The sequence below is a fragment of the Rhodococcus sp. KBW08 genome (assembly GCF_003852455.1).
GTDB classification, from domain to species: Bacteria; Actinomycetota; Actinomycetes; order Mycobacteriales; family Mycobacteriaceae; genus Rhodococcus_F; species Rhodococcus_F baikonurensis.
In genome coordinates this window covers 602,118-659,788 of sequence record NZ_QAJJ01000009.1, presented here as the reverse complement: position 1 = coordinate 659,788, position 57,671 = coordinate 602,118, and the positions used below count along the sequence as shown (strand labels likewise).

Here is a 57,671-nt window from a genome sequence, read left to right as displayed (position 1 = left end):
CGCGAAGCGGTTCGTATGCAGCGGATTCGATCATTGCCACACGCCCCTTGCGGGGATCGTCGGTGAGGAGGCTGACGAACGACGTGATGGCATCTCTTGCGCGCTCCTCGAGCGTCCCCTCGCTCGTTCGTAGCGCGGCCAGGCCGGCGTCGCGAACCTCGTCGGCAATTCCGTCCAGGATCTTTTCCAGCAGTTCGTCTCTGCTGGAGAAACTTTCGTAGAAGTAGCGTTCCGTCAACTTCGCTCGCGCACAGATCGCGGTCATCGTGGCGCCTCGACTGCCCGCGGCAGCGAACAGTTCCAACCCTGCCTCGAGCAAGCTCTCGCGCCGCAGTGCTGAGCGCTGGTCGCCGCTCAGGCCGGCATACCGCCGCGGCGTAGGAGAAGTCATAGGTCGATATTGACAGACGCATCGGTGTGACGCAGACTACAGTCAATCTGACAGTGGCTACTGTCAGATTGAGCGAGAATAGAGGTCACAGTGTCCAAGATCCTGGCTCGTCCCCCCATGAACTCGCAGTTGCAACCGATTTCGGGCCGTTCCGGGCTGCCCCTGGTCGGACACGCGCTCGCCTACATTCGCGATCCGCTCGCTCTGATGCAAGAGAATTGGGATCGATTCGGCGAGGTGTCCTGGTTCTCGATGGTCGGTCGGAAATGGATCGCTGTACTCGGGCCTGACGCGTGTCAGGAGGTGCTGCAGAACAAGGATCGGGCATTCGTCAACAGCGACGGCTGGTCGGTACTTATCGGCCCCTTCTTTCACGGCGGGCTGATGCTGCTCGATTCGGAGGAACATCTACGACACCGTCGAATCATGCAGCAGGCGTTCACCCGGACACGGATCGAGAAGTCTGTCGACGCTCTCAATCCCGCAATCGACTCGGCGCTCGACGCGTGGTCGCCCACTGACGAATTCCGTGCCTACACGGCATTGAAGACACTGACCCTCGATCTCGCGACCGACATCTTCATGGGCGGGGTGGAAGGAAGCACCGAGAGTGAAATATCCTCGGTGAAGAAGGCTTTCGTCGATTGTGTCCAGGCAGCAACCTCTCTGATCCGCTACCCGGTGCCGGGGACGCGATGGAAGCGCGGCCTGGACGGCCGGCGGGTTCTCGAAGAGTTCTTCCGTCGGTACCTGCCGGCGCGTCGAAATCTCGAAACCGACGACCTCTTCTCCGTGCTCTGTCACATCGAATCCGAAGCGGGACAACGCTTCAGCGACGACGAAGTGATCGATCACATGATCTTTCTCCTGATGGCCGCACACGACACTTCGACGATCACCCTGTCCACGATGATGCAATACCTGGGGCAACACCCGAAGTGGCAGGACAGGTGCCGCGCCGAGTCGCTCGCCCTGGCGACCTCGACGCCGAGTTATGCAGATCTGGACGGCCTGAGCAGCCTTGACCTGGTGATGAAGGAATGCCTCCGACTCGTCTCGCCCGTACCGGTCATGGCGCGGCGAGCGGTCCGCGACACTCGAGTACGCGGTCACTTCGTGCCTGCGGGAACGTATGTTTCCGTCGCCCCTCACTTCACACACCACATGGCGCAGTACTGGCCCGATCCCGAGCGTTTCGATCCCGAGCGTTTCGCCGAGAATCGACGCGAAGACAAGGTGCATCGCTACGCGTGGGAGCCGTTCGGCGGTGGAGTGCACAAATGTCTGGGGATGCACTTCGCCGGCGCCGAGATCAAGGCGATCATGCACCACCTCCTCACGCGCTTCGACTGGAACGTCGACGCAGATTACGTCGCTCCGCTCGACTTCACGTCGTTGCCGTTCCCTTCGGACGGGCAACCTGTCGATCTGCGCCGGCGGTATTCCCCGGTGCGCTGAGACCCGTCGGCAGAGTTACTTCGACGCACGCAGTTCGAACTTGAGAACCTTGCCTGTCGGGGTGCGCGGAAGGTCGAGCGGGAAGACGATGTCGCGGGGAACCTTGTACCCGGCCAGCAAGGTGCGGGTGTGCTCGACGATCTCTTCTGCCGAAGCCTGCAATCCCTTGCCCAGCACCACGAATGCCTTCGGACGCTCGCCCCACTTCTCGTCGGGCACGCCGACGACTGCCACGTCGACCACGGCCGGGTGACTCATGATCGCCTGCTCCACCTCGACCGTGGAAATGTTCTCGCCGCCCGAGATGATGATGTCCTTCGCGCGGTCCTTGAGCTGAATGTAACCGTCGGGATGCATGACGCCGAGGTCGCCGGAATGGAACCAACCACCGGCAAACGCTTCGGCGGTCGCGGTCTCGTCTCGGTAGTACCCGAGCATCACGTTGTTGCCGCGGAGCACGATCTCACCCATCGTCCGACCGTCGGCGGGAACGTCGTTCATCTCGGCATCGACAACGCGGGCATTTTCGGCCTGCACCATGCCGACTCCCTGGCGGGAGAGCAGTGCGGCGCGCTCGGACTGCGGCTTGTCGTCCCAGGCTTCCTGGTACTCGCAGATCGTGTACGGACCGTACACCTCCGTGAGGCCGTAGACGTGAACGACGGTGACGCCGATGTCTTCGAGTTTTCCGATGATCGTCGGCGACGGCGGAGCCCCGGCCGTCGTGATGCGTAGTGCGTCGACCTTGTGGGCCTGCTCGGCATCCGCGATGGTCGAGCAGACGGTGGGGGCGCCGCACAGATGCGTCACGCCCAGATTGTCGATGGCATCCCAGATCGCGTCGGCGCGGACCGCACGGAGGCAGATGTGTGTGCCGGCGGCCTGGGTGACGGCCCAGGGCGTGCACCACCCGTTGCAGTGGAACATCGGCAGCGTCCACAGGTACTTCGTCGATCCGTCGAAGCCGTTGTGGAAGGTCTCGCCGAGCGAGTTCAGGTATGCCCCGCGGTGGGAGTACATGACGCCCTTGGGTTTTCCGGTGGTGCCCGAGGTGTAGTTGATGGCGATGCACTGCTGCTCGTCGTCGACGCCCCAGTGCAATGGCTGATCGGCGAGTGCTTCGGCTTCGACAATCAGATCGGCGTACTGCCCGGTGACGATTCCGGCGGGGACCTCCGGGTACGGCACAGTGGAATCCGGAATCTCGATGATCTCGCGAAGGCTCGCGACGTTTGCCTTGGACGAGGAGACGGAGCCGACGAATTCGGAGTCGACGAACAGGATCGCGGTTCCCGAATGATCGAGGATGTACTCGAGCTCAGGTCCGGCGAGACGCGAGTTCAGGGCGATCAGGACCCCACCGGCGAGCGGGACGGCAAAATGCGCGAACAGCATCTCGGGAACGTTCGGCGCCAGGTATGCAACGCGGTCACCGGGCTGAATGCGCTCACGTAGGACGCGGGCCAGCGCGGCGACCTCGTCGCCGAACTCTCGGTACGTGTACGTCCGGTCGCCGTGAACTACGGCGGTGCGATCGGGGAACACCGCAGCGCTGCGCTCGAGAAAGCGCAGCGGACTGAGCGGGGTGTTGTTGGCTGCGAGAGCTGTCGAGACAGACACGGTTCCTCCGAAGGCGACGTGGCACGGTTGGTGTCACGATAAGTGTGATCGGCACTACAAATGGCCTGGATGCACGCTATTGCCCAGCCGAAGGTGCCGCTACCCTCTGAATTGGGTACGTGGAGGTGAGAGTGAGCAGGGTACTGAGACCGAGCGACGACGACGCGTTGCGCGCCGAACTGCGTCGGCTGCACCCCAAAACCGAGTTGCCGGTTCTGTTCGGCGGCTGCGTCAGCGACCGGTCGCTGACCATCACCGGTCACGTCGGCACGCGCAGCAACATCCTGCGAAACCTTCGGATCGACGCCGAATGCGGACTCGGCGGTCGGGCGATCGCAGAACAACGACCGGGCGCAGTCCAGGACTACGCGAACTCGTCGCACATCACTCACGACTACGACTACGAAGTGGGCACCGAAGCGATCGAATCCTTGATGGCGGTGCCGATCGTCGTACGCGGGGTTACCCGCGGAGCGATCTACGGAGGACTGCGCGCCAACCTGCCGATCGGAGACGTGATTGCCGAGACGATGATGCGATCGTCGTACGCGTTGGCCCGCGAATTCGAGATCCGCGACGAGGTGGATCGGCGGGTGGCGATGCTCGATACCGCTGCGGTGGAACATGGTTCGAACCGAGACGCCCAGATATCCGAAGGGCTGACCGAGAGCGTTCTGGCGCTCGGCGAGATCGCGGCAAACCTCGAGGACACTGCTCTCAGCGCACAGGTCCATGCCGTCGAGGCCAAGCTGCGTGCTTTGGTGTCGCCGAAGCCTTCGACGAACACTCCAGCTGTGAACAGTGTTGTCCTGTCGCCACGCGAGCGGAAGGTGATGGGCTACGTCGCTCTCGGACTGCGCAACGCCGAGATAGCCGAGAGGTTGTCGTTGAGCGTCGAAACGATCAAGACGTACATGCGGAATCTGATGGGAAAGCTCGATGTCCGCAGTCGTCACGAAGCTGTTGTGGAAGCGCGGCGGCAAGGTTTGATTCTGTAGGGCTGACCCTGCGCGGCGGTCCCGCCAAGCGGAATTTCGACACCACGTCGAGGCTCCGATTGATATGACGGACCTCACTATCGGCAGAGTTCCACACGAGTGATGAGGGCATCGATGCAGGATTTGTTCGACAACAACGACATGACCGGCCTTGCCGAAGCGATCAAGAGCGGTGACGTCTCAGCCAAGGAAGTCCTCGAGTTCAGCCTGGACAGACTCGACGAGCGCAACCCTGCAGTCAATGCGGTGATCAGTGAGCGTCGCGAGGAAGCGCGCAACGAAGTATCGAACGGCCTGCCGGAAGGTCCATTGCACGGCGTCCCGTTCGTGATCAAAGACCTGGGCTTGGACGTCGCAGGATTGCCGAGCACCAACGGATCTCGATTGTTCGCCGACGCTGTGGCAGAAAAAGATTCGACGCTCGTGGAGCGATACCGTGAGGCCGGTCTGGTTGTCATCGGCAAGACGAACACACCGGAGTTCGGTAAGAACGCGAGTACCGAACCTGCGCTGTTCGGTCCCACCCGCAACCCTTACGCCCTCGATCGTTCACCCGGCGGATCTTCGGGTGGCACGGCTGTAGCGGTTGCCGTCGGGATCGTGCCCGGCGGCCATGCCAGTGACGGCGGTGGATCGATCCGTATTCCCGCATCGGCCTGTGGCTTGGTAGGCCTCAAGCCCAGCCGCGGACGCACTCCGACGGCACCGGCGCGCACGCTGTTCTCGTCGCCGATGAGTGTTCATCACGCACTCACCCGAAGTGTCCGCGACACTGCGCTGCTTCTCGATCTGTCCGCCGGGCCGACAGTGGGCGATCCTTACGTGATCCTGGCGCCGAGGCGGCCGTACATCGAGGAAGTGGGTGCGGATCCCGGACGGTTGCGGATTGGTCTGAGCAACGTGCTGCCGGACGGCACCCCGGTGGACCCGGAGTGCGCGGCCGTCACAACCAGTGTTGCCGGCCTGCTCGAAGAACTCGGTCACGATGTCACCGAGGGCGCCCCGAACTTTCCGCTCGATGCCCTTACTGCCGGACTCTCCGTGTTGATGGGCATACCGATGACGATCGAGGTCGATGAACGACTGGAGACACTGAACCGCGCAATCCGCGACGACGACCTCGAGCCGATGGCTCGGATGATCTACGACCGCGCGAAGTCCGAAAGTGCGACGAACGTCGTCAAGGCATTGCAGGAACTCGAGCGGGCTGCCCAGGTGATCGGTGCGTTCTTTGTCGATCACGACCTGCTGCTGACTCCGACGATGGCTCGGCCGGCAGCTCCGCTCGGTTTGCTCGATACGGCAAATCCCATGTCGATCTGGGAGCATTCGGCCGGATACAGCGGCTTGACCAGTCCGTTCAACAGTTCCGGTCAGCCTGCGATTTCCTTGCCGATGGGTCATGACTCGGCCGGTGTGCCGATCGGCGTGCAGTTGGTCGGCGCGTTCGGGCGTGAAGATTTGCTGATTCAGGTTGCGTCGCAACTGGAAACGGCGCGTCCGTGGTCCATTGCGCCGGTGTGGCCGCCGGTCCCGCAGTAGCTCGCGCGACCGTCCGAGCCGGGGAGGGCGTCAGGCGATGATGCGAATCGGCCACTGGCCGTTCACATCTGCCACGTCCCTCCCTTGGCTGAGTAGGTACTCGGCGAAATCGCGTTGCCGCTCGGCGTGCCAATCGGCTTGATCGACCATGAGATCGAGCCCCAGGATGTCGGGGAACCGTACGGCGAGCTCGCGGGCCAACGCCGCCGCTGCTTTGGCATCGGCCTCGGCTTCGTGGGCGGACTCGAGGGAAATCCCGTAGTGCTCGCACACGGCTGCGAGCGTTCGTTTGCCCTTGCGGAACGTGTCCATCGCGCGATCGATCACGTACGGATCGATGACCAACCCCGGAACGAAGGCGGGCTTACCGATGCGCAGACCTTCGGCATGCATGACCGTCAGATCGTAGGAGGCGTTGAACGCTACGACAGCGTGATCGCGCGCCCAGGAATTGTGCAGAGCCTCGCGAATCTCTTCGTAGCCCTCGGAGTAGTTCTGGCCGTGTTGCGCCGCGTACTCGGTGCTGATGCCGTGAATGGCCGAGGCACCGGCGGGGATGTCGACGCCGGGATCGAGTAGCCACGTGCGTGTTTCGACCTTCGCACCGTCGATCACCGCGACGCAGGCACTGACGATGCGGGCGGTCGACGGATTCCGTCCCGTGGTTTCGAGGTCGAACGCGCAGATCGGGCGATCGGACCAGCTACTCATCGGGGGCCTTTCGGTGCAGTACGTCATGTCCGAATCACTATGCACCGAGCTACCGACACAAACGACGAACAGTCACCTCCACCGGGTGAGGTGGAGGTGACTGCAGCTGACGCCGGTAACCTACAGAATCTCGGTTCCGACGGTGAAGCGCTCCATGACGTCTTCACGCGGAGTCACACCGAAGCCCGGTCCCTGCGGCACGGAGATGTGGCCGTCCTCGATGACAAACGGTTCGGTGATGTCTTCCTTGTAGAAGCGATCGGACGCCGAGATGTCACCGGGCAGTGTGAAGCCGTCCAGTGCTGCGAGTGCGGCGTTGGCGGCGCGTCCGATTCCGGTCTCGAGCATCCCGCCGCACCACACCGCGATTCCGTGCGCCGAGGCGAGATCATGGATCCGCTTGGCTTCCAGGTATCCACCGACACGGCTCGGCTTGATGTTGATGACCGAAGCGGCACCGAGCGTGATGGCATCCGCTGCATCCTTGGCCGACTCGACCGACTCGTCGAGGCAGATCGGAGTCGAGAGCGACTGGGCGAGCTTGGCGTGCTGCACCAAATCGTCTTCGGCCAGCGGCTGTTCGATGAGGAGCAGTGCAAATTCGTCCAGGCGACGCAGCAACTGTGCGTCGACGAGGGTGTACGCGGCGTTCGCATCGACCTGTAGGGGCACGTCGTAGCCGAACTCCTTGCGCACCGCCGCCACGGGAGCGATGTCCCAGCCCGGCTTGATCTTCAGTTTGATTCGCACGTATCCCTGCGACAGATAGTTGCCGACGGTCTCGAGCAACTGCGGAATGCTGTCCTGGATGCCGACGGATACTCCCGAGGGAACTCGTGTGCGCGTTGCACCGAGGTACCGAGCGAAAGATTGTCCACGAGCGCGCAATTCGGCGTCGAGGATTGCCATTTCGATGGCCGACTTGGACATCTGATGACCCACGATGTGGTGAAGCACGCTGCCGACGGTCTCGGCGGTGAGCGGCTGATCCGACTGCGACTTACGCAGCGTCGGAACGAGATACTCGCGAAGCATCGCGCGCGCACCGGCGGTGTACTCCGAGTTGTAGTACGGATCGCTCAGCGAGCCGCACTCGCCCCAGCCGACAGTCTCCACCGGGCCATTGGGGCCGTCGGTGGTGCCCCTCACCTTCAGGACGAGGGTGTTGCGCTCGAGTTGCGTGCTGAACGACGTGGTGAAGGGGGAGACGAGAGGGATGCGCAGTTCGCGCAATTCGACGGACTCAATGTGCATGGACTTGCTCTTCTCCGGTTGTCTCGCAGATTTTCGTGAACATGTAATAGCCGCTGGGGTCGAAGCCGGTCGATTGCCATTCCTTCGAGGCGATCAGTGGTTCGAGGTACTCGCGAAGCGCGTGTCGCCAGGCGAAGGCAGACGCGCGGTCGACGGTTCTCAGATGCTCTATGTCTCTGGGTATTCCGACCGCGATGTCGACGCAGTCGAGTGGGATCGGGAGCATCCGAGGCGTCCCGTCTTCGGTGGGTTGGAGCACTTTGAATGTATCATCAACGGCCACAGGAGAACTCGGAGCTCCGTCGGCGTCGAGATCCCAGCTGACCAGCATGCGGTCGCTGGCGTCGCCGGCATTGATGCCGTCTGCCATCGATCCGTAGAAATCCGGGTTGTATTCGGCGGGTTCGGCACCGAGACGCTGGATGTTGAAGTAGGCATTTCGTGCGACGAGTGGATCGAAGGTCCACCGGATCGTCCTGACGCCGCGCTCGATGCACCAGTCACGCTGATGATGCTTGAGGGCGCGGCCGATTCCCTTGCCTGCATGCCCGGGTAGAACTCCGGCGATGTGTGAGTGCAGGACCTCGCCGAGAGGCTCGACGAAGAATCCGACGCAACCTCCGATCATCTCGCCTTCAGAGAAGGCTCCCACCACGTAATGACCACCGTGGTGAAGCGCAACCAACATCGCCGTTCCGAAATGAGCCGGTCCGGGACTTGTAGCCCAGATCTCGTCGAAAACGGCAGACAGATCAGCTATTTCGCGGGTGTCGACCAGTTCTCGAAACTCAACCGCTTTGCTTTTCGACACGAGGGCCCCCTTCAGACGTGATCGAACGAATAAGGCCCGCAACCAACGCCGTTCTCGGGGCGATAGCGGACACGAGCGCATGCTCGGTCTCGGCGTGTGCACCGCCGCCGACGCCACCGAGGCCGTCGAGGGTGGGGATGCCGATGCCGGCAGTGAAGTTTCCGTCCGAGGCTCCGCCGACGGCGAGTCCGACGGGAGGAGTCAGATCATGCTCGAGCGCAACGCGTTCCGCCAACGCCAGCAACGGTGCGGACATCGTCGCTTCGAGAGGTGGACGGTTGACGCCACCCGAGACCGTGACTACGGCTTCGGGGTGGATTGCCTGCAGGGCTCGGATGTTCGAATCGACGCGCTCCTGCTCGGCAGCGCTGGTTGCGCGTACGTCCACGTCGACAAAGGCTTCTGCCGGAACGGTGTTGGTTGTGGTTCCGGCTGAAATGACGGTCGGGGTGACAGTGGTTGCCTGCGCCGGCGAGGACAAGTCGTTGATCGCGATCACGAGGCGAGCCAGTTCGACTGCGGAGTTGATGCCCTTTTCCGGCTCCAACCCGGCGTGCGCTGCGCGACCGGCAACATGGATCCGATACAGCGACACTCCCTTGCGGACGGTCTTGAGTTCGCCACCGTCGCCGCCGGCTTCGAGGACGAGCACCGCGCCTGCGGCAAGTTCCTCGATGAGGATTCGCGATGTGGGTGAACCGATTTCTTCGTCACCGGTGACCAGGAGTGTGATTCCGTCGAGTGCATCGTCGCCGTGCAACTCCCGGACGATCGACAGGGCGTGAATTGCCTGAACGACACCAAGTTTCATGTCGAGTCCACCCGGACCCCGAAGGGCTCCGTCGGTCACCGCTGCGGGTAGACGCGTCAGGGTGCCGATCGGCCACACGGTGTCGTGATGACCGAGGAGCATCAACCGCGTCGGGGAATCACCGAAGCGGGTCACCAGGTGGGTTCGGCCTTCCGTCACTATCGACTCCGGTGTCACGCCGAGTCGTTCGTGGACAAGGTCTGACGTCCATTTCGCGCTGCGTGCAACAGCTTCGAGATCGTGCGACGGCGACTCGACTTCGATGAGCGCGATGGCATCCTCGAGGATCTGAGGAAGTTGGCGCTCGGCCAGATCGCGGAGAATGGTCATCGGTTGTTCACTCGCGGATACGCGCGGCTTCCGACGTGTAGCAATTGTGTACTCCCGGTGTCGGAGAAAGTGATCCGGATCCAACCCGCTGATTGCGGTAGTTGGGTCGCGAATACTCCAGGGTGAACTTCGATCAGGCTGAGAGAGATGGACTCTGCGCTTTCGGCGTTGATCGAAGGGTCGATGTGATCGGTGCGGCGGGCGGTCAGGGAACCGCCGGTCCTCTCCAGGACGAAATCGGCTGCAGCATCGCGGTACAGACCGCACAGTGCATCGAGTTCCTCAGGTGAGGATGTGGTGCGGGTGTGAGGGTCTCCAGGCGAAAATGCCGGTGTCACGGCGACGCCGCCGATGGAACCGATCACTTCGGCGAGAAGGTCGCCCGAGAGTGCGTCCATTGCACCGCCGTTGGCCATCAGGACTACGGCAATGCCGCAGGAGGGGACCACCCTCAAGAAGGACTGCTGTCCGAGAGTTCCGCCGTTGTGGCCATGCGCGAGCACTCCGTCCCAATTGTGCAGTAGCCACGTGGTTCCCATGATGTCTGCAGACGACACGTCACCGATCTGTCGGCGCTCCTCGAGCATCGCCAGATGAGTGGAACGCTGAAGCAGAATCGGATCCTCGCGCATCGAATCCTGCGCGAACAGGAGTAGATCTTCGGCTGTGCTGTTGATGAGGCCGGCCGGGCCCATCGAGCGAGGGATGAGGAATTGTGGTGTCTGCGCGAGATTGTCGCCACCGCCGACGTGCCCGACTGCAGCGCGGTGCAGCGCCGTCTCCTCAGGCAGGGTCGTGGTCTTGGCCAGGCCGAGCGGCTCGATGATTCGCTCGCGCAGAACCGCATCCCAACTCTTGCCTCGGAGAACCTCGATGATTCGTCCGGCGATCACGAAGCCGGTGTTGCAGTACGACCAATCGGTGCCGGGTGCGAAGAGTTGCACCGTCGACTTCAGAGCAGCAACGTAACGCTCGACGCAGTCGTCGCCGCGGCCGCCATCGATGAAGACGTCACCGTCGATGCCGCTGGTATGAGTCAACAGTTGACGAGTCGTGACCGTTGCAGTGGCTACCGCATCGTCGACTGCGAAGTCCGGCAGTATGTTCCGAACAGGTGCATCGAGGTCGAGCAACCCTTCCTCCACGAGTTGCATGATCAGCGTGGCCGTCCAGACCTTGCTGATCGAACCCATCTGGAACAACGTGTCGGGAGTCGCCGCGACTCCGGTGCGGGTACTGACGACACCGGACGTGACCACGGTGCGGTCGAAACCGCTGCGGGTAGTGGTCAGAATTCCCAGCGAGGCACCAGGTACCCCGTATTTCGCACTCAGGGTGTCGAGTCGGTACTGCCAGTAGTCGGGATCGACCGTGGTCAGTGCCGGCGTAGGGGAGAGGTGGCGTTCGATCCAGTCGACGAGACGAGTGCTGTAGCCCAGACGGTGGGACGGCCGACCCGTCAGCACGAAGGCATGCGACGCGTCCGGGAAGACCACCAGCTCGGTCGGGGTGCCGGCCAAACGCAGTCCACCGAACCACTGTTCTGCCTGGTTGACCGGGCAGCGCACGTCGCTGCCGCCGTGAAGAATCAGCGTCGGTGTCGTCACCTGGGAGACTCGCCCCAGCGGCGAAAGTTCCTGTACCCGAGATGACTGCGGGTCGAATTCGACCGTCTGTAGCAAAATGCCCTCGTCCGAGGGGCCGGCCGTATTCGCGATGTCGCAAACGAGGCCACCGGCGACTGCGACGGCAAACCGATCGGTGACGGACGTCAGGGCGCACGTCATGAATCCGCCATAGCTGTAGCCCGTGAGCACCAGTTGCTTCGGATCGGCTACCCCTTCGGCGACAAGGGTTTCGACCGGTTCGAGCAGGTCTGCACGATCCGCCTCGCCCCAGCCGTCCCGCACACCGTCGAAGAAGTCGTTTCCGTAGCCGTCACTTCCACGCGGATTGATCATCAAGACCGTGTATCCGAGCGCAACCAATTCCGCGTGGTACGCGTGCATGAGGGTGGGGGTACCGGTCCAGGCATTATGCGGCCCACCATGGACGTCCAGGACCAGTGGTCCGGTGCCCGTGAGGTTCGGGTCGCGCAGGATCCAACCCTGAACTCGGGTGCCGTCGCTGATGTCGAACCAACGCTCGGTGGCGACGGGAAACGCGACGGAAGTTGTCAGTTCCGTGTTCAATTCGGTTACGATCTCGACGGCGCGAGTCTCGAGATCGATGACGGCGACCTCACCGAAGGACGTCGCCGTTGCCAGCGCGACGACGGCCCGCCCGGACGTCAAGGCCAGGCCGGAGACCACTGCCTGCTCTCCGATGAGAAGTGGTGAGACGGAGCCTGATCCGAAATCCACCTTGTGCAGTTCGGTGGAGCCGTGGTTGCGGATGCAGAAGACGATGTTGCCGTCCGCGGTGAAACTCGGTGCGCCACCGGGATAACCGGTCCCGCCAGGCATGACGTTTCGGTCGAGTTCGGATGTCAGGCTGCGGTCTTCCATTCGCTGGTCGCGATGCAGGACGAGAAGTTCGCTGTTGTGAATGATCGGCGTGTGCCAACCGACTGCTACGACGGCGTCGCCGGCCGGTGTCCACGCAAGTGGTCCGGCGATCCCGCGTGCGTGCCCCAACATCCGCGGAGCGGCGGCGAGATCAGTAAGCGACACGGTCCAGGCGGAACTCGCCCGCGTCAGATCGGCGTCGCCGTCCATCGCTGCGGTGAAGGCCAGCTCGGTGCCGTCGGGACTGTACGCGGGATGCGAAGCGTCCCAATCGCCGTCCGTCAGTTGCCGTAGCGACCCGGCGGCCAGATCGAACTCGAACAGGTGCGCCCGAACGCTGCCCCGGACACCGGATCCGTCGACCTTGTAGTTGAGGCGTTTCGCCACCAAGAGGTGTGACGATCCGGCGGCAGTGCGGTCGACCGGAGCGCTGAAGGCGATTCGAGCGCCGTCGGGAGAGAACACCGGTGCCCCAGCACCGAGCGGGAGTTGTTCCGCGGTGGTCATCTGAACGGCGGGCCCACCGCCGGCATCGACCTTCCACAGTTGTGGTGTGCCCGAGGAATCCGGCCGCACGAAGACCAACAGCGTGGAAACGGGATGCCACGCCGGCGAGGTATCGGCAGGACCTACCGTGAGCTGTAGTTGCGGGGAAGCCAACCAGATCGAGTGCTCGTTGGTATCTGCGCCCGGGTTCGACTCCGTACGTACGTATGCAATGCGTCCCGACGCCGATACAGCGATGCCGGTTGGTGTGACGACTGATGCGTAATCGTGGATTCGTGCCGAACGACGTTCTTCGGCACGGGATACGGCAGCAGGGGATTCGAGAGTAGTCGGTGTTGTCATTGGAACATCGGCTCCCCGAAGGTCGGGATCGCGGACAACAGCTTTGCCGTGTACGGCTCCTTGGGCGAATCGATCACGTCGAGAACCGGCCCGTGTTCGACGATCTCACCGCCGAGCATGACTGCGACGTGGTCACAGACATAGCGGATCACCGCAAGGTTGTGACTGACGAACAGAACTGTCAGACCTAGTTGCTTCTGCAGATCGACCAAGAGATTCAGAACCGCGCCCTGTACGGATACGTCGAGTGCAGAGGTGATTTCGTCGGCAAGCAGAACTGCCGGTGCGGCTGCCAATGCCCGTGCGAGGGCAACGCGTTGGCGCTGACCACCAGACAACGACGACGGGTATTCGTGCGCCTTCTCCACCGGCAGTTGGACGGTGGTGAGGAGTCGGGCCACCTCGGCAGCGCGGTCGCCGCGGCTGCGGCGAGCTTTGTCACGACGCTCGGTGGACCGCAGAGCCTCGGCGAGTGACTGGCCGATGGTCATTCGTGGGTCGAGGCACGAGTACGGATCTTGGAAGACCATCTGGATCCGGTGGCGCAGACGAGCCGTCGCGCCGCGGGCGTGAGCGACGTCCACACCGTCGAGAAGGATCTGGCCGGAACTGGGCTCGGCCAGGCCGACAGTTGCTCGCGCCAGTGTCGACTTTCCGGAACCCGATTCACCGACAAGCCCGACCACCGATCCGGAGGGGATGTCGAGATTGATGTTCTTGACGGCGTGGAATTTTTTCGAACCGCTACCGAGGTGGACGTTGACGTCACGGAATTCGAGCCTGCTCATCGGATCTCCTCTGCAACAGCCAACAGTTCTTCCAACTCGATGTCGGCGGTGCTCTCCTCGGCGTCGAGGCTCTCCACCTGCCAGGCTTCGTCGACGGTGGCAAGCGGCTTGTCGCGATCTGTGCTCATGGTGGGGACCGCGGCGATCAGCGCGCGGGTGTACGGATGCTTTGCACGACCGGCAATCAGATCGTCGACTGCGATGTCTTCGACGATTTCGCCGGCAAACATGACCAGGACACGGGTGCACATGCCGGTGATGACGGCCATGTCGTGCGAGATGAGAAGGATTGCGGCACCGGTTTCTTCGCGAACCTCGTGGAGCAGCCCGAGGACCTCACGCTGAACGGTCACGTCGAGCGCGGTGGTGGGTTCGTCCGCGATGATCAGAGCGGGCTTGCCCATCAGACCCATGGCGATCATCGCGCGCTGACGCATACCGCCGGAGAACTCGTGGGGGTACTGCTTCGCACGCCTGGGCGCGTCGGGGATCTTGACGGCGTTCAGTCGCTCGACTGCCGCCTTCTTCGCGTCGGCCTTGCTCATACCTTCGTGGAGCCAACCGATCTCGGCGACCTGGTATCCGACCTTGAGAGACGGATTCATGGACGACATCGGATCCTGGAACACCATCGCCATACGTGTGCCGAGTTGGCGGGCAACCTTGCGCGAAGCCGCGTTGTCCGGCCGCTTCCCGTCCTTCATCAGCACGGTGCCGTCGAACTCGATGAGCCCGGCGTCGACCACGGTGGGATGGTCGGTCAGCTGCGCGATTGCCATGCAACTCAGTGACTTTCCGGAGCCGGATTCACCGACGATGCCCACGGTTTCGCCGCGATGAACTGTAAAACTGATGTTGTCGACGGGCCGACGCCAGTCGTCACCCGCGGGGACTGCGACGGACATGTTGCGGACGGTGAGAACTGCGTCCTCGTCGCTGGGTGCCGAATCGGCCTGGGCAGTTTTCCGGTTGATCGGCTTCCACTTCGGCAGGCGACTGCTGATCGGGCTGCGAACTCCCGAGCCGCGAGCAATGGCCTCGCCGAGCAGCGTGAAGGTCAAGCCGGCGAGCACGACGGCGATGCCGGGGGCAAGTGCGGTGGCCGGGTTGACGAAGATCTTCGACAGACCTTCGTTGAGCATCCGGCCCCAGTCGAATGCAGGCGGCTGAATGCCCAAGCCGAGGAACGAGAGTCCGGCGAAGACCACGAGGCCGCTGCCGACAGCGATGCTGGCATTGACGATGAGTGGTTCACGGATATTGGGGAGAATGTGGCGGAACAGCAACCCGGGCTTGGTGACCCCGAGGATGCGTGCTGCGTCGATGAAGTCACGTCCGTTGACCGACGAAGCCAGTGCGTACGTCAACCTCGCGAACGGCGAGGCCAGGGCAAGACCGATGGCGATCACCGCGCTGCCCGCACCCTGTCCGAGAACTACCAACAGGAAGATCGCGAGGAGCAGTCCGGGGAATGCGATGGCGAAGTTGAGGAATGCCACGACCATGCGTCCGACCCAGCGGGGAGCGAGCGTCGGGAGCGTACCGAGTATCAGGCCAATTGTGACACCGAGTGCGACGGCTCCGAGAGCCATGAGCACCGACAGTCTCGCGGCGGTCATCGTGCGGGCGAAGACGTCACGCCCGCCGGCGTCGGTGCCGAAGATGTGCTCGGAACTCGGTCCCTGAGACAGTGCCTTCGGGTTGGCTGCGACAGCGGCGTCACCCCAGATCATCGGTCCGAAGATGACGAGGGCGATCAGAGCGGTCAGGAAGGTGAGGGCCAGGATTCCCAGTGGGGTGCGGAACGTTCCGACGATCCAGTGTCGTCGCGGGGGCGTCTTGGGGGCCGCAGTGGGGGCCGTAGGTGAGGTGCTCAACTCAGTTCTCCCGAATTGTGGATCGTGGGTCGATGAGAGCGAGCACCACGTCGACGATGAAATTGATGAGAAGGACGATGGCGCCGTAGATCACGACCAGTGTCTGGGCGAGCGGGTAGTCCTTCTCGGTGATGGACTTGACCAGCGCCATGCCCATGCCGGGCCAGGCGAAGATGCTCTCGATGAGCACGGTGCCGGCAATCAGACCACCAAGGAGGAGTCCGGCGAGCGTCAGCGTCGACGTCATGAGGTTGGGCATTGCATGACGGAAGTAGATTCTTGCCACAGTCATTCGCTTGGCGCGCGCCGTACGGATGTAGTCCATGTCCAACACGCCGAGCGCCTCTGCACGGACGATGCGCGACATCGAGGCGATGGCACCGATCGACATGGCCGCGACCGGAAGGATGTAACTTTCCGGTCCACCGCGGCCGGCGACGGGCAGAACAGGGAACGTGACGGCAAAGAGGTAGACCAGCGCCGTACCGAACATGAACTCGGGGATCACGGCGATGGTGCCCGACGTTGCGGTGTAACCGATCTCGACTCCGCGTCGTCGACCGTTGCGGGTCAGTGCAGCGAAGATGAGGCCGATCGGAATGCCCAACAGCAGCACCGTGACGACTGTGAGTACAGCCAGTTCGAGTGTTGCCGGGAGGCGGGACGCGATCACCTCGAAGACCGGAGTCCTCAAGGTGATCGAGTCACCGGGATTCCCGCTCAGCAACCCGCCGACGAATCGGAAGTACTGCTGCCACAAGGGAAGGTCGTAACCGAGTTGAGACCTCGTTGTCTCGACCAGTTCGACCGGTGCGTTCATTCCCAGAGCCAACCGAACCGGGTCGCCCGGAATCAGTTGGAGCATCAGGAACGCCGCAGTCACCAGCGCCCAGAGTGAAATCACGAAGGTGCCGAAACGACGCAGAAGATACGCGGGCCAGCTGTCGGACTCGAGCCACTTTGCTCGAGCCTGAGGCGCCGCTTCTGGTTTCGCGGCTTCAATAGTTTGACTCATGGGCTGTCTTTCCGGAGGGCGGGATGCTGGGGCGGGAAGATATTCAGAGTGGGCGGGCGACCTACTGGTAGAGGCGCAACGCAGAACCGTTGAGCGACTTACCGAATGAGAGTCCAGCCTTGTTGAAGTACACGTTCATAACTGAATCCGAGAACGGCACAGCGGAGATCGTCTTGGTGAGCTCCGACTCGGCCTCGGCCCAAGCGTCGCAAGCGTCGCTACCGGTCAGACCGGAAGCCTTGGTGGCTGCTGCTTCGTACGCGGGGTTGCTTGTCGACCCGAAGTTCTTGCCTGCAGCGGGAACCGGACCGGTGAAGTAGGCGGTGAAGGTGCTGGGCAGCGAGGAGTTGATCTGGACCCAGGCGATGTCCCAGGCAGAGTTGTCCTTGCCGCTCAGGATGACGTCGATGATCTTGTTCGAGTCGCCGCCGATCACCTCGACGTTTGCGCCGAGTTCGGACCACGCCGACTGAGCGAGTTCTGCTGCTGCGTTGCGCGGATCGTCTGTGCCGTCGTACACGAGACGGAGATTGAGCGGCTTTCCGTCCTTGCTTCGCTTGCCGTCAGAACCAGCGGTCCAACCTGCAGCGTCCAGTGTTGCCTTGGCGGCAGTGAGATCGAAGTCCGGAATGTTGCCTGCGACGGAGTCGTAGACGCAGGCGCGCGGTTCGACGGCGACGAGACTGGTTGCCCGGACTCCGTGTCCGGCAGTGATGACCTGAGTGAGGTCGTCGAGATTGACCGCCTGGATCAGGGCCTTGCGCACTGCGGGATCGCTGGTGGGATTACTCGCGATCTGGTTGAAGTACATCTGACCGGAAGGCAGCGGACGGCCGACCGAGTCCAGATTGGCTGCCGCGACGCGGTCCTTGTCCGGACCGGCGATCGGAGCTGCATTGAGTTCACCCGAGAGAAGCTGGTTGGCGGCGGTGCTCACGTTCGGCGACATCGCGGCGATGACCGTCTTGGGGACACCCGGGGTGTCGGAGGTCGTGTCGTCGGGGCCCCAGTTGTAGCCCTCGCGACGCTGGAACGTGTAGTGATCGTTGGCGGCGACTTCGGTGACTTCGAACATGCCGGTGCCGAGCGACTTCTTGTTCGACGCTGTCGGATCTTTCAACCCGGCCTCGCACAGGATCGGCAGGCGACCGACGTTGAGAAGCAGGAAGGGACTCGGCGCCGGAGTGGTGACCGTGACGGTGCGCGCTGCAGCGTCGGCGGTTGCAGTGGCACCGGTCGGAACGGAGGACCCGCGCAACTGTGAACCGTTGTCCGGATTGGCCACGAAGTTGATGTTGTCCGCGACGGTCTGGGAAGTCAGCGTGGATCCGTCGGTACAGGTCACCCCTTCGCGGATGGTGAAGGACGCAGAGGTCGGGGTCTCTTCCCACTTCTCGGCCAACCACGGTCCGACTTCACTGGTATCGGGATCCTGGTAGACGAGGTAGTCATAGGCCAAACGCGACAACTCTGCGGTCGCCGACGCTGCCGACATGATCGGGTTGAGTGCACCGGGGTCGGCCTGCAGAGCGAAACGGAAGGTTCCGTCCGTGGCCGGTTCACCGCCACTGGCGCCCGAGGACGTGCCTCCCGAGCCACAGGCAGACAACACGAGCGTGAGCCCTGCGGCTGCTGCAAGTGTTGGGTAGAAGCGGTGTTTCATGGTGCCTCCGTGATGGAGCAGGGGCCCGAGCGAAAAACGTGAGGGCGCGGTTGAGTGTTGACTGCTAAATCTTGGCGTATGACGTGACGCGCATCTCTGTCGATCCTCACGAAAATCGGGTCGATTTTCGTCCGCTCCCACGAAAACCGGCGGGATCAGTGAATACCTGTCCGTATACCGACAGCGACCGGCGAAACAGAACGATTTCCCCGGTCGCTACCGGTGGTCTACTGGTACAGGCGCAGGGCCGAACCGATGAAATTGCGGCCGAATGCAAGACCCGCATTGTTGAAGTAGAGAGTCGTGATCTTGTCGGCAAAAGGTACCGCCGAGTTTGCTTTGATGATTTCGGATTCGGCGTCTGCCCAAGCGGCACAAGCGTCCTCGCCTGTCAGCCCGGAAGCCTTTTCGACGGCTGCGTCGTAGGCCGGGTTGGAGATCGACGCAAAATTCATTCCCGCAGCGGGCACCGGACCGGAGAGGAAGGGGACCAGCATGCTGGGCAGCGCGACGTTGATCGGCTCCCACGCGACATCCCACGCCGTGTTGTCCTTGCCGCTGAGTGCTACATCGAGAATCTTGTTCGAGTCTCCACTGGTGAGTTCAACGGTGGCGCCCAGGTCGTTCCACGCATTGACCGCGACGTCGGCGGCAGCATCGGTCGCGTCACCGAACGTCTCGTAGACCATCCGAATTCGGAGCGGTGTGCCGTCCTTGCTGCGCTTACCGTCCGCGCCGGCCTTCCAGCCCGCAGACTCGAGAGTTGCTGCGGCTGCACTGGTATCGAAGTCCGGCAGGTTTCCGGCGACAGAGTCGTAGATGCAGGCCCGCGGTTCGATGGACACCATCGTGGTCGATCGGGTTCCGCGACCGGCCGTGAAGATCTCGGCGAGGTCGTCGAGATTGAGAGCCTGGACCAGAGCCTTGCGTACGGCAGGATCGCTCGTCGGATTGCCAGGACTGTGGTTGAAGAACATCTCGCCCGCCGGAGCAGGCTGCTTGACGGTATCCAGGTTCGCGGCGTTCATGCGATCCTGATCGGGGCCGGAAACCGCTGCGGCATTCAGATCACCGGACAACACCTGGTTGGCCGCTGTGCTGTTGTTCGTGATGATGGATGCGACGACATTCTTGGGTACTCCGGCAGTATCGGAGGTAGTGCCGTCCGGTCCCCAGTTGTATCCGTCGCGCCGAACGTAGGAGTAATGATCGTTGGCGACTGCCTCGGTCATCTGGAACATGCCCGACCCGAAGGTCGTCTTGTTTGCCGCCGTCGGATCCTTCAAACCGGCCTCGCACATGATCGGTATTCGCGCCAGGTTGAGAAGCAGGAACGGAGAGGGTTCCGGAGTTGTGACCGTTACTGTCCGGGTCGCCGGGTCGGCGGTGGCGCTCGCGGTAGCCGGGGCGTACACCCCGCGGAGAGCGGATTTGTTTGCTGCGTTGGTGATGAAATTGACGTTGTCCGCGACCGTCTGGGCAGTCAGAGCGGATCCGTCGTTACACGTAACGCCGTCGCGAATGGTGAAGGACGCGGAAGTGGTTGTCTCTTCCCATTTTTCGGCGAGCCACGGCTTGGTGACACCGGTATCGGGATCCGGGTGGACCAGATAGTCGTAGCTCAGACGTGCCAGTTGGTGCGCCGGCGATGCGGCGGTCATCAGCGGATTCAGAGCGCCGGGGTCGGCCACGAGAGCCAATTTGAAGGTGCCGTCCGTGACGGGTTCACCCCCACCCGAACCCGACGAGCCACCCGATGAGCATGCGCTCAGGGCAAGAACGGTGCCAGTTGCCGCAGCCAGTAGTGCGTAGGACCGTTGTTTCATGGTGCCTCCGGAAGGTGTAGTCCCGCCCCGAGTGACGCGAGGTCTGTCGGGTCAGGAGCAAAAGTCGATTGCTTGAATCTTCACCCAACAAAAGATGGAGAACATCGTCCGGATTTACGAATGTTTCGTGAGATTTGGTAGATCGCTACAACGCTGTCGGATAGAAGAGACGAAGCTGGAGCATCAGGCTGAATCGAGTTTCCGGATCGTCGAGATCGATTCCGGCAATCCCGGCAAGCTTCTTGAGGCGGTATCGAAACGTGTTGACGTGGATGTGAACCAACGACGCGGCCGCCGGAATGTCGCCGAACGTGTCGAGCCAGGCGCGGAGGGTGTCGACGAGGTTGATGTCGTGAGTGCGGTCGTACTCACGCAGTACCGCGAGCGGTCCCGACGCGGTCTCGTCCTCGTCCGCCAGGGCGTCGGAGAGGCGCAGTAGCAGGGAATTGATCTGCACGTCGTCGGCGCGCGCGACGGTCCGGCCCGAGGAATTCCACGTCGACCTCAGAACGCGAAGCGCTCGGTCGGCTTCGTCGCGTGACTTCTCCAGCGTCATCACGTCGGCCACTGTCGCACCTATTCCGATGACCACCGACTTTTCCGAACGGGAACGGTCTGCGAACTCCGACGCGATCCGACGCACGTAGTCGTCGTCGGTCTGGTGCCGGGTGTGTGGGATGACGGCGTAGACGGTGCCGCCGATCGCTGCCGCCACCGACAGCGGAAATACTTGGTGGAGGTAGGTATTGAGTGTCAGGGCCAGTTGATCGACGTCGGCTTCGGCCTCCAACGATGCGCCGGCGCCGCTACGGAAGCCGGCCGCAAGCACGTTTGCCTTCGAACGGCCGTACCCCAGACGCTCGGCCGCTTCCTTGGCCGAAGTGCCGCCACTCAGTAGCGTGATCACCTCGCCCAACCTCAGTCGTCGTGCGGAATCGGCTGCCAGCTTGGCGCGAAGCAAACTCATCGCGGCTACGCCCGCCGCCTCGACGAGCGTTTTGACCTGCAATTCGTTCGGCTCCTCGTCCAAGATCACCCAGATCGAACCGAGGATCTGGGATGCCGCATGTATTCGCATGCCGACTCGGGGCCTGATGCCTGGCCCGATACCCGGTAGAAATACCGGCAGCGTAGAGCCGTAGATCTTGTTGAAGTACCCCATCGACCGGAGTCGGTCGGAATAGTGCTGCGGCACTTGATGTCCGAGGACGCTCTGCTTACGTGCCTCGTCACCGAAGGCTTGATCTGCCGAGAACGCGAGGATCCGGCTCGACTGATTCTCGATGGTGACCGGGCCGTTCAGTACCTGAGCGATCGAGTTGGCAAGATCGAACAGGTCGGCGTCGGCGGCCGACGTGTGGTCCCCGTTGTTGCCGGATTCGAGGATCTCGTTGATCAGCGACGCACTTTGCAGCCAGCTTGCATCCTTGACCATTCCAAGTAGTGCGATATCGGCTTCGGCGACCGCCCGTGCGACGCTTTCGTCGACAGCCAATGGCTCCCTGACGATCAGCGCGACGGCTCCGGCCGAACCGTATTCTTTTACTGCAGTGGCAATGTCGGCCGACCCGGCGAGTCCTGCGCCGAGCACGACGGCGCCCGCACTGTCCTGCGTAACTCCGGACCCTTCGTGCAGGGTCACTCGGCTGACAGTGCGGGCGTCGTCGACGGTGTCGCCTCCGCTGAGGAACGTCATTCCAAGTCTGTCGACGATGTCGACGATCGAAACTCCCGTGGGTGTGGTCACCACCACACCTTAGGGGGAGCAGGATCGATCAGTTGGCTGGTTGCCCTGCTCAGGTGGTCGGCTGCTCGGCTACAGCTTTCTCGACGAACCGGCGGGTCTGATCGAACGCCGCGGGTACCTGGACGGAATTGGTCATGTCACTGATCTCGGACCACCGTTCGGCGACGACCTCGGGGGAGAGTGCGCCTTCGGGGATGTACACGCCCTGCGACTCTTCCATGCGAGCGATCGCGAAGACGCCGGCGCCGGCGCTGAGGATGGTCTTGGTCGGTGCCTCATCGGAGACCATGAACAGTGCGCCGGGTGAAATCGATTCGGGTGCAAGCAGAGCGAGAGTCTTCTCGTCGAGGAGGTCTTCGGTCATGCGGGTCGCGGCGGTCGGCGCCAGCGAGTTGACGCGGATGCCCTTGCGTTCACCCTCGATGGCGAGAACGTTCATCAGGCCGACGACGCCGGACTTCGCGGCGCCGTAGTTTGCCTGGCCGAAGTTGCCGTAAATTCCCGATGCCGACGTGGTCATGAGGATGCGTCCGTAGTTCTGTTCGACCATGTGCGGCCAGACTGCCTTCGAACAGATGACGGAACCCATCAGATGCACGTCGATGACTTTGCGGAAGTCGTCGAGCTCGGCCTTGATGAACGACTTGTCGCGCAGGATTCCGGCGTTGTTGATGAGGATGTCCACGCGGCCCCACTTGTCCACAGCCGTCGCGACCATGGCAGCAACGGCGTCGACGTCGGTGATGTCGCAGTGGTCCGCGATCGCTTCGCCGCCCAGCTCGACGATCTCTGCCACTACTTTGGCTGCCGCAGTATCGGCGCCGCCGCTGCCGTTGACCGAACCACCCATGTCATTGACGACTACGCGAGCGCCGCGCGCGGCGAGGGCCAATGCGTGCGAACGGCCGAGTCCGCCGCCTGCGCCCGTGATGATCGCTACCTTGCCGGAAAAATCCAACGACATTGGAAAACCTCTCTGATCTGGGATACTACTCAGTATTACTATGCGATAGCGTGGAAACAGTCAAGGGCCGGCAGGCAGTGTGAATGGGAGTGGAAGTCGAATGAGTAGTGATCTTCCGGACGTGCGATCCGCGATCATCACGAGCGCCGCCGACGCCTTTGCCGAAGACGGTTACGCGGCCACGACTGTCGATCTACTGGCCGATCGAATCGGCGCCACCAAAGGTCTTGTCTACTACCACTTCCGTTCGAAGTTCGACATCTACCTGGCAATCTACGAGCGCGGGATGAGCCTGCTCCGCGCCGAAGTCGAGTCTCGAATGGGCGGCGCAGACAGCGGCCTCGCGCGTCTCGAAGCGATGTCGCACGCCCACCTGGTCAATCTCATGACACATCTCGGGTACCACCACACGATCCACCAAGGTGTCCGGGGCCAGATGAACTCCGCGCTCAAGCCGAGGCAACAGCAAGTCCTCGTGGAACTGAATTCGCTGCGACTCGACTACGAGAATCTGTTCGTCGACGTGATGACCGAAGGTGTCGCGGATGGTTCCATTCGCGTGGGCTCACCTCGGATGGCGGCAAAAGTACTCCTCAGCAGTCTCAACGGCATCGACCTCTGGTACCGAAGGCGCGAAGGGCAGACGTTGGCGGAGACGGAGTCGTTGGCGGACGAGATCGTCGAACTGTTGATCGGCGGATTGCGCGCCGCGAGCTGACCGAAAGCTGCATTCACCGAGCGGGATTCCTTCGGCAGGCTCGTGCGGTCCTGCGGCTTGTCGTTCGGTTTGTCGTGCCCTGGCAGTCGGGGTAGCATGTTGGCGTCGTGCGCGGACTTGCGCGGGAATTCAGGGAAGAGGAGGTGTGGCTGTAATGCGTGGCCAACCTCCGAGTACCAACTGAAGCTGTAGCCGCCCGGGTTGATCCGGTATTTTGCTGCAGCTTCATCGTGTGTTCATCGGCTTCGGCTTTGCTGTGAAGCAAGCGTCGTCGTTCACTCTTCCCTCGAAAGCTGTTCAGCATGCGCGAATTTCGTCGTTCACGTTCGGTACTGCCACGTCGTTCTGCGGGTCTCGGTGACTCGCATCCCGGGCACTCGCGTGCCGCACGCACCGTCGTCAAGGCTGCCCCGCCCGAGGCGGTGGCGCCCGTCGAATCGACCGTCGTCAACAGTGGCGTGTACCGCGACGGCGAGCGGATAGCGTCACCGTCCACCCTGGCGGAAGCACTGTCATGCCTTCCTGATTCGCAGTCGATGGCGTGGATCGGGATGTACCGGCCCGATGACGCCCAGTTGTATGCCGCTGCACAGCATTTCGATCTCCACGAGCTGGCGGTCGAGGATGCGATTGTCGCGCACCAGCGCCCCAAGCTCGAGCGCTACGGCAAGACACTGTTCGTGGTCCTGCGGGCAGCGCGGTACCGCGACGAGACCGAGCGGGTCGAATTCGGTGAGTTGCACATCTTCTGTGGTCCGAACTTCATTCTGACCGTCCGTCACAGTGAATCGCCGGATCTCTCGGCGGTGCGGACTCGCATGGAGAACGATCCTGACCTGTTGCGGTTGGGTACCGAGGCCGTTCTCTACGCCATTCTCGACGCGGTCGTCGACGGGTACGCCCCGGTGGTGGCCGGCCTGCAGAACGACATCGACGAGATCGAAACCGAAGTGTTCAGCGGCGATCCCGGAGTTTCGCGTCGCATCTACGAATTGACCCGTGAGGTGATCGAATTCCAGCGGGCGACTCGTCCGCTGCTGGGGATGCTGCGTGGGTTGTCGGCAGGGTTCGACAAGTACCACACGGACGAAGAACTCCAGCGGTACCTCCGCGACGTCACCGACCATGCGACGACGGTGGTGGAGCGGGCCGACGGATTTCGTCAGTTGCTCGGAAACATCCTCACGGTGAACGCAACTCTGGTGTCGCAGAACCAGAACGAGGAGATGCGCAATCTGACGCAGGCGAGTTACGCGCAGAACGAGGAGATCAAGAAGGTCTCGGCGTGGGCGGCAATTCTCTTCGCGCCGACGCTCATCGGAACCGTGTACGGGATGAACTTCGACGACATGCCGGAACTCCACTGGCACTTGGGCTATCCGTTTGCGCTCTCGATGATGTTCTTGACGTGTGGAAGTCTCTACACGATCTTCAAACGTCGGGGCTGGTTGTAGAAACCGCCGGCTGTAGAAAGCGCTGTGCGCCTTGCCAACCGAGATCGGTTGGCAAGGCGCACAGGTGTTTTTCGGGAGGGCGCTCGAATCAGAGCGTTGCGACGCAGACCGTGAACTTACGTTCCGGGTGCTCGAATCCCGAGTCTGCCCCTGAACCGCATTCGTCGATCGACGTGGAGTTCTGCAGGATTTCGACGACCTCGACGACATTGGTACCGCTGGTGTCCGAGCATTCGATGCGGGCAGGCTCGTCCATGCCGCTGCCGAGATCCATGCATCCGCCGACTACCCAGTCGACGTCGAGACAGACAGCGCCCTGCTCGTCACCCGCGAGGGTCTCGTAGTAGTACGAGTCGACGTCGGAGGCACACTGGTCGGAGGTGGGAACCTTGGCGACCACCTTGTAGTTGGAATCCTTGCTACCGCAGTCCGCGTTGTCGATTTCCGCGGCCGTCGTGGTACCGCCGAGTTTGACGCAATCACCGATCGACACGTCGATGTCGACGTCGCCGCCGTCGTCGGAGCCTTCCTGGCCGGTGATCTTCGAAGTGGTCGGGGCCGCGGAGGTAGTGGTCGAATCGGCAACCGAGGAAGACGATTCCGCAATGGCTTTCGGCTCGATGTCGGAACCGCAACCGACGGTGAAGGCGGCGATTGCAGAAGTTGCGATCACCGCAGTGCAAAGTCGCCGGACGATTCCGGACATAAGGACCCCTTTGTTGATTCTTGGATAATTCTGTTGGTTCGTAGATTGTTCGGGACCTATTCCAATACATCGGTAGTCGAATTGCCAACCGGACTGTCAGTATGGGTAGGTGGAGCTACCCCTGATGCCGCCGCTTGCCCCGATGCTCGCGAAGGCTGCGGCCACTGTGCCGCCTCAGCCCGAGTCCGGTGACCCGACGTGGTCGTACGAGCCGAAATGGGACGGATTTCGAGCAATCATCTTTCGTGATGGTGACGAAGTGGTACTCGGGTCGCGAGGAGGAAAGGACTTGGCGCGGTACTTTCCCGAGGCGGTGGAAGCCGTCAAGTCCGAATTGCCCGAAAAATGTGTGGTGGACGGAGAACTGGTGGTTCCCCGTGAGATCGACGGTGTGACGCGCCTGAGTTGGGAAGCGCTCTCCGAGCGGATTCATCCCGCCGCGAGTCGCGTCGCATTGTTGTCGGAACAGACGCCCGCGCAATTCGTCGGGTTCGATTTACTGGCGCTCGGGGATCGCGACGTCTCGATCGAGGATTTCGGTGTGCGACGTGCGTTGCTCCTCGATTGCGTCGGTGGCGGGCCGAGTTGCCACGTCACTGCAGCGACGGCCGACAGCGCCGAAGCAATGGCCTGGTTCGAAACCTTCGAAGGCGCGGGTCTCGACGGGGTTGTCGCCAAGAGGCTGGCGGGACCGTACCTGCCGAACAAACGCGAGATGATCAAGGTGAAACACGCCAGGACCGCGGATGTCGTACTGCTGGGCTACCGTCCCCACAAGAGCCAGCCGGGTATCGGGTCGATGCTTCTTGGGCTGTACGACGGTTCCGAATTGAAGATGGTCGGTGGCGCTTCTGCTTTCACCGCGGCGCGGCGGATCGAGTTGTTGGCCGAACTCGAACCGTTGCGCCTCGGGGACGACGTAGTGGCCGAGGGAGAGGCCAGCCGGTGGAGATCGGCCGCAGACCGCTCCTGGATTCCGCTTCGTCCTGAGCGGGTGCTCGAAGTGGCGTACGACCAGATGGAAGGGGAACGCTTTCGACACGCCGCGCGGTTCCTGCGCTGGCGTCCGGACAGGGTGCCCGACGAATGCACATTCGATCAGTTGGAGGTTCCGGTGCGATACGACTTCGCGGATGTACTTGCAGGCGGTAAGTGATGGCGAGCCCGGCAGAGGAACTGGACGTCGACGGGATCGCGGTCCGGTTGTCGAGCCCGGACAAGATCTACTATCCGCAGTTGGGTGAGGACGGCGGAACCAAGCGGCATCTTGTCGAGTACTACCGAACAGTGGCACTGCAGGGTGCAGCGTTGCGTGCGCTCCGAGATCGGCCCACACATCTTCAGCGGTTCCCCGACGGCATCGAGGGCGAAGAGGTCTACCAGAAGCGGCTGCCGGCGAAGCGGCCAGAGCACGTCGAATCCTGCGAGGTCACGTTCCCGTCGGGTCGCAAGGCCGACGTCCTTCGAGTGCGCAGTGCTGCGAACATCGTGTGGGCCGCCAATCTCGGTACCGTCACGTTTCATCCGTGGGCCGTGCGGTGCCCGGACACCGACCATCCGGACGAGCTCCGCATCGATCTCGATCCGCAACCGGGGACCGGGTTCGACGAGGCCGTAGCGATCGCGGACGAAGTCCTTCGTCCGCTACTCGACGAGTTGGGATTGGAAGGATTCCCCAAGACTTCCGGTGGTCGAGGCCTTCACGTCTACATCCCGCTCGAAGCGCGCTGGGATTTTGTCGAGGTCCGTCACGCGGGTATCGCGCTTGCTCGCGAAGTCGAGCGTCGTAGTGCCGACCGCGCCACCACGGCATGGTGGAAGGAAGAGCGGGGGGAGCGAATCTTCATCGATTTCAATCAGAATGCCCGCGACCGGACCATCGCGGCGGCGTACTCAGCCCGTAAGACTCCGATCGCGACAGTGTCGACGCCGGTGACCTGGGACGAACTGCGCGACGTGCATCCAGACGACTGCACCATTGCCACGGTTCCCGGCCTGCTCGCCGACCGTGGTGATCCGATGGAAGCGATGCACGACAAGGCCTTTGCCCTCGACGTTCTGCTGGAGATGTGGGAGAAGGATCTGGCGGCAGGACTGGGCGATCTGCCGTACCCCCCGAACTATCCCAAAATGCCCGGTGAACCCAAACGTGTTCAACCGAGCAAGGACCGAGATAGGAAGAACAAAGACGGGTAGCGTCAGAGGCGGACATATCGGGTAATTCGATTAGACGTCGAATGTACGGTCACGTCGAATGCACTGTGGGGGTTGGATATGGATCGCCGGAAACAGCGAGCAGCAGGTTTGGCGGCGGGCGGCATCGTTCTGGCCGCCTTCGGATTGTCTCTCGGTAGCGGAACGGCCTCTGCTGCGACGTTGGATTGTTCGGCGCGCGGCCAAGATCAGACGATCGTCGACGGGTCATCCGCATGCCGAGCGGTGGCCGACCCCTCCAGTTATGCGATTTCGCACGTGGAGGGTGACGGCGTCGGCGTCGCAGATTCACGCGACGGCGGCAGGTCTGCAGGTGTTGGACTCTTCGGGGGCGTCGCTGCGGCCGAGTCGCGCGGTGGAGTGCTTGCTGCCATTGCGTACGGCCCGGGTTCGCTCGCACTCGGCCGCACCGATTCCTCACCCTTTGCCGTGGTGCTCAGCGGACCAGGAGGCAGAGCGGCGGTGGGTGACGCAGACGTCGGAGCCATCTGCTCAGGCGGACCCACCCTTGTTTTCAACATTGCCACAGGTCAGGGATGTTTCAGTGACGGCACTTCGACGTGGGTCACCCCGTGAGTGCACCCCGGTCCTGAACCCCTTGCGTGACAGTGGTCACAATGGTGTCAAGCTCCCGCCACCGATCCGGTGACCGGACAACTTGAATCAGTGGGGATCGGAGGACGCGATGACTCCCAACGCACGACGGGGTTCGTTCGCCCGGGTGGAGGTGCCTTCGCGCACCGAGCTGTACGTGGACCGGCGATTCCTTCCCCTGGCCGACCGCTTCTTCGCGATGTATCGCCAACCGCAACAAGGCGGCGGCGCGCTGGTCGTGTACCTGGGCGGCGAGAAAGTGCTCGACATCTGGGCCGGCAATGCCGACCGTGATAGGCGCTGGGACCACGACACGGTGTCGTTGTCCTTCTCGACGGGCAAAGGCGTAGCCAGCACCGTCGTTCATCGACTCGCCGAACGCGGGCTCATCGACTACGACGCTCCGGTCGCCCAGTACTGGCCCGAATTCGCAGCGGCAGCCAAGGACAAGATCACCGTCCGCGAACTGATGTCACATCGAGCGGGTCTTCACCGAGTGCGTGGACTGATGCCGCATCCTCTCGACCTGATGGACTACGACGCCGTCGTTGCCGCCTTGGCTGCCGAGAAGCCGGATCCGCGTCGGCTCCGAGGCCCCGGCTATCACGCTGTGACTTACGGGTGGTTGGTAGCCGAACTTGTAGCCAGGGTGTCCGGCCAGCCGTTCATCGACGTCGTGCAAGCGGAAATAGCGAAGCCTCTCGGAGTCGACGAATTCTGGTATCGCGTACCCGAAACCGAGCGTCCACGAATCGCGAAGCTGTTCCCGCACATCAACCCTGCGGGGCTGAACTGGGCCTTCGCCTCGACCGTGCTCTCACACGTCGGTCCGACTCGCGGACTTGCGGAGGCCGCGATGCCCGACGGTTTCGACGTCATGGTGCGCAACCCGGCTGTCAACGACGCAGTGATGCCGGGGTGGAACGGCGTGTTCAGCGCCCGTGCGCTCGCGAAGATGTACGGCGCCATCGCGAACGGCGGCGTGATCGACGGGAAGCGGTTCCTGAAGGAGTCGACCATCGACCAGATGTCGACCATCCAGACTCGCGATCGGGACTACGTGCTCGCGGTGCGGCCCAACTGGACTCTCGGTTACCACCCGCCGATCATTGCCGCGCGGCGGCAGCCGCGGAATGCGATAGGCCACTACGGAGTCGGCGGTTCAGGAGCGTATGCGGACCTGTCCAGCGGACTCTCGCTCGGTTTCACCACCAACAGGTTGGGTAGTGCTGTGACAGCTCTCGGTGATCTTCGCCTTGCGAGGCTCGGCGCCGAGGCGCAGGAGTTGGTTCGTCGAATCTGACACGAAGGGAATGCCATGAGCAGCAACGTGTACCGGGTGACCGAGATCGTCGGCTCGTCCACCGAGAGCAGTGACGCGGCAATTCGCACCGCCATCGCTCGGGCGAACGAGACGGTGCGCAACCTCGAATGGTTCGAGGTGGTGGAAACTCGCGGCCACATCGAAAACGGCGCCGTGGCGCACTTCCAGGTCACGTTGAAGGTCGGCTTCCGGCTCGACGGCGACGAATCCTGAACCGTCCTTCATGAGTGTTGATCTCACGGCGGCCGTCGGGTTCATGGCGGGACATGCCCGGACTCTCGATCGGCATCGACTGAATCTTATTCTCGGACAGGGTGACCCGGCCGCGGCTTTTTCGGCCGTGGACGGTTATCGCAACCCTGACGGCGGGTACGGCTGGGGACTCGAACCGGATCTCCGCTCGGCAACCAGCCAACCGGGCGGAGCGCTGCATGCCTTCGAAGCCTTTGCCGACATCGGAACGCCGACGCCCAGAGCGGTCGAGCTGTGCGATTGGTTGCAGACCAATTCGCCGGCAGGCGGCGGTTTGCCGTTCGCCTTCCCGATCTCCGACCCGGCTGGGTGTGCACCCTTCTGGGTGGACGCCGATTCGACGGCGCCGTCGTTGCAGATCACCAGCATCGTGTGTGCTGCAGCGGCTCGCGTCGCCGAATTCGACGAGGCCGTCGCCGAACATCCGTGGTTCACCTCTGCCGTTCGATATTGCCTCGACGCGATCGCCGGGGCGGATTCTCTGCATGCCCTCGAGTTGGCCTTTGCCTTGCAGTTTCTCGACGCGGTACACAGCTCGAACCCCGAGGTGTCGTCGTTGGTGAATGCACTGGGTAAACGAATCCCGGCCGACGGTTTGGTGCACGTGGACGGGGGAGCTGAGGGCGAATTCATGCGGCCCCTCGATTTCTCACCGCTTCCCGGCGGGCCGACCCGCGCGTTGTTCGATGCGGCGGTGATCGACTCCGAACTGTCGGCACTCGCTGCGAGGCAACACGACGACGGCGGCTGGGCGGTGGATTTCGACAGCTATTCGCCCGCCGCGGCGTTGGAATGGCGAGGTCACGCCACCGTGCAGGCGGTATGGGTGCTGAAGCGCAATGGGGTGATCTGAAAACGATTCTCGCGCCAAATTGGAACACGTTATAGTCTGGGAATCAGTTCGTGCTTCGTGTTTCAGGGATAGGGGAATGTCATGGCGTATGTGATCACGCAGCCGTGCTGCAACGACGCCTCGTGTGTTGACGTGTGTCCGGTCAATTGCATTCACCCGACACCGGACGAAGCTCCGTTCGCGACCACCGAAATGCTCTACATCGATCCCGACACCTGCATCGATTGTGGTGCGTGTGTGGACGAATGCCCGGTCGAGGCGATCTTCCCGGACAACGAACTCGACGAGGACGACGCGCCGTATCTGCAGATGAACGCGTCGTACTTCGAGAAGCATCCGATGGGCCCGGACTGGCCCGAGCCGATCACGATGGCCAAGATCGATCCCGAGCTCGGAACGCTGAAAGTGGCGATCGTCGGATCCGGCCCGGCCGCCTGTTACGCGGCGATGGAACTGACCGGCAAGCCGCGCGTCGAGGTCGACATGTTCGATCGACTTCCCACTCCCTACGGATTGGTGCGCGCCGGCGTGGCGCCGGACCATCCCGGAACCAAAGGCGTCACCGACCAGTTCCGCGCCGTCGTCGCGAAGAAGACTGTGCGCTGCCACTTCAACGTCGAGGTGGGCACCCACATCTCGCATTCGGAACTCTTGGACCATCACCACGCAGTGATCTACGCGGTGGGCGCTGCCGGGGATCGCAAGCTCGAGATCCCAGGCGAGGATCTGCCGGGAAGTCACGCTGCCACCGAGTTCGTCGCCTGGTACAACGGCCACCCGGGATATGCCGATCGGACTTTCGATCTGTCCGGCGAGCGAGCGGTGATCGTCGGAAACGGCAACGTCGCACTCGACGTCGCACGCATCCTGGTGACCGACCCTGACCAGCTTGCGAAGACGGACCTCGCCGAGCACGCATTGGAAGCTCTGCGTGACAGCAAGATTCGTGAGGTCGTCATTCTCGGGCGTCGCGGGCCGGCGCAGGCCGCGTACACCAATCCCGAACTGTTGGCGCTAGGACAGATGGCGAACGTGGACGTAGTCGTCGACCCGATCGAAGCCGAACTCGACGAGGCCAGTCAGGCGTTCGTGGACAGCGATGCCGCCGAGGCGTCCGTCCTGCTCAAGGTCAAGCAGGCGCAGGAATTTGCTTCACGTACCGCGGATCCTTCTCGCAAGCGGATCGTTCTCCGGTTCCTCACCTCTCCCGTCGAGATCCTCGGCGACGGTGCAGTCTCACAGGTGCGGATCGTGAAAAACGAATTGGTGGCAACGCCGACCGGTCAGCTCTCCTCCCGGCCTACTGAAACCGAGGAGACGATCGACACTTCACTGGTGCTTCGGTCGGTCGGATACCGCGGCACGCCGATGGCCGACTTGCCCTTCGACGACGCTCGCGGCGTGATCCCCAACGAGAACGGCAGAGTGATCGACACCGAGACCGGCACGCCGATCCCGGGTGTCTACGTCGCGGGTTGGATCAAGCGCGGACCGACTGGCGTGATCGGCACCAACAAGTACTGCTCCGCCGAGACCGTGTCGATGATCTTCGACGACTTCGCTGGTGGACGCCTCGCAACCCCCGCCGAGGATGCCGACAAGTTGCAGGTTCTGCTGGCAGACCGGTCGCCGGATCAGGTGGACTATCAAGGGTGGCAGCGTATCGACAAGGCAGAACGCGCATCCGGTGCCGCCGCCGGGCGACCGCGAACCAAACTCATCTCCATCGAATCCATGTTGGCGGCTGCCCGCAGCGAGGGATAGCAACGTTTGGGCGAACATCCGAATTGCTCGATTGCCGCTTTTGTGTGTTAATGACTATGGAAATGTGCGGTTTGCTCTCTTTGGCGTGCTCGGGTGTGTAGGTGTGCTCCCAGCGGGTGCGTCCGAATGTGCATCGGCATCGGTACCAGGCGGGTATCGATGCCGGCCGCGCAAAATCCACGTGAGTACGTGGTCAGTCGAGCGAAGGTAGTGACATGGGCAGCAAACAGGGTCGTCGGACGTCACGGGTTGCCGTGGCAATCGTCGGAGCGGTGGCTGCCGGCCTTGCTCTCGCCGGACCTTCCGCGGCCGTTCCTCTCTTCCCCGGTGGACCGGACATTCCTTTGCCCGTCATTCCAGGGGTGCCGTACCTCGATCCGGCGATTCCGGTTCCGGGCATCCCGGGTACACCGATTCAGGCGCCCATCGGCGCTCCCAACTTCTCCGCGCCTTCGCTCAACCCGTCCGCAGGTGAGACAGTCGGTATCGCACAGCCGATCATCATTCGTTTCAACGAGGCGGTCGGCGACCGTGCCACGGCTGAACGCGCTATTCGCGTAACCACCGATCCTCCGGTCGAGGGCAGCTTCTACTGGATCAACGACAGCCAGGTCCGTTGGAAGCCGGCACAGTTCTGGCCGGCGAACATCTCCGTGACCGTCGACGCCGGTGATTCGCACTCCACGTTCAACATCGGTGACGCACTCGTCACCGTCGCGGACGACAACACCAAGCAGGTCACCGTCACCCGCAACGGCGAGGTCGTGCGCACCATGCCGACGTCGTTCGGCAAGCCGGGCCACGAAACACCGAACGGCACGTACATCGTCGGCGAGCAGCTGCGCGACATGTACATGGATTCGTCCACGTACGGAGTTCCGATCGATTCTCCAGAGGGATACCGGACCTACGTCGAGTACGCGACGCGAATTTCCTACAGTGGCATCTTCGTTCATGCTGCTCCGTGGTCGGTTGCGCAACAGGGATTCACCAACGTCAGCCACGGCTGCCTCAACGTCAGCACCGAGGACGCCAAGTGGTTCTTCGAGAACGCAGGCAAGGGCGACCCGGTGATCGTGCAGAACACCGCAGGTGGAGTCCTCAGCGGCGCCGACGGATTGGGCGACTGGAACCGCTAGACACAGTCGACGAAGGCCCTGCGCGAGAAGTATTCGCGCAGGGCCTTTTTCGTGTCGCGTTCAACTCGAGTGTCTTGTACGTTCACCATTCATTCGTTGCGGGCGGTCAGACTGCCTCAGTGAGATCGAGTCCGGAAAGAACGCTGCCCACTTCAGGCAAGCCAGGTCTGTGGGGCAGACCATGGCGTGACTACGCGCTCTTTGCGCTCTTGGTAGGTCCCAATCTCGCGTTGTTGATCTTGTTCACTTATCGCCCGCTGGTGGACAACATCCGACTTTCGTTCTTCGACTGGAACATTGCGGACCCGAAGGCGACGTTCATCGGGCTGAGCAACTACCGCGAGTGGTTCGGACGAAGCGATACCTGGCAGATCGTCACCAACACAGTGGTATTCACGTTGGTCACCGTTGTGGGTTCGATGGTCATCGGTTTGGCGTTGGCCATGCTGCTCGATCGCAAGCTCGTCGGGCGAAACCTGGTCCGGTCGGCCATCTTCGCGCCGTTCGTGATTTCCGGTGCAGCGATCGGTGTCGCGTTTCAGTTCGTCTTCGACCCCAACTTCGGTCTGATCCAGGATCTCCTGCACCGTGTCGGACTCCAGTCGCCCGACTTCTATCAGGATCCCCACTGGGCGCTGTTCATGGTGACCGTGACGTACATGTGGAAGAACCTCGGCTACACGTTTGTCATCTACCTTGCTGCGCTGCAAGGAGTTCGGCAGGAGTTGAACGAAGCTGCCGAAATCGACGGCGCCAAGCCGTGGACCAAGTTCCGCCGGGTTCTCCTGCCTCAGTTGCGCCCGACGACGTTCTTCCTCTCCATCACCGTCATGCTCAACTCGCTCCAGGTCTTCGACATCATCAATGTCATGACCCGAGGCGGCCCGCTGGGGACAGGGACGACGACCATGGTCTACCAGGTGTACAACGAGACGTTCCGAAACTTCCGGGCGGGCTACGGCGCGACGGTTGCGACCATCATGTTCCTGATCCTGCTGATCATCACCGTCTACCAGGTTCGTGCCATGGATCGGGGAGAAGAAAAATGACAGCGGTAGAGGAAAAGAAAAGCGCTGCTCCGACTTCCGTCGTCCGGCCCGGCCCGGACCGCAGGAACGTGGACCGGCGTGAGGTCGGCGTGAAGGTCCTCGGGTACGCGGCAATGGTGATCGCCCTGATCATCATCGTCCTGCCGCTCTACTGGATCGTGATGACCTCGTTCAAGGAGCGGCCGGAGATCTACACTCAGCCGGCAACGTGGTGGCCGTCGTCGCTGCATCCCGAGAACTACTCGGAAGCAACAACATCGGTCCCGTTCTGGATGTTTCTGCGGAACTCGATAGTCATCACGACGATTCTGTCCGCGGCGAAGTTCGTTCTGGGCACTCTCAGTGCGTACGGGTTGGTGTTCCTGCGTTTCCCGGGGAAGAACTTCGTCTTTCTCGGCATCATCGCCGCCTTGATGGTGCCGAATCAGATCACCGTGATCTCGAACTACGCACTCGTGGCAGAGTGGGGTTGGCGTAACACGTTCCAGGGCATCATAGTTCCGCTCGCGGGTGTAGCCTTCGGTACGTTCCTCATGCGCAACCACTTCCTCTCGATTCCTTCGGAGATCATCGAGGCGGCGCGGATGGACGGCGCCGGTCACTGGCGGCTTCTCTGGCGCGTGGTGCTCCCCGTTTCCGGACCCACGATGGTGGCGTTCGGCATCATCACGGTGGTCAACGAGTGGAACGAGTACCTGTGGCCGTTCCTCATGTCCGACGATTCCTCGGTAGCGCCGCTGCCGATCGGATTGACCCAACTGCAGAACAACGACGGACTCACCAACTGGGGTCCGGTCATGGCAGGAACGGTGCTGACGATGCTGCCGATTCTGGTGATTTTCCTTGTGCTGCAACGACACATGATCAAGGGCCTCACCTCCGGTGCGGTCAAGGGCTGACAGCTTTTCCCGTCACATTTCTTTTTCGAGGAGCAGTAATGGCAAACATGAACAGGCGCGGATTCTTGAGCCTCGGCGGTGCAATCGCCGCCGGCGCCGCACTCACCGCGTGCGCGGGTTCCGGCGGGTCGAGCGCTGATGCTGCGGGAACATCCGGTGCGTCGGGTGATTCCAACACCATCACCTTCTGGTCGAACCACCCGGGTAAGTCCACCGACGTGGAGAAGGAACTGATCAACCGCTTCCAGACCAAGTACCCGGACCTGAAGGTCAACTTGGTGGACGGCGGCAAGAACTACGAAGAGGTGGCACAAAAGTTCAACGCTGCCCTCTCCGGCGGAGATGTGCCCGATGTGGTTGTGCTCTCGGATGTCTGGTGGTTCAACTACGCACTTGCCGGAGCGATCGAGCCGCTCGACGGACTCTTCTCCGAGGTGGGCGTCGACTCGGCCGACTACGTCGATTCACTGCTCGCCGACTACCTGTTCCAGGGCAAGCACTACGCGCTCCCCTACGCGCGGTCGACGCCGTTGTTCTACTACAACAAGGCGGTCTGGTCGCAGGCCGGTCTTCCCGACCGTGGGCCGGCGACGTGGCAGGAGTTCGACGAGTGGGGACCAGAGCTGCAGAAGGTCGTGGGCAACGGCAAATTGGCACACGGGTGGGGCAACGCGAAGGATTACCTCGGCTGGACCTACGAAGGCCCCATCTGGACGTTCGGCGGCTCGTACTCCGACCAGTGGAATCTGCAGCTCGACAACGAGAAGACCATTGCTGCAGGTCAATTCCTCTCCAGCATGATTCACGACAAGAAGTACGCCGCGGTCTCCACCGACATCGCCAACGAATTCGGTACCGGCATTCTGGCGTCGACCATCGCGTCCACGGGTGACCTCTCCGGCATCAAGAAGACTGCGAACTTCGACTTCGGTACCGCTTTCCTCCCGGCAGTGGATGGAACTCCCGGTTGCCCCACCGGCGGCGCCGGACTTGCCATCCCGTCCAAGATCTCCGATCAGCGTAAGAAGAACGCGCTCAAGTTCATCGACTTCATCACCAACGGTGAGAACACGGCGTACTTCTCGCAGAACGTCGGCTACATGCCGGTCCGCAAGTCGGCAACCTCGGAGCCGAGCATGAAGGCGTTCCTCGACGCGAACCCCAACTCCCGTACCGCCGTGGATCAGCTTTCGCGTACGCGCTCGCAGGACTACGCACGCGTGTTCGTCCCGGGTGGGGATCAGATCATCGGCACGGGACTCGAGCAGATCGCTCTCCAGAAGGCCGACGTCGCATCGACATTCGCCGGCGTTGCCACCCAGTTGCAGCAGATCATCGACCGGCAGATCACCCCCAAGCTGCCGAAGTAGTAGGAGAGAGCACTCATGGCCAACGTGCAATTCGCGGGAGTCACGCACCGCTACGAAGGAACCGATCGACCGGCGGTCGACCGTCTCGACCTCGACATCGCCGACGGTGAGTTCCTGGTACTCGTAGGACCTTCCGGTTGCGGTAAGTCCACCAGCCTGCGAATGCTCGCCGGTCTCGAATCCGCGTCGGACGGCCGGATCGAGATCGGCGGCACGGACGTCACGCACCTCGCTCCGCGGGCGCGCGATGTCGCCATGGTGTTTCAGAGTTACGCGCTGTATCCGAACATGACCGTCGAGCAGAACATGGGTTTCGCGCTGCAGAATGCGGGAGTGGGAAAAACCGAGCGCCGAGAGCGGGTGCTCGAGGCCGCGCGGATGCTCGAACTCGAACCGCTGCTCGGACGCAAACCGGCCAAGCTGTCCGGTGGTCAACGTCAGCGAGTTGCCATGGGTAGAGCCATTGTTCGTCATCCCAAGGTGTTCTGCATGGACGAACCGCTCAGTAATCTGGACGCCAAACTGCGCGTCAGCACGCGGTCGCAGATCGCTGCCTTGCAGCGCCGTCTCGGCACCACCACGGTCTACGTCACCCACGATCAGGTAGAGGCGATGACGATGGGAGACCGCGTCGCGGTAATGCTGGACGGTCGCTTGCAGCAGGTGGCAAAGCCGCGGGAACTCTACGACAACCCCGTCAACACTTTTGTGGCCGCCTTCATCGGATCGCCCGGCATGAACCTGATCGAAGCGCCGGTCGAGGGTACCGTCGCAGTGCTCGGTGACTTGCGGATTCCGCTGCCCACCGGGGCGTCCGAGCGGGATCGGGTAGTCGTGGGAGTCCGCCCGGAGTCGTGGGATCTGGTGGGGGCGTGGCGAAAGGGCTCGCTGGCCGTTGACGCCGACCTGCTCGAAGAGTTGGGCGCCGAATCGTTCGTGTACGCGAAGGGTACGCCGGATTGCCAGTGGCAGAGCCGATCCGGACGGATCGTCATTCGCGTCGACCGGAAGATGTCGGTGGCACCGGGGGAGTCGCTTCATCTGCTGCCCAAGGCCGGCGAGGTGTACTTCTTCTCCGCAGAGACCGGGGTACGTCTGTAGCGATACTGTGTGCGGCATGACCGTCGCGCGTTCGCTGTTGCTGTTCGTACTCGCCGCGCTGCTCGAAATCGGGGGCGCCTGGTTGGTGTGGCAGGGAATTCGCGAACACAAGGGATGGATCTGGGTAGGACTCGGCGTCATCTCGCTCGGCCTCTACGGTCTGGTCGCCACGATGCAACCGGATGCCAACTTCGGGCGCATCCTCGCCGCGTACGGCGGGATCTTCGTAGCGGGTTCACTGCTCTGGGCGGTGGTGATGGACGGATTCCGCCCGGATCGTTTCGACATCGCCGGTGCGCTGATCTGTCTGGTCGGTGTCGGGGTGATCATGTACGCCAGGTAGGGCCTTCGGCCCCGTGCGCGCTCAGGGAGTCCAGAGGGTCCTTAAGCGCGCACGGGGGCTTGCCCCTACTGCTACCAGATCTTCACACGCTTCTCCGGATCCAAATACAGTGCGTCACCTGGCTTGACGTCGAACTCCTCGTGGAACGTGTCGAGGTTGCGGACGACGCCGTTGCACCGGAACTCCGGCGGCGAGTGCGGGTCGACGGCCAGACGGCGAATCGCCTCGGCTTCGCGAGCCTTCGTGCGCCATACCTGAGCCCACCCGAAGAACACGCGCTGCAAGCCGGTGAGGCCGTCGATGACCGGCGGTTCGGTACCTTCGGTCGCGATCTTGTACGCCGCGATCGCGATCGACAGACCGCCGAGGTCGCCGATGTTCTCGCCGATCGTGAACTCACCGTTGACGTGGTGGCCCGGCAGTTCCTTGGGTTCGAACTCGTTGTACTGCTCGATGAGAGCCTTTGTGCGCTTGCCGAATTCGCTGCGGTCCTCGTCGGTCCACCAGTCGACCATGTTGCCGTCGCCGTCGTACTTGGCGCCCTGATCGTCGAATCCGTGCCCGATCTCGTGGCCGATGACGGCGCCGATGCCGCCGTAGTTTGCAGCGTCGTCGGCTGCGGCGTCGAAGAACGGCGGCTGGAGAATGGCTGCGGGGAAGACGATTTCGTTCATGCCCGGGTTGTAGTACGCGTTGACGGTCTGCGGCGTCATGAACCACTCGTCACGGTCCACGGGGCCGCCAAGCTTGGCCAGATCGCGGTCGTACTCGGCGGCGTATCCGCGACGGTAGTTGCCCACCAGGTCGGTAGCCGAGATATCGAGACCGGCGTAGTCACGCCACTTGTCGGGGTAACCGATCTTCGGGGTGAATTTCTCGAGCTTGGCCAATGCGGCCTCACGAGTCTGCGGGCTCATCCACTCGAGGTCGGCGATGTTGCGGCGGTACGCCTCCTGCAGGTTGGCGACCAGTTCCAGCATGCGGGTCTTCGCCTCAGCGGGGAAGTGACGGTCGACGTAGAGCTTTCCGACGGCCTCGCCGAGCAGATCCTGAACCAAGCTGACCCCGCGCTTCCAGCGCTCACGGTTCGCTTCGGTTCCCGAGAGCGTGGTGCCGTAGAAAGCGAAGGTCTCGTCGACCAGCGCCGAATGCAGGTAGGGGGAGCGGGCGTGCAGCACCTTCCACGCCGCCCAGGCCTTCCAGTCGTCGAGTGACTCGGACGCCCAGAGCGCGGTGAAGGTGTGCAGGAAATCTGGCTGACGGACCACGATTTCGGCGAACTTCTCCGAATCGGCGCCGAGACCGGACAGCCATGCCGCCCAGTCCAAACCGGGGTTCTGTTCGGTCAGTTCCTCGAAGCCCACGAGGTTGTAACTCAGATCTGCGTCACGACGCTTGACGACGTCCCAGTGCCCGGCCGCGATCTTCTTCTCGAGTTCGAACACACGCTGGGCGTCGTAGCCGACGCCGGCGAGGGTGAACATCTTGTCGATGTGCGCGACGTACTTCTCGCGGATCTCCGCGTAGTTGTCCTCGCGGTAGTACGACTCGTCGGGCAGGCTGATTCCCGACTGGCTGAAGTGGATCAGGTACCGCTCGGAGTTCTTGGCATCGGTGTCGACGTAATGCGAAATGGCACCGCCGACGCCCACGCGCTGGTGGCGTCCGATCACGGTGGCCAACGACGACCGGTCGGGCGCATCGGCGACGGCGTCGAGCTCGTCGTCGATGGGGCCGAGGCCCGCGGCCTCCACGGCGTCGGCGTCCATGAAGCTCGAGTACAGGTCGCCGATGCGCTGTGCATCGGTACCGGCGGCAGAGTTGGACTCCGCGGCTTCGGTGATGATGGTCTGTACGTCTTCTTCGGCCTTGTCGTAGAGCGTCCGGAAGGCCCCGTCGACAGCGCGGTCTGCCGGAATCTCGTATTCGGCGAGCCATTTTCCGTTGACGTGGACGAACAGATCGTCCTGCGCCCGTGTGTCGCCGTCGAGGTGGGTGAGGTCGATGCCTGAGCGATGAGCCGTGGTCATTTCTCCATCCTTACACGATCATGACGAACTGCTCGGTGTGTGCGCGATCGCTCCACGCCGAGTTCATCTCTTGTGCTGGGCAACGTCGGTATGGCATGGCACGATCGAATACGTGACCAGCAGACCTGCCGCAGATCCGCACCTGCAGGACCTCGCGCGACTACGACGCGTGCGAGACCGTATAGACCGGGAGTACGCGCGGCCTCTGGACGTGGAGGCGCTCGCGCGGGGAGTGAACATGTCTGCGGGGCATCTCAGTCGCCAATTCCGTCAGGCGTACGGCGAACCGCCGTACGCCTACCTGATGACCAGGCGAATCGAGCGCGCAATGGCGTTACTGCGCCGCGGGGACCTCAGTGTCACGGACGTCTGCTTCGAAGTCGGCTGCAGCTCTCTCGGCACTTTCAGCAGTAAGTTCACCGAATTGGTAGGGGTCCCGCCCAGCGTCTATCGGCGCGAGGCCGAACAGTCGACGGCCGGAATGCCGTCCTGCGTGTCCAAACAAGTCACCAGACCGATCAGGAATCGAGAAGCGCAGACCCCACAACCGCAATTAACGTGATCGCCATGGACATCACCATTCACTCGAGCTTCCTTCCGCAGGACGACCCTGACGCCGCCCTGAACTTCTACCGCGACACCCTCGGCTTCGAGGTTCGCAACGACGTCGGCTACGACGGCATGCGTTGGATCACGGTAGGACCGCCCGGCCAGCCCGGCACCTCCATCGTGCTGCATCCGCCGGCCGTCGATCCCGGAATCACCGACGACGAGCGCCGCACCATCATCGAGATGATGGCCAAGGGCACGTACGGCGGACTTCTCCTGGCCACCAAAGATCTGGACGATACGTTCGAGCGGCTTCAGGCCGGCGACATCGACATAGTCCAAGAACCGACCGAGCAGCCGTACGGCGTCCGCGATTGCGCCGTCCGCGATCCAGCGGGAAACCTGATCCGTATTCAAGAATTGCGCTGAGACCGTCAACTGCGCTGAGACCGTCGGCGATCGACTGACAGATGGAGACACGATGACTGCCTTGCACACTGCAGACAGCCACGATTTGATCCGCGTGCAAGGCGCGCGGGTGAACAATCTCGAAGACATCAGCGTCGAGATCCCGAAGCGGAGGCTGACGGTTTTCACCGGCGTCTCCGGTTCGGGCAAGAGTTCGCTGGTGTTCAGTACGATCGCCGCGGAATCGCAGCGGATGATCAACGAGACCTACAGCGCTTTCGTTCAAGGATTCATGCCGACGCTCGCGCGGCCGGACGTCGATGTTCTGGATGGCCTGACCACCGCGATCATCGTCGATCAGCAGCGGATGGGCGTCGACCCGCGCTCGACAGTCGGAACCGCGACCGACGCCAACGCGATGCTCCGCATCTTGTTCAGCCGTCTCGGAAAGCCTCACATCGGTTCGCCTCAGGCGTTTTCGTTCAACGTGGCCTCGATCTCCGGAGCAGGCGCGGTCACCATGGAACGTGGAGGCCGTCAGACGAAAGAGCGTCGTAGCTTCAAGATCACCGGCGGCATGTGTCCGCGCTGTGAGGGACGAGGGGCGGTCAACGATTTCGATCTGACCGCGTTGTACGACGACACCAAGTCGCTCAACGAGAGTGCGATCACGGTTCCCGGTTACAGCATGGAAGGTTGGTACGGCCGGATCTATCGCGGCTGCGGCTTCTTCGATCCCGACAAGCCGATCAAGAAGTACACCAAGAAAGAACTGAACGATCTGCTCTACAAGGAGCCGACCAAGATCAAGGTCGAAGGAATCAACCTGACGTACACGGGTCTGATTCCGCAGATTCAGAAGTCGTTCCTGGCCAAGGACGTCGACGCAATGCAACCCCATATCCGGGCCTTCGTGGAGCGTGCGATCACGTTCACCACCTGCCCCGAATGTGACGGGACGCGACTGAGCGAGGGTGCCAGGTCGTCGAAGATCAAGGGCGTCAACATCGCCGACGCCTGCTCGATGCAGATCAGCGATCTCGCGGAATGGGTCAGCGGATTGAAGGAGCCGTCGGTCGCTCCGTTGCTCACGACGCTCGGTGAAACGCTCGACTCGTTCGTGGAGATCGGACTCGGTTACCTCAGTCTCGACCGTCCGTCGGGAACACTGTCCGGCGGTGAAGCTCAGCGCACCAAGATGATTCGTCACCTGGGTTCCTCGCTCACCGACATCACGTATGTCTTCGACGAGCCCACCACCGGCCTGCATCCGCACGACATCGCAAGGATGAACGACCTTCTGCTGCGCCTGCGGGACAAGGGCAACACGGTGCTCGTTGTCGAGCACAAGCCGGAGACGATCGTGATCGCCGACCACATCGTCGACCTCGGTCCGGGCGCGGGTAGCGCCGGCGGAAACGTCTGCTTCGAGGGCACCGTCGAAGGCCTTCGTGCCAGCGACACCGTCACGGGGCGTCACTTCGACGATCGGGCCGCCATCAAGGAGACCGTGCGCGAGTCCACCGGCGCAATCGAGATCCGTGGAGCGAACTCGCACAATCTGCAGGACGTCGACGTCGACGTGCCGCTCGGCGTACTCGTCGTGGTGACCGGTGTGGCCGGATCGGGTAAGAGTTCGCTGATCCACGGATCGCTCGCGAAACGCGAAGACGTGGTGTCGGTCGATCAGAGCGCAATCCGCGGCTCGCGTCGGAGCAACCCGGCAACCTACACCGGGCTGCTCGATCCGATCCGCAAGGCATTCGCCAAGGCCAACGGCGTGAAGCCGGCGCTGTTCAGTGCCAACTCCGAGGGTGCCTGCCCGACGTGCAACGGCAACGGCGTCATCTACAGCGACCTGGCGATGATGGCCGGAGTTGCCACGCTCTGCGAGGAGTGCGAGGGCAAGCGCTTCCAGGCGGAAGTTCTCGAGTACAAATTCGGTGGCAAGGACATCAACGAGGTTCTCACGATGTCAGTGTCCGAGGCCGAGGAGTTCTTCGGCGACGGTGAGGCCAAGACGCTTGCGGCGCACAAGATCCTCGTACGACTGGTCGACGTGGGGCTCGGGTACCTCACGATCGGCCAGCCGTTGACGACGCTGTCGGGCGGTGAGCGTCAGCGAATCAAGCTGGCAACACACCTGGGGGAGAAAGGTGGTGTGTACGTCCTGGACGAGCCGACCACCGGACTGCACCTGGCCGACGTCGAGCAGTTGCTCGGCTTGCTCGATCGACTCGTCGATTCCGGTAAGTCCGTCATCGTCATCGAGCACCACCAGGCCGTGATGGCGCATGCCGACTGGATCATCGACCTCGGCCCGGGTGCCGGTCACGACGGTGGCCGGATCGTCTTCGAGGGCACTCCCGAGGAGCTGGTTGCCGACGGCTCCACCCTCACCGGAAAGCACCTCGCGGCATACGTGGGCAGCTGAGTCGGCTCCTACCTCAGGCGTCGATACCGAGGTTGATGACGGCGAGGTAGGAACCGTCCGACTGCTTCTCGACGGTCATGAGGCCGGTGTCGTCGTAGATGCCGTCACTGGCGTTGTTCGTGTTGTTCTCACGACCGGTGTGCTCGCTGTACGGGGACTGCGAGTACACCTCGTCGAGAAGGGTCTCGTCGAAGAAGGTCTGCGACGTGAGGACCGTCTTCTTGTCGATGTGCACCTTGACGTGAATGTGAGTGGTGCGGCCCATGTACCAGCCGGGAAAGATCGTGGTGAACTGCGCGATGCCGTTTGCATCGGTGGTCTGGGCACCGCGCAGGTAGGTGCCGTCGTCCGTGGTGGTGGCTTCGGTGTCGCCGACGCTGTACGAACCGTCGGAGGTCTCACCGGAACCACCCATCCCGCCGCCCATCCCTCCGGGTGTGCCTGAGGGAGGTTCGCCCATTCCACCCCCGGGTGCACCTGACGGAGGTTCGCCCATTCCGCCGGCCGGGGGCGTTCCGCCGCCGCCACCGCCGTTGGCGCTCAGGGATCCGGATTCGAAACCGGAGTACACGCCGCCGGCGTCGCAGTGCCAGATCTCGACGACGGCGTTGGAGACCGCGCCGATGCTGCCGTCGACGTTGCACTGGCTGTTGTCCTGCACGCGCATTGCCACCTGCAGTGTGGTGCCCGGACGGTCTTCGCGGATGTCGCCGCGAATGGAGTCGACGTCGAACCAGTAGGGCCCCTGCGTCTCTTCCTTGCTCATGACGCACTGCGGCGCCTTGGCCAGAAGCGCGGTGACGGCATCGCCGGACGTGGCAGCGGCGGAAGTTCCGGACGCGGTTGTCGTCGACGCAGCCGCAGTTGAAGTCGTCGTGGCGGTGCCACTGTTACCGGAACACGCTGCGATGAGCCCGCCGAGACTGATGGTTCCGCCGAGGGCGAGGGCCCGTCGACGGCTCACGCGTAGCCGGCTTGCTTCGATGTCTTTGTTCACGCCGCTGTACCTCCATTGTGTGGGCTGTTGTCTCAATGGTGGACGGGCGGCCTGGTGCGGAACTGGTTATCCGCTGTGAACTTGCTGGGAGAGCATCTGGATGCTCGACGTGGCCCGCACGTAGACCTGTCCGCCGGCGTCGACGATGCGAGTTTCGATCAGCGCGAGCCTGCGCCCGGCACGAATCACGACGGCCTCGGCGCGCATGATCGGTCCACCGATGTCCGGCGAGCGCAGGAAGTCGATCTTGTGGTCGAGGACGCGATAGTCCTGATCGATGCTGGTCAGGGTTTGTGCTGCCAGGCCGGTAACCGCGTCGACCGCCGAGATCAAGACACCGCCCTGAACAGCGCCCAGTGGGTTGGCCATCCAGGTGACCGGGGCGAACTCGCCCACGACGGAACCCGGGGTCACGTCGACGACCGCAAGATCGAGGAGTCCGGCGAGCGGGCCGCGTTCGAGTTTGCCGTCGCGGATTCCTTCGACGACGTCGGATCCGGACAGCCCGCGCAGGTCGCTGGTCTTCTCCGGTACCGGGACGGGCAGTGGCTCACCCTCCACGTAGTCGTCGATTCCGACGACGGGAGGACGCGAGACCACCATGGCGCGGCCGGCCATCACTGCCAGGAGGGTGCCGTTGTCGTCGTGAAGTTGCCCGGATGCCAGGCCGACGCCGTCGTCGAGATGCACGAGTGTGCCGGTGGCACCGACGTCCGCGACGGCGGGGATGTCTGCGCCGGCACTGACCGTGACCTGCGCGAGTACGGACTGATGCCCGGAAGTCAGTCCCGAGTACACCGCGCCGCCCATGGCTCCGTCGATCATGACTCCGATGGAACCGAGCACGGTCTTGCCACGGTGATCGTGGAATCGCGGGCCGACGGACTGGGCGAAGCCCAGGTCCCCGGGCACAACCGACACGGCACGCACACCCATCAAGGTGTTGAGGGGATCAAGCTTCTTGACGGGCGCGGCGGAGTTGTCGATGCTCATCCGTCGAGTATCTCCAGCGCGCACAGTCCGGCCGAGACCGGGTCTCAACCTCCGATACGGGAATGCATTTCCCAGACGAGGACTTCGGCCCCGGCGTCGGAGGTCAGTTGCTGCCCACCCGAATCGCTCAACCGGACGGCATCGCCCTCGTACAGTGTGCCGACACCCTCCATCTCGGCGGTGCCCTGCGCGACGAAGACATGCAGGAACGGTGCGCTGGGAAGATGAACGGAGGTGCCGGGCAGAATGCGAGCGACGTGCATGGCAGCGTTCTTGTTGTTGATGCGAATCGCCGAATGATCCTTGTAACGGTCCATTCCGGAGGCGACCGGGATCAGACCGCCGCGCAGCAGTTCGTCGTCGATCTCGAGTTGCTCGTACCCGGGTGTGAGTCCGCCTTCGTCCGGTACCACCCACATCTGCACGAAATGTACGGGGTCGGAATGCTGTTCGCCGCCGAGGCGCCACGAATCGTTCTTCTCGCTGTGCATGATTCCGGTGCCGGCACTCATACGCTGGGCGAGTCCGGGATAGATGACGCCGCTGTGGCCGATGGAGTCCTGGTGCACGAGTGAACCGCGAAGCACCCACGTCACGATTTCCATGTCCTTGTGGGGGTGGGTGTCGAAGCCGGTTCCCGCCAGTACGGTGTCGTCGTTGTTCACGAGCAGCAGTCCGTGATGGGTGTTGTCCGGATCGTAATGCTGTCCGAACGAGAACGAATGCTTCGAATCCAGCCAGGAGACGCGGGATTTCAAGCGATCACCGGAGCGGTGCACATCGATGTGCGGTGTCGTCCGTGGGGCCTGTGCTCGACCAGATGCCATGGCTCCTCCTTCTGCGCCACCGGGATCCACCACTGCCGGATCCACCACTACCGGCATCCACCCTACGACGAACCTGCTGTGTAGTCCGAGCATTGGGCGTACTCGGTGGTGTCGTCAGTTCGCCGACGCGTGCATCTCCCACACGAGTATCTCGGCATCGTCGATTCCCTGGACGAGGTGACCTCCAGTATCCTTGAGTCGCAACGAATCTCCTGCTCCGAGTAGTCCGACTCCCTCGACGTCGACGGTGCCGCGGGCAACGAACCCGTGCACGTACGGTGCGTCCGGCAGGAATACCGACCCGCCGGTCTCGAGGCGTGCAACATGAAGTGCCGCATGTTTGTTGTGCAGACTGATCGCGCTGTGATCGCGATGCGCGGGCATCCCCGACGCCAAGGTGATCAGGCCGCCGCCGTCGAGTTCGGAATTGATGTCGAGTTCCTGATAACTCGGAGTGACTCCGGATTCGTCCGGCGGAATCCACATCTGGACGAGGTGAACGGGTTCGGTGACACGGGTGCCATCGGCCCGCCAGCGATCGTTGCGCTCGGAGTGCAGGATTCCGGAGCCGGCGCTCATTCTCTGTGCGAGGCCCCGATGGATGACACCGGAGTGCCCGGCGGAATCCTGGTGAACCAGCGATCCGCTGAGCACCCACGTCACGATCTCGGTGTCGCGGTGCTGATGGGTGTCGAAACCGGAGTCGGCTTCGATGATGTCGTCGTTGTTCACCAACAGAAGTCCGTGCGCGTACGCGGCGTGATCGAAGTTTCCCGCGAAGGGGAAACTGTGACGCGCCGTGAGCCAGCCGTAGTCGAGGTGCCTACGTTCGTCCGCTCGTTGGACGACCGTCGACGACATGTCAGCTCAGCTTCTCGTGTGCTGCCGGGATGGATCCTAGGCGTCCGGCCTGGAAGTCCTCGAAAGCCTGCATGACCTCGGACTTGGTGTTCATGACGAACGGTCCGGCCATGGCGATCGGCTCGCGGATCGGCTTGCCGCCGAGGATGAAGACCTCGAGGGATTCGGTCCGTGAATCCTGGCGATCGGAAGCAGCGACGGTGATGGAGTCACCGCGTCCGAAGACAGCCGTCTGCCCGGTTCGAATGGGTCGACGCTCGGCTCCGACCGTTCCTTCGCCGGCGAGCACGTAGACGATGGCGTTGAACTCGGGGTTCCAGGGAAGAGTCAGGCTCGCACCCGGGGCGACAGTGGTGTGGGAGAGCGCGATGGGCGTGTAGGTCGATCCGGGTCCGGCGTGGCCGGCGATGTCTCCGGCGATGACGCGTACCAGGGCTCCGCCGTCCGACGAAGAAAGCAGGGCCACCTTGTTGCCGGTGATGTCCTGGTACCGCGGCGCTGCCATCTTGTTGTCGCGGGGCAGGTTGACCCACAGTTGGACGCCGTGGAACAGGCCACCACTGACGACGAGGTGCTCCGGCGGAGTTTCGATGTGGAGGATGCCGCCGCCGGCGGTCATCCACTGGGTGTCGCCGCCGCCGATCACACCGCCGCCGCCGTTGGAGTCCTGGTGCTCCATGATGCCGTCGATCATGTACGTGACGGTTTCGAAGCCGCGGTGCGGGTGCCACGGAGTGCCCTTGGGCTCTCCGGGGGCGTAGTTGACTTCACCCATCTGGTCCATGTGGATGAAGGGATCGAGAGCGGAGAGGTCGATGCCCGCGAAGGCGCGGTGAACGGGAAAGCCTTCACCTTCGTATCCGACCGGTGCGGTGGTGATGCTCTTGACGGGGCGGTCGACTGCTGACTCTGCCGGCTCGTCGAGGCGGGGCAGGGCCAAGATGTTCTCGACTGTCACAGCAGGCATGTCGTACTCCTTGTATCCGTGAAGCTGATGTCAGGTAGTTGATTATTCAACTATCTCATCAGGAGTCAACAAAGTCGAGCCCCGGGTATTCCCGGGGCTCGACTGGTGTTCGGATCAGCCTGTTGTCTGGATCAGCGCAACATGCTGCCCAGGGTCTTTGCAGCCGCCATGACCTCGGCGCCCAGCGCTGCTTGGTCCTCGGAGTCGAAGACGGAAATTCCGAGGCTGGAGATGGCGTCGCGGCGTCGGCCGGGGATCACTGCCGAGATTCCCAGGACGGACGGGATGACTTCGCCGACGGTCACTGCGTAGCCGCGTGCGCGTGCGGCCGCCACTTCCTCTCGTTCCCCGCTCGTCGGCGGGAGTGAAGCAAGGATGGAAAGCCCGGCGGAGCCGCGGTCGATCGGATCGACCTGCCCTGGATGAAACGCGACGTGAACCTTGGCGCTGCGCGGCTCGACCACCATCAGCGCGCGCACTTCGGTGGCGCTCTCGCGGACCACCAGGTGCGCGGTCGCCTCGGTGGCCTCGGCGAGTTCTTGAAGTATCGGGCGGGCGAGAGTGCGCAAATCCTGTTCCACCGGTTCGGCGAGGGTGACCAGGCCGGCGCCGAGAGTGACGCGCTTGAAGGAGTCCTTGCGACACAGGTGATGTGCCTCGAGTGTTCGAATCAACCGATGGGCGACGGTTCGGTGGACTCCCACTCCGTCGGCGATGTCGGTGACCGAAAGGCCATGCGGATAGGACGTCAGGAGTTCCAAGATTTCGAGTCCGTGGTGCAGCGTTTTCGACATGCTGGAGTCCACTTGAACTGCACTTTTGCGCGGTCGGTGTTCCTCGCTCAGCTCTGACATCAAATCCCTTTCTTGACGTTTGTGAGGTATGCCACCTACGCTTTGAACATATCGCACAGTGCGTGCGATTATCGCACACTTTACGGAGCTGCACAACCTTCGGGCAGATGCAGCGCAGCGTGTTCGGAGAGAACCTTCATGAGCAACTATCGCGTCGTGGCAACGGAGGACGTTGTCGCAATCCACCAGCTGTACGGCCACCAGAGTCATTGCATAGACTCCGGGCGCCACCAGGATTGGGCGCAGACATTCACCGACAACGGTGAATTTCATTCCCCCAGTTATCCGGAACCCGTGGTCGGTTTCGACGACCTTGCAGCGTTCGCTGCTCGCTTCTACGCTGCGGCGGAAGCCGTCGACGAGGTGCATCGGCATGTTGTGACGAACGTCGTCGTCGAAGCGGTGGGCGACAGTGCCCTCGCAGTGAACGGGTACCTGCAGATCGTTGCCACAGCGCGCGGCGGCGAGTCGCGACTGGTGCGGATGACGACTGTTGCTGATCGCATGGTTCAGGTCGGTGAGGAATGGAAGATCGCCCGCCGCACCGTCTCCCGAGACGACGCACCTCGAGTGTCCGAACAAGGCTGAAGTACCGAAAAGTTTCTTGCACAACAATATTCAGTAGGAGAAGTACATCATGACCGAAAGCTCTGACCAGACGAACCCGGGCCGTACCGTTGTGACGCAGATGTCGGCGGTGTACCCGGAGTTGGCAGGCAAGGTCGCAGTGGTGACCGGCGCGGCCCAGGGTATGGGTGCGACGTTCGCCGAAGGACTGGCAACACGCGGCGTACACGTCGTCGGTGCTGACATCAACGAAGAGCAGATGCTCGCCACGGCCGCACGAATCAACACGGACCTGGAATCGAATGCACTGGCGGACAAGCCGGGTCGCGTCGTCGGAGCTCGGGTCGACGTCACCAAGCCCGACGAGCACGAACTGCTTGCGCAGTTGGCGTTGAAGGAGTTCGGCAGGGTCGATTTCTGGATCAACAATGCGGGTATCTTCCCGTTCGCGCTGGCTGAGGAGATCACCCCGGAGCAGATCGGCGCAACGCTGAGTGTCAACGTCGAAGGAGTGCTCTACGGCGCTCAGGCGGCGGCGCGCCACCTCGGTCCCGGCGGCGCCATCGTCAACATGTCCTCGGTATCTGCACTGCGGGTGCGGAAGGGGAGAGGCGCATACTGCACGTCGAAAGCCGCCGTCGCGCACCTCACGGAGTCTCTCGCAGTGGAGTTCGGTGACAAGGGTATTCGGGTGAACTCCATCGCGCCCGGCTACATCGACACGGCGATGACGAAGTGGGTTCAGGAAGATCCGATCGCACTCGCGAACGCACTCGACGCGGTGCCGCTGCATCGTCTGGGCTCGCCCGAAGAGGTCTTCGGACCGCTGCTGTTCCTGCTCTCGGACAGCGCGCGTTACGTCACCGGGCACAGCATTGCGGTCGACGGTGGTTCGCGGCATGTCTGAGTCCATGACATACCCCGGCGTCGTTCTCGTCACCGGCGGTGCTGCCGGGATGGGAGCGCACCACGCACGGACCCTCGCGGCCCGTGGTTCGCACGTCTGCATCGCCGATGTTTCCGATTCATCCGGCGTGGTCGACGACATCGTCTCGGCCGGTGGATCAGCTTCGGCTCATCTCCTCGACGTCACCGATGCCGAAGCTTGGGTCCGGGTCGTCGACGAAATTCGCACTACTCGTGGAGAACTCGGCGGACTGGTCAACAACGCCGGCATCTCGCGGCGGCTCGAATTCATGGACACCCCGAACGACATCTGGGAACTGACCATGAAGATCAACCTCTTCGGCCCGTTCTACGGTATGAAGGCGGTGGCACCGCTGATGCGTGAGAGTGGCGGTGGATCGATCGTCAACATCTCGTCCATTGCCGGTCAGATCGGATACTTTTCTCCGGCTTACTCGTCGAGCAAGTGGGGTCTGACCGGTCTGTCGAAGTCGGCCGCAGGCAATTTCGCGCAGTGGGGGATTCGCGTCAACTCTGTGCACCCGGGACTGGTCGGCACAGCGCTGCTCGGCGGCGCAAACGACTTCGTCGCCGCATCGCTGAAGTCGGTTCCCTTCGGGCGCATGGGAACTCTCGACGAGATCACCGAAGCAGTGCTGTTCCTGCTCTCGAACAGTTCGACCTACACCACCGGTACGGAACTCACTGTCGACGGCGGGTTGGTGTCGAACGGTCTTTACCACCGCATCATCGCGGAGACTGGAGAACTTTCATGACCGAGCACTGGGACGTCGTTGTCATCGGCGGCGGCGGAGCAGGCCTCGCCGCTGCGGTGTCCGCAGCTGAAGAAGGCGCATCCGTTCTGCTGTTCGAGTCCGAAACCGAACTCGGTGGATCCACTGCGCTGTCGGCCGGAATCTTCACGGCCGCCGGAACAAGCGTGCAGGCCGGCCTCGGCGTCGACGACTCGGCGGAGAAATTCTTCCAGCACTACATGGACCTCAACCAGTGGATGCTCTCACCCGGGCTGATTCGTGCGTTCTGCGAAAACGCCGGTCCGACACTGGAATGGCTGATCGGACTCGGCGTCGAGGTTCCCGCGGCGATCTCGGGCAACGCACACCAGCCGGGGCTCGCGCAGGCCGGCGTCGAGGACGTCTGGCGCGGCCACGTGCCCAAGGATCAGGGATACGGACTGATTCAGGTGCTCGACAAAGCGCGTCGTAAGCACGGCATCGAGGTCATCTTCGGGACGCGAGTACAGAAGTTGATGGAGGAAGACGGTCGGGTTGTCGGTGTTGTCGCCGACGACATCGAGGTACCTGCGGGCGCCGTCGTTGTTGCATCCGGTGGATTCGCGCAAGATCCGGGGTTGGTCAAGCGCCACTTCCCGGACGCGAACAAGGCCGGAGACTCACTGTTCGTCGTCGCAGCCGAGGGGAGCCGCGGAGACCATCTTCGTTTTGCCGAAGACCTCGGTGCTTCCGTAGTGGGCGACGGATGGGGCCTGATGCTGCCCACCGTCTACTTCCAACGATTCCATCACTGGCAGGCCGGTTTTCCGCCGAAGTCGCGGATCTACGTCAACCAGGACGGCCGTCGATTCATGGACGAGGACAGCTCGTACGCGGTCTCGACCGGCATCATCGACCATCAGGGTGGATACGGTTGGATGATCTTCGACGAGAACGCTCGCGTGAATCTGGCTCCGGGATATGCGGATTGGAACCCCGAACGTATCGAGGAAGAAGTCGCCGCCGGTGGCACGATTCGCGCGGACACGATCGAAGACCTCGCAGTGGCGACGGGTGTTCCGGTTGCGACGTTGACGCAAACCCTGCGTCGATGGAACGAGCAATTGCCCAGCGGTCACGACGACGACTTCCTCCGCCATCGCACGCTGCGTAACAAGGGCGCCGTCGGCAACCCGGATCCTATTGCGACAGCTCCGTTCTATGCCGCGAAAATCCTTCCGGCAGAGCTCGTCTGCACGCACGCGGGAATGGAGATCAACACCGATGCGGCCGTGCTCGGCAGCACCGGAGTACCTATCGAGGGTCTGTACGCCGCGGGTGAGGCCGGCGCCGGAATCCTCGGACTGAGATACGTGGGTGGCGGCAATGCAGTTGCCAACGCTTTGACCATGGGCCGCGTAGCGGGACGTAATGCGGCGAACTACACAAGGACCAGCGCTGACAGCGCACCGGTCCATTCCATCGCGCACTCCTGACGTCCGACGTCTGCGCGGCACCGAATCCAGTCAGTATCCAATCCAGGCAGGGAACAACATGTCAGAGAATGAGACCATGGCGAGAGCCGAATCCACCGAGGGCAGCAGCGTGGCAACCGAACGACAGTCGACGACGAAGGTAATTCGCGCGGCCATCGTCGGTACCGTCGTCGAGTACTACGACTTCGGTATCTACGGATACATGGCCACCACCATCGCCGCGCTGTTCTTCGTCTCCCACGACCCGAATGCGGCACTGCTCGGTACCTTTGCAGCATTTGCCGTGGCCTTCTTCCTACGCGTGCCCGGCGGAATCTTCTTCGGCCACATCGGCGACAAGTACGGCCGAAAGAATGCTCTCTCCTGGACCATCCTTCTGATGGTTCTGGCGACAGCGGGCATGGGCTTGCTGCCGACATACGCCACGCTGGGTGTGTGGGCCACGTCCATCCTCGTTCTGGCTCGTTGCCTTCAGGGCTTCGCGGCAGGCGGTGAACTCGGAGGCGCCAACGCGTTCGTCTCCGAGTCCGCTCCCAAGCGGTGGCGTGCCACACAGACGTCGATGGTCAACACCGGCACCTACCTGGGTTCGCTGGCAGCTTCGCTCATGGCGCTCGGCCTGACCTCGGTGTTCTCGCAGGAGCAGATCCTCGAATGGGCGTGGCGTATCCCGTTCCTGCTCAGCCTGCTGATCGGTGGCATCGGTATCTGGATCCGTAGCCAGATGGAAGACACTCCTCAGTTCGAAGAACTGCAGGACAAGGGCGAGACCAAGAAGCTCCCCATCCGGGAACTGCTCAGCACCTCCGGTGGCAGCGTCGTCAAGATCATCCTGCTGGGCGCACTCATCACCGGCGGTTACTACATCGCCTCGGTGTACGCCGCGACCTACCTGCAGACCACGGGCGGTCATTCGTCACGGGTTGCGTTCCTTTCCACTTCTCTTGCACTGGTTCTCGGCGTCATCACCTTGCCGATCTCGGGATACATGGCAGACAAGTACGGGCGTCGACCGGTGCTGTTCGCCGGTAGTGCCGCCGCAGTGGTTCTCGGAATCCCGATGTTCATGATGATGGCCGGTTCTGGTATCTGGCAGGCGGTAGTCGGTCAGTCTGTTCTCTTCATCTGCGTTTCCGTTGTCAACGGTGCTTCGTACGTGACCTATGTCGAAATGCTGAAAGCATCTGTGCGATACAGCGGTCTGGCATTGGGTAACAACGTCACCAACATGTTCCTCGGTGGCACCGCGCCATTCATCGCCACCTATCTCATCAGCTTGACCGGTAACTCTCTCGCCCCGGCCGGATACTTCGTGTTCTGTGCCGTGATCACCCTCGTCACGGTCTTCTTCATCAAGGAGACCAAGGGTGTCGAACTGCAGGTTGATTGATCACCTCGTGAGAACAGGAGCCTGACCGTGTCCCTCGCTGACAAGCAAGAAATCACCGAAGTTCTGTATCGCTACGCTCGGGCCGTCGATCGGAAGGATTTCGACAGCGTAGCTCTCTGCTACTTCGACGACGCAATAGACAACCACGGTGGTTACATCGGAACCGTCGACGGGCTCATCGAAGACATGAAGCTCAGACACAAGACGATCGACTCGTCGATTCACTGCATCTCCAACGTACTGATCGACGTCAACGGCGATGTCGCTCAGTGCGAGTCGTACTGCTTGTGCTTCCTCCGTCAGGAGCGTTCCGGTTCGGAGTCGGTGCAGACGCTTGCGACGATCAAGTGCCGTTACGTCGACAGGTTCGAAAGGCGCCGTGGTGAGTGGCGAATCGCCGATCGCATCGTCGTGTTCGACGAGTCCCGTGAAGACGTGATCGAGAACGTCTTGCCCACGGACTGGGTGACACAACGTCGATCGTTCGACGACCCGGTCTTTACCAGAACTCCCTGACCGGCCATGCAGACGAAAGGCCTTCACANNTGTGAAGGCCTTTCGTCTGTTCACTGCTCGGATCAGCCCGCTGCCTCCGGTGCGGCGACCTCGCTCAAACGGCCGTCCGAGAGCCTCAGCCAGCGTTCGACCTTCACTTCGGCCAGGAATCTCTCGTCGTGGCTGACCACCACGAACGCCCCCTGGTACGCGTTCAGGGCGCTTTCGAGTTGCGCGACGCTCACCAAGTCGAGGTTGTTGGTCGGCTCGTCGAGAAGAAGCAGTTGCGGGGCCGGATCGGCGAAGAGCACGCACGCCAACGTAGCCCGCAATCGTTCACCGCCCGAGAGCGCAGCGACGGGTAGGTGAGCACCCGCACCCCGAAAGAGAAAGCGCGCCAGGATGTTCATGCGTTCCGGTGCCGGAAGTCCCGGAGCGGACAATGCAAAGTTCTCTGCGACCGTCCGCGCGGGGTCGAGAAGGTCGAGCCTCTGCGACAGGTATGCCACTCGACCGTCGGCTCGTTTGACCTCACCGGAAGTCGGCGCCACATCGCCGTTGACGATGCGTAATAACGTCGACTTTCCGACGCCGTTCGGCCCGGTCAAGGCGATGCGCTCCGGTCCTCGAATGGCCAGGTCAATGCCGGGGTCGGTGAAGATCGCACGATCGCCGAACGCGAATTGCATTCGCTCACCAAGGAACACCATGCGTCCGGCGGGTACGTGAGTGCCTGGCAATTCGAGTGAAATCGTCTGGTCGTCTCGAAGAGCGCGGCCGGCTTGATCGAGCCGGTCCTTCGCCGCGTCGACCCGGGCGAGGTGTGTCTCGTTGGCCTTGCCGGCCGACTCCTGAGCATTGCGCTTCATGGTCCCCGCAAAGATCTTGGGCAAGCCCGCGTTCCCGAGATTGCGGGCGGCGTTACTTGCGCGTCGTGAAGCGCGTTCTCGGGCCTGCTGCAGTTCGCGCTTCTCGCGCTTGACCTCTTGCTCGGCGTTGCGGATGTTCTTCTCCGCCACTTCGCGAGCAGAGCGTGCCGCGGCTTCGTAGTCGGTGAAATTGCCACCGTAGAAGCTGATCTCGCCGCTGTGAAGTTCGGCGATGCGGTCCATACGGTCGAGTAGTCCTCGATCGTGACTGACGACCAACAGACAACCATTCCAGTCGTCGAGAACGTCGTAAAGCCTGCGGCGCGCGTCCAGGTCGAGGTTGTTGGTGGGTTCGTCGAGGAGAAGGACATCGGGGCGTCGCAGTAGTTGAGCTGCCAGTCCGAGCGAGACGACCTGCCCGCCGCTCAGAGTGTCGAGGCGACGATCGAACGTCATGTCGGCCAAACCGAGTCGACCGAGTTGGGCACGCGTTCGTTCCTCGATATCCCAGTCGGACCCGATTGTGGTGAAGTGTTCTTCTCGTGTGTCCCCGGATTCGACGGCGTCCAACGCAGCGAGCGTCGGGGCGATGCCCAAGACCTCGGCAACGGTCAGATCGCCCGTCAGTGGCAGGTCCTGCGGAAGGTATCCGAGAACGCCGTCGACGGACACACTGCCGGCGCGTGGGCGCAGTTGGCCGGCGATCAATCTGAGCAGAGTGCTTTTCCCGACGCCGTTCTGGGCGACCAGCCCGGTTCGGCCACCGGGCACGGAGAAGGACAATTCGTCGAAGACCGGAGTGTCGTCCGGCCAGGCAAAAGACAGATTCGAGCAAACGATGTAGGTATCGGACATGAATAGACCTCAGGTGTCGTGCGGGCGCGGCTACGCTGCTCCGCAAAAAGTCGGGTGAGTGAACGACAACATGGCCACGACGGCAGCGCTCGAAGCGTCTGCCTGTGGCCGTCATGCCCGGTTTTATCCGGAGATGTCGAGTTCACCAACCATGTCTGATCCTTTGTGGTCTGTGTCGTTTCATCCGACGATAACAGGAGCCGGTATTTACATACGAGCAATACCGGCGCAGAGAAGTTCGACCAGTCTTCGATACACCCGATCCGGGTCGGTGCCGGCCGGTTGGCCCTCGACCGATTCGAGGATGCAGAAACCGTGCAGCGCACTCCGAAGAGACCATGCCGCCTGCTCCGAATCATCCGGGCTCAGACCGTATCCCGCGATCACCTTGTTGATCACGTCGACCACCTCACCGACGGCCGAGACCAGATCAGGGTGCGGAGCGGTGGGGTAGCGGTCGGTGATGGCGTAGAGACCGGGGTGCACTCGGACGAAGG

At 62.5% G+C, this 57,671-nt stretch carries 51 protein-coding genes (2 of these 51 cut by a window edge); 27 read left to right on the top strand and 24 right to left on the bottom strand.

The window, feature by feature from the left end; all coding sequences use genetic code 11:
- A protein-coding gene (locus DBV08_RS13950; protein WP_124567781.1) for a TetR/AcrR family transcriptional regulator crosses the window boundary here: on the bottom strand, window positions 1–391 show its 5' portion. 230 nt of this gene lie to the left of the window's left edge; the window shows 391 of its 621 coding nt (coding positions 1–391); it begins with the start codon at window positions 389–391; its stop codon lies off the left edge, out of view.
- Window positions 392–481: 90 nt separating this feature from the next.
- Here DBV08_RS13950 and DBV08_RS13945 point away from each other — a divergent pair, with 90 nt between their 5' ends.
- Window positions 482–1,849: a cytochrome P450 gene (locus tag DBV08_RS13945; protein ID WP_095968536.1), complete on the top strand. Its 1,368-nt coding sequence runs from the start codon at window positions 482–484 to the stop codon at window positions 1,847–1,849.
- Window positions 1,850–1,864: 15 nt separating this feature from the next.
- Here the strand turns inward: DBV08_RS13945 and DBV08_RS13940 are convergent, their stop codons facing one another.
- Entirely contained in the window at window positions 1,865–3,469 is a 1,605-nt protein-coding gene (locus tag DBV08_RS13940; protein WP_095968537.1) for an AMP-binding protein, read from the bottom strand.
- A gap of 131 nt (window positions 3,470–3,600) precedes the next feature.
- On the opposite strand from DBV08_RS13940, the gene DBV08_RS13935 reads away from it, so the two are divergent.
- Together DBV08_RS13935 and DBV08_RS13930 are read left to right on the top strand one after the other, a co-directional pair.
- A complete protein-coding gene (locus DBV08_RS13935; protein WP_124567780.1) occupies window positions 3,601–4,467 on the top strand; it encodes a response regulator transcription factor in 867 nt (288 codons plus the stop codon).
- 114 nt (window positions 4,468–4,581) lie between these two features.
- Window positions 4,582–6,009, top strand: a complete 1,428-nt coding sequence (locus tag DBV08_RS13930) for an amidase (protein ID WP_124567779.1) — start codon at window positions 4,582–4,584, stop codon at window positions 6,007–6,009.
- A gap of 30 nt (window positions 6,010–6,039) precedes the next feature.
- On the opposite strand, the gene DBV08_RS13925 is transcribed toward DBV08_RS13930, so the two are convergent.
- The 12 genes from DBV08_RS13925 to DBV08_RS13870 all read right to left on the bottom strand — a co-directional run bounded on the left by DBV08_RS13925 (window position 6,040) and on the right by DBV08_RS13870 (window position 23,162).
- Complete coding sequence (locus DBV08_RS13925) at window positions 6,040–6,720, bottom strand: 3'-5' exonuclease (protein WP_124567778.1); 681 nt, start codon at window positions 6,718–6,720, stop codon at window positions 6,040–6,042.
- Between the two features lie 120 nt (window positions 6,721–6,840).
- Entirely contained in the window at window positions 6,841–7,974 is a 1,134-nt protein-coding gene (gene menC / locus DBV08_RS13920) for an o-succinylbenzoate synthase (protein ID WP_124567777.1), read from the bottom strand.
- The gene (locus tag DBV08_RS13915; protein WP_124567776.1) at window positions 7,964–8,785 is read right to left on the bottom strand and encodes a GNAT family N-acetyltransferase; all 822 of its coding nucleotides are present in this window, start codon (window positions 8,783–8,785) and stop codon (window positions 7,964–7,966) included. Before DBV08_RS13915 ends, menC begins: the two co-directional genes overlap by 11 nt.
- Window positions 8,763–9,926 (bottom strand): M20/M25/M40 family metallo-hydrolase, encoded by a 1,164-nt coding sequence (locus DBV08_RS13910; protein ID WP_124567775.1) that lies wholly within the window; start codon window positions 9,924–9,926, stop codon window positions 8,763–8,765. Before DBV08_RS13910 ends, DBV08_RS13915 begins: the two co-directional genes overlap by 23 nt.
- Entirely contained in the window at window positions 9,923–13,282 is a 3,360-nt protein-coding gene (locus DBV08_RS13905; protein WP_124567774.1) for a serine hydrolase, read from the bottom strand. The genes DBV08_RS13910 and DBV08_RS13905 overlap by 4 nt, the downstream gene beginning before the upstream one ends.
- A complete protein-coding gene (locus DBV08_RS13900) occupies window positions 13,279–14,070 on the bottom strand; it encodes an ABC transporter ATP-binding protein (protein WP_003940215.1) in 792 nt (263 codons plus the stop codon). Before DBV08_RS13900 ends, DBV08_RS13905 begins: the two co-directional genes overlap by 4 nt.
- Entirely contained in the window at window positions 14,067–15,947 is a 1,881-nt protein-coding gene (locus DBV08_RS13895; protein WP_235170262.1) for a dipeptide/oligopeptide/nickel ABC transporter permease/ATP-binding protein, read from the bottom strand. Before DBV08_RS13895 ends, DBV08_RS13900 begins: the two co-directional genes overlap by 4 nt.
- 1 nt (window position 15,948) lies before the next feature.
- Complete coding sequence (locus tag DBV08_RS13890) at window positions 15,949–16,962, bottom strand: ABC transporter permease (protein WP_095968556.1); 1,014 nt, start codon at window positions 16,960–16,962, stop codon at window positions 15,949–15,951.
- A gap of 61 nt (window positions 16,963–17,023) precedes the next feature.
- Window positions 17,024–18,625, bottom strand: a complete 1,602-nt coding sequence (locus DBV08_RS13885) for an ABC transporter substrate-binding protein (RefSeq protein ID WP_124567773.1) — start codon at window positions 18,623–18,625, stop codon at window positions 17,024–17,026.
- A 227-nt stretch (window positions 18,626–18,852) separates the two neighbouring features.
- A complete protein-coding gene (locus tag DBV08_RS13880; protein ID WP_095968558.1) occupies window positions 18,853–20,451 on the bottom strand; it encodes an ABC transporter substrate-binding protein in 1,599 nt (532 codons plus the stop codon).
- Window positions 20,452–20,596: 145 nt separating this feature from the next.
- Entirely contained in the window at window positions 20,597–22,198 is a 1,602-nt protein-coding gene (locus DBV08_RS13875; protein ID WP_095968858.1) for a CdaR family transcriptional regulator, read from the bottom strand.
- Window positions 22,199–22,247: 49 nt separating this feature from the next.
- Window positions 22,248–23,162: an SDR family NAD(P)-dependent oxidoreductase gene (locus DBV08_RS13870; RefSeq protein ID WP_124567772.1), complete on the bottom strand. Its 915-nt coding sequence runs from the start codon at window positions 23,160–23,162 to the stop codon at window positions 22,248–22,250.
- Between the two features lie 100 nt (window positions 23,163–23,262).
- On the opposite strand from DBV08_RS13870, the gene DBV08_RS13865 reads away from it, so the two are divergent.
- On the top strand, window positions 23,263–23,880 hold the full coding sequence (locus DBV08_RS13865) for a TetR/AcrR family transcriptional regulator (RefSeq protein WP_124567771.1): 618 nt from the start codon (window positions 23,263–23,265) through the stop codon (window positions 23,878–23,880).
- Window positions 23,881–24,182: 302 nt separating this feature from the next.
- Window positions 24,183–25,334 carry a magnesium and cobalt transport protein CorA gene (locus tag DBV08_RS13860; protein ID WP_007731382.1) on the top strand — a complete coding sequence of 384 codons (1,152 nt, stop codon included), beginning with the start codon at window positions 24,183–24,185 and terminating at the stop codon, window positions 25,332–25,334.
- An 88-nt stretch (window positions 25,335–25,422) separates the two neighbouring features.
- Here DBV08_RS13860 and DBV08_RS13855 read toward each other — a convergent pair whose 3' ends face one another.
- On the bottom strand, window positions 25,423–26,040 hold the full coding sequence (locus DBV08_RS13855) for a hypothetical protein (RefSeq protein WP_019745226.1): 618 nt from the start codon (window positions 26,038–26,040) through the stop codon (window positions 25,423–25,425).
- 109 nt (window positions 26,041–26,149) lie between these two features.
- Here DBV08_RS13855 and DBV08_RS13850 point away from each other — a divergent pair, with 109 nt between their 5' ends.
- From DBV08_RS13850 to DBV08_RS13790, 13 genes are all read left to right on the top strand, one after another.
- Window positions 26,150–27,196, top strand: a complete 1,047-nt coding sequence (locus DBV08_RS13850) for an ATP-dependent DNA ligase (RefSeq protein ID WP_124567770.1) — start codon at window positions 26,150–26,152, stop codon at window positions 27,194–27,196.
- Entirely contained in the window at window positions 27,196–28,236 is a 1,041-nt protein-coding gene (gene ligD, locus DBV08_RS13845; protein ID WP_124567769.1) for a non-homologous end-joining DNA ligase, read from the top strand. Before DBV08_RS13850 ends, ligD begins: the two co-directional genes overlap by 1 nt.
- A 78-nt stretch (window positions 28,237–28,314) precedes the next feature.
- A complete protein-coding gene (locus tag DBV08_RS13840) occupies window positions 28,315–28,830 on the top strand; it encodes a DUF6764 family protein (RefSeq protein WP_095968562.1) in 516 nt (171 codons plus the stop codon).
- A 109-nt stretch (window positions 28,831–28,939) separates the two neighbouring features.
- Complete coding sequence (locus DBV08_RS13835) at window positions 28,940–30,151, top strand: serine hydrolase domain-containing protein (protein WP_124567768.1); 1,212 nt, start codon at window positions 28,940–28,942, stop codon at window positions 30,149–30,151.
- A 15-nt stretch (window positions 30,152–30,166) separates the two neighbouring features.
- A complete protein-coding gene (locus tag DBV08_RS13830) occupies window positions 30,167–30,385 on the top strand; it encodes a dodecin (RefSeq protein WP_003939815.1) in 219 nt (72 codons plus the stop codon).
- 10 nt (window positions 30,386–30,395) lie between these two features.
- Entirely contained in the window at window positions 30,396–31,277 is an 882-nt protein-coding gene (locus tag DBV08_RS13825; RefSeq protein WP_124567767.1) for a hypothetical protein, read from the top strand.
- 81 nt (window positions 31,278–31,358) lie between these two features.
- A complete protein-coding gene (locus tag DBV08_RS13820) occupies window positions 31,359–33,041 on the top strand; it encodes an FAD-dependent oxidoreductase (RefSeq protein WP_124567766.1) in 1,683 nt (560 codons plus the stop codon).
- Window positions 33,042–33,256: 215 nt separating this feature from the next.
- Window positions 33,257–34,180, top strand: a complete 924-nt coding sequence (locus DBV08_RS13815; RefSeq protein ID WP_124567765.1) for an Ig-like domain-containing protein — start codon at window positions 33,257–33,259, stop codon at window positions 34,178–34,180.
- Between the two features lie 74 nt (window positions 34,181–34,254).
- Complete coding sequence (locus DBV08_RS13810) at window positions 34,255–35,229, top strand: carbohydrate ABC transporter permease (RefSeq protein WP_003940557.1); 975 nt, start codon at window positions 34,255–34,257, stop codon at window positions 35,227–35,229.
- Entirely contained in the window at window positions 35,226–36,128 is a 903-nt protein-coding gene (locus tag DBV08_RS13805; protein ID WP_124567764.1) for a carbohydrate ABC transporter permease, read from the top strand. The genes DBV08_RS13810 and DBV08_RS13805 overlap by 4 nt, the downstream gene beginning before the upstream one ends.
- A gap of 38 nt (window positions 36,129–36,166) precedes the next feature.
- Window positions 36,167–37,498 carry an ABC transporter substrate-binding protein gene (locus DBV08_RS13800; RefSeq protein WP_003940485.1) on the top strand — a complete coding sequence of 444 codons (1,332 nt, stop codon included), beginning with the start codon at window positions 36,167–36,169 and terminating at the stop codon, window positions 37,496–37,498.
- Between the two features lie 15 nt (window positions 37,499–37,513).
- On the top strand, window positions 37,514–38,599 hold the full coding sequence (locus DBV08_RS13795; protein WP_095968569.1) for an ABC transporter ATP-binding protein: 1,086 nt from the start codon (window positions 37,514–37,516) through the stop codon (window positions 38,597–38,599).
- A 16-nt stretch (window positions 38,600–38,615) separates the two neighbouring features.
- Window positions 38,616–38,942 (top strand): YnfA family protein, encoded by a 327-nt coding sequence (locus DBV08_RS13790; protein WP_003940244.1) that lies wholly within the window; start codon window positions 38,616–38,618, stop codon window positions 38,940–38,942.
- Window positions 38,943–39,013: 71 nt separating this feature from the next.
- Here the strand turns inward: DBV08_RS13790 and DBV08_RS13785 are convergent, their stop codons facing one another.
- Window positions 39,014–40,972 carry a M13 family metallopeptidase gene (locus DBV08_RS13785; protein ID WP_124567763.1) on the bottom strand — a complete coding sequence of 653 codons (1,959 nt, stop codon included), beginning with the start codon at window positions 40,970–40,972 and terminating at the stop codon, window positions 39,014–39,016.
- 112 nt (window positions 40,973–41,084) lie between these two features.
- On the opposite strand from DBV08_RS13785, the gene DBV08_RS13780 reads away from it, so the two are divergent.
- From DBV08_RS13780 to DBV08_RS13770, 3 genes are read left to right on the top strand one after another with little or no spacing between them, the layout of a single operon-like run.
- Window positions 41,085–41,534, top strand: coding sequence for a helix-turn-helix transcriptional regulator (locus DBV08_RS13780; RefSeq protein WP_095968571.1), 450 nt, complete (start codon window positions 41,085–41,087; stop codon window positions 41,532–41,534).
- Between the two features lie 5 nt (window positions 41,535–41,539).
- Window positions 41,540–41,950: a VOC family protein gene (locus tag DBV08_RS13775; protein ID WP_095968859.1), complete on the top strand. Its 411-nt coding sequence runs from the start codon at window positions 41,540–41,542 to the stop codon at window positions 41,948–41,950.
- Between the two features lie 52 nt (window positions 41,951–42,002).
- The gene (locus DBV08_RS13770; protein ID WP_095968572.1) at window positions 42,003–44,363 is read left to right on the top strand and encodes an excinuclease ABC subunit UvrA; all 2,361 of its coding nucleotides are present in this window, start codon (window positions 42,003–42,005) and stop codon (window positions 44,361–44,363) included.
- Window positions 44,364–44,376: 13 nt separating this feature from the next.
- Here DBV08_RS13770 and DBV08_RS13765 read toward each other — a convergent pair whose 3' ends face one another.
- The 6 genes from DBV08_RS13765 to DBV08_RS13740 form a co-directional block, all read right to left on the bottom strand.
- On the bottom strand, window positions 44,377–45,360 hold the full coding sequence (locus DBV08_RS13765) for an intradiol ring-cleavage dioxygenase (protein ID WP_124567761.1): 984 nt from the start codon (window positions 45,358–45,360) through the stop codon (window positions 44,377–44,379).
- 66 nt (window positions 45,361–45,426) lie between these two features.
- Window positions 45,427–46,353 (bottom strand): PaaI family thioesterase, encoded by a 927-nt coding sequence (locus DBV08_RS13760; protein ID WP_124567760.1) that lies wholly within the window; start codon window positions 46,351–46,353, stop codon window positions 45,427–45,429.
- Window positions 46,354–46,397: 44 nt separating this feature from the next.
- A complete protein-coding gene (locus DBV08_RS13755) occupies window positions 46,398–47,180 on the bottom strand; it encodes a pirin-like bicupin family protein (RefSeq protein ID WP_095968860.1) in 783 nt (260 codons plus the stop codon).
- A gap of 114 nt (window positions 47,181–47,294) precedes the next feature.
- Complete coding sequence (locus DBV08_RS13750) at window positions 47,295–48,041, bottom strand: pirin-like bicupin family protein (protein ID WP_124567759.1); 747 nt, start codon at window positions 48,039–48,041, stop codon at window positions 47,295–47,297.
- 1 nt (window position 48,042) lies between these two features.
- Window positions 48,043–49,008, bottom strand: a complete 966-nt coding sequence (locus tag DBV08_RS13745; protein WP_095968576.1) for a pirin family protein — start codon at window positions 49,006–49,008, stop codon at window positions 48,043–48,045.
- Between the two features lie 131 nt (window positions 49,009–49,139).
- A complete protein-coding gene (locus DBV08_RS13740) occupies window positions 49,140–49,862 on the bottom strand; it encodes an IclR family transcriptional regulator (protein ID WP_095968577.1) in 723 nt (240 codons plus the stop codon).
- A 138-nt stretch (window positions 49,863–50,000) separates the two neighbouring features.
- Here DBV08_RS13740 and DBV08_RS13735 point away from each other — a divergent pair, with 138 nt between their 5' ends.
- From DBV08_RS13735 to DBV08_RS13710, 6 genes are all read left to right on the top strand, one after another.
- Window positions 50,001–50,450, top strand: a complete 450-nt coding sequence (locus tag DBV08_RS13735; protein ID WP_124567758.1) for a nuclear transport factor 2 family protein — start codon at window positions 50,001–50,003, stop codon at window positions 50,448–50,450.
- A gap of 49 nt (window positions 50,451–50,499) precedes the next feature.
- Window positions 50,500–51,336, top strand: coding sequence for an SDR family NAD(P)-dependent oxidoreductase (locus DBV08_RS13730; protein ID WP_007731420.1), 837 nt, complete (start codon window positions 50,500–50,502; stop codon window positions 51,334–51,336).
- Entirely contained in the window at window positions 51,329–52,111 is a 783-nt protein-coding gene (locus tag DBV08_RS13725; protein ID WP_124567757.1) for an SDR family NAD(P)-dependent oxidoreductase, read from the top strand. Before DBV08_RS13730 ends, DBV08_RS13725 begins: the two co-directional genes overlap by 8 nt.
- Window positions 52,108–53,565 carry an FAD-dependent oxidoreductase gene (locus tag DBV08_RS13720; RefSeq protein WP_124567756.1) on the top strand — a complete coding sequence of 486 codons (1,458 nt, stop codon included), beginning with the start codon at window positions 52,108–52,110 and terminating at the stop codon, window positions 53,563–53,565. The genes DBV08_RS13725 and DBV08_RS13720 overlap by 4 nt, the downstream gene beginning before the upstream one ends.
- Window positions 53,566–53,641: 76 nt before the next feature.
- A complete protein-coding gene (locus tag DBV08_RS13715; RefSeq protein WP_007731424.1) occupies window positions 53,642–54,955 on the top strand; it encodes an MFS transporter in 1,314 nt (437 codons plus the stop codon).
- 27 nt (window positions 54,956–54,982) lie between these two features.
- On the top strand, window positions 54,983–55,471 hold the full coding sequence (locus tag DBV08_RS13710; protein WP_095968581.1) for a nuclear transport factor 2 family protein: 489 nt from the start codon (window positions 54,983–54,985) through the stop codon (window positions 55,469–55,471).
- Between the two features lie 62 nt (window positions 55,472–55,533).
- Here the strand turns inward: DBV08_RS13710 and DBV08_RS13705 are convergent, their stop codons facing one another.
- Window positions 55,534–57,174, bottom strand: a complete 1,641-nt coding sequence (locus DBV08_RS13705; protein ID WP_124567755.1) for an ABC-F family ATP-binding cassette domain-containing protein — start codon at window positions 57,172–57,174, stop codon at window positions 55,534–55,536.
- Window positions 57,175–57,381: 207 nt separating this feature from the next.
- Window positions 57,382–57,671: the 3' portion of a TetR/AcrR family transcriptional regulator gene (locus tag DBV08_RS13700; RefSeq protein WP_003940110.1), read on the bottom strand. The gene runs 268 nt beyond the window's last position; 290 of the gene's 558 nt are visible here — the last part of the coding sequence; its start codon lies off the right edge, out of view — the gene reads right to left on this strand; its stop codon occupies window positions 57,382–57,384.

What these genes read in the sequence shown, in the direction of transcription:
- DBV08_RS13830 (WP_003939815.1), top strand. Translation starts at nt 30,167, where the DNA reads ATGAGCAGCAACGTGTACCGGGTGACCGAGATCGTCGGCTCGTCCACC.
- DBV08_RS13715 (WP_007731424.1), top strand. Translation starts at nt 53,642, where the DNA reads ATGGCGAGAGCCGAATCCACCGAGGGCAGCAGCGTGGCAACCGAACGA.
- DBV08_RS13755 (WP_095968860.1), bottom strand. Translation starts at nt 47,180, where the DNA reads ATGGCATCTGGTCGAGCACAGGCCCCACGGACGACACCGCACATCGAT.
- DBV08_RS13745 (WP_095968576.1), bottom strand. Translation starts at nt 49,008, where the DNA reads ATGCCTGCTGTGACAGTCGAGAACATCTTGGCCCTGCCCCGCCTCGAC.
- DBV08_RS13860 (WP_007731382.1), top strand. Translation starts at nt 24,183, where the DNA reads ATGCGCGAATTTCGTCGTTCACGTTCGGTACTGCCACGTCGTTCTGCG.
- DBV08_RS13705 (WP_124567755.1), bottom strand. Translation starts at nt 57,174, where the DNA reads ATGTCCGATACCTACATCGTTTGCTCGAATCTGTCTTTTGCCTGGCCG.
- DBV08_RS13905 (WP_124567774.1), bottom strand. Translation starts at nt 13,282, where the DNA reads ATGACAACACCGACTACTCTCGAATCCCCTGCTGCCGTATCCCGTGCC.
- DBV08_RS13790 (WP_003940244.1), top strand. Translation starts at nt 38,616, where the DNA reads ATGACCGTCGCGCGTTCGCTGTTGCTGTTCGTACTCGCCGCGCTGCTC.
- DBV08_RS13890 (WP_095968556.1), bottom strand. Translation starts at nt 16,962, where the DNA reads ATGAGTCAAACTATTGAAGCCGCGAAACCAGAAGCGGCGCCTCAGGCT.
- DBV08_RS13770 (WP_095968572.1), top strand. Translation starts at nt 42,003, where the DNA reads ATGACTGCCTTGCACACTGCAGACAGCCACGATTTGATCCGCGTGCAA.
- DBV08_RS13815 (WP_124567765.1), top strand. Translation starts at nt 33,257, where the DNA reads ATGGGCAGCAAACAGGGTCGTCGGACGTCACGGGTTGCCGTGGCAATC.
- DBV08_RS13720 (WP_124567756.1), top strand. Translation starts at nt 52,108, where the DNA reads ATGACCGAGCACTGGGACGTCGTTGTCATCGGCGGCGGCGGAGCAGGC.
- ligD (WP_124567769.1), top strand. Translation starts at nt 27,196, where the DNA reads ATGGCGAGCCCGGCAGAGGAACTGGACGTCGACGGGATCGCGGTCCGG.
- DBV08_RS13900 (WP_003940215.1), bottom strand. Translation starts at nt 14,070, where the DNA reads ATGAGCAGGCTCGAATTCCGTGACGTCAACGTCCACCTCGGTAGCGGT.
- DBV08_RS13825 (WP_124567767.1), top strand. Translation starts at nt 30,396, where the DNA reads ATGAGTGTTGATCTCACGGCGGCCGTCGGGTTCATGGCGGGACATGCC.
- DBV08_RS13870 (WP_124567772.1), bottom strand. Translation starts at nt 23,162, where the DNA reads ATGTCGTTGGATTTTTCCGGCAAGGTAGCGATCATCACGGGCGCAGGC.
- DBV08_RS13760 (WP_124567760.1), bottom strand. Translation starts at nt 46,353, where the DNA reads ATGAGCATCGACAACTCCGCCGCGCCCGTCAAGAAGCTTGATCCCCTC.
- DBV08_RS13835 (WP_124567768.1), top strand. Translation starts at nt 28,940, where the DNA reads ATGACTCCCAACGCACGACGGGGTTCGTTCGCCCGGGTGGAGGTGCCT.
- DBV08_RS13865 (WP_124567771.1), top strand. Translation starts at nt 23,263, where the DNA reads ATGAGTAGTGATCTTCCGGACGTGCGATCCGCGATCATCACGAGCGCC.
- menC (WP_124567777.1), bottom strand. Translation starts at nt 7,974, where the DNA reads ATGCACATTGAGTCCGTCGAATTGCGCGAACTGCGCATCCCTCTCGTC.
- DBV08_RS13730 (WP_007731420.1), top strand. Translation starts at nt 50,500, where the DNA reads ATGACCGAAAGCTCTGACCAGACGAACCCGGGCCGTACCGTTGTGACG.
- DBV08_RS13750 (WP_124567759.1), bottom strand. Translation starts at nt 48,041, where the DNA reads ATGTCGTCGACGGTCGTCCAACGAGCGGACGAACGTAGGCACCTCGAC.
- DBV08_RS13725 (WP_124567757.1), top strand. Translation starts at nt 51,329, where the DNA reads ATGTCTGAGTCCATGACATACCCCGGCGTCGTTCTCGTCACCGGCGGT.
- DBV08_RS13880 (WP_095968558.1), bottom strand. Translation starts at nt 20,451, where the DNA reads ATGAAACAACGGTCCTACGCACTACTGGCTGCGGCAACTGGCACCGTT.
- DBV08_RS13785 (WP_124567763.1), bottom strand. Translation starts at nt 40,972, where the DNA reads ATGACCACGGCTCATCGCTCAGGCATCGACCTCACCCACCTCGACGGC.
- DBV08_RS13855 (WP_019745226.1), bottom strand. Translation starts at nt 26,040, where the DNA reads ATGTCCGGAATCGTCCGGCGACTTTGCACTGCGGTGATCGCAACTTCT.
- DBV08_RS13795 (WP_095968569.1), top strand. Translation starts at nt 37,514, where the DNA reads ATGGCCAACGTGCAATTCGCGGGAGTCACGCACCGCTACGAAGGAACC.
- DBV08_RS13820 (WP_124567766.1), top strand. Translation starts at nt 31,359, where the DNA reads ATGGCGTATGTGATCACGCAGCCGTGCTGCAACGACGCCTCGTGTGTT.
- DBV08_RS13800 (WP_003940485.1), top strand. Translation starts at nt 36,167, where the DNA reads ATGGCAAACATGAACAGGCGCGGATTCTTGAGCCTCGGCGGTGCAATC.
- DBV08_RS13740 (WP_095968577.1), bottom strand. Translation starts at nt 49,862, where the DNA reads ATGTCAGAGCTGAGCGAGGAACACCGACCGCGCAAAAGTGCAGTTCAA.
- DBV08_RS13840 (WP_095968562.1), top strand. Translation starts at nt 28,315, where the DNA reads ATGGATCGCCGGAAACAGCGAGCAGCAGGTTTGGCGGCGGGCGGCATC.
- DBV08_RS13775 (WP_095968859.1), top strand. Translation starts at nt 41,540, where the DNA reads ATGGACATCACCATTCACTCGAGCTTCCTTCCGCAGGACGACCCTGAC.
- DBV08_RS13910 (WP_124567775.1), bottom strand. Translation starts at nt 9,926, where the DNA reads ATGACCATTCTCCGCGATCTGGCCGAGCGCCAACTTCCTCAGATCCTC.
- DBV08_RS13805 (WP_124567764.1), top strand. Translation starts at nt 35,226, where the DNA reads ATGACAGCGGTAGAGGAAAAGAAAAGCGCTGCTCCGACTTCCGTCGTC.
- DBV08_RS13735 (WP_124567758.1), top strand. Translation starts at nt 50,001, where the DNA reads ATGAGCAACTATCGCGTCGTGGCAACGGAGGACGTTGTCGCAATCCAC.
- DBV08_RS13925 (WP_124567778.1), bottom strand. Translation starts at nt 6,720, where the DNA reads ATGAGTAGCTGGTCCGATCGCCCGATCTGCGCGTTCGACCTCGAAACC.
- DBV08_RS13930 (WP_124567779.1), top strand. Translation starts at nt 4,582, where the DNA reads ATGCAGGATTTGTTCGACAACAACGACATGACCGGCCTTGCCGAAGCG.
- DBV08_RS13885 (WP_124567773.1), bottom strand. Translation starts at nt 18,625, where the DNA reads ATGAAACACCGCTTCTACCCAACACTTGCAGCAGCCGCAGGGCTCACG.